This window comes from Sphingomonas sp. AOB5, assembly GCF_029433115.1.
Lineage (GTDB): Bacteria > Pseudomonadota > Alphaproteobacteria > Sphingomonadales > Sphingomonadaceae > Sphingomonas.
Genome location: NZ_JARNTV010000004.1, coordinates 1 through 53,791, shown reverse-complemented (window position 1 = coordinate 53,791; position 53,791 = coordinate 1). Strand labels below are relative to the sequence as shown.

The 53,791-nt window shown below is 65.4% G+C and carries 61 protein-coding genes and 1 pseudogene (1 of these 62 cut by a window edge); 27 read left to right on the top strand and 35 right to left on the bottom strand.

Features of this window, described 5'->3' with window-relative positions; translation table 11 throughout:
* Window positions 1-71, bottom strand: the beginning of a protein-coding gene (locus tag P1X14_RS03025) for an MBL fold metallo-hydrolase (protein ID WP_277313833.1). Its footprint begins 592 nt before the window's first position; only the first 71 of its 663 coding nucleotides appear in the window; the start codon lies at window positions 69-71; its stop codon lies off the left edge, out of view.
* A 77-nt stretch (window positions 72-148) separates the two neighbouring features.
* Here P1X14_RS03025 and pabB point away from each other — a divergent pair, with 77 nt between their 5' ends.
* From pabB to msrA, 3 genes are all read left to right on the top strand, one after another.
* Window positions 149-1,915 carry an aminodeoxychorismate synthase component I gene (pabB, locus tag P1X14_RS03020; RefSeq protein ID WP_277313832.1) on the top strand — a complete coding sequence of 589 codons (1,767 nt, stop codon included), beginning with the start codon at window positions 149-151 and terminating at the stop codon, window positions 1,913-1,915.
* Window positions 1,916-1,949: 34 nt separating this feature from the next.
* Window positions 1,950-3,149 (top strand): pyridoxal phosphate-dependent aminotransferase, encoded by a 1,200-nt coding sequence (locus P1X14_RS03015; RefSeq protein WP_277313831.1) that lies wholly within the window; start codon window positions 1,950-1,952, stop codon window positions 3,147-3,149.
* Window positions 3,150-3,216: 67 nt separating this feature from the next.
* Complete coding sequence (gene msrA, locus P1X14_RS03010) at window positions 3,217-3,876, top strand: peptide-methionine (S)-S-oxide reductase MsrA (RefSeq protein WP_277313830.1); 660 nt, start codon at window positions 3,217-3,219, stop codon at window positions 3,874-3,876.
* 88 nt (window positions 3,877-3,964) lie between these two features.
* Here msrA and P1X14_RS03005 read toward each other — a convergent pair whose 3' ends face one another.
* Entirely contained in the window at window positions 3,965-4,369 is a 405-nt protein-coding gene (locus P1X14_RS03005; RefSeq protein WP_277313829.1) for a DUF1489 domain-containing protein, read from the bottom strand.
* A gap of 31 nt (window positions 4,370-4,400) precedes the next feature.
* Window positions 4,401-5,804 (bottom strand): magnesium transporter, encoded by a 1,404-nt coding sequence (gene mgtE / locus P1X14_RS03000; protein WP_277313828.1) that lies wholly within the window; start codon window positions 5,802-5,804, stop codon window positions 4,401-4,403.
* Between the two features lie 136 nt (window positions 5,805-5,940).
* Here mgtE and P1X14_RS02995 point away from each other — a divergent pair, with 136 nt between their 5' ends.
* Window positions 5,941-6,393 (top strand): peptidylprolyl isomerase, encoded by a 453-nt coding sequence (locus tag P1X14_RS02995; protein WP_277313827.1) that lies wholly within the window; start codon window positions 5,941-5,943, stop codon window positions 6,391-6,393.
* Window positions 6,394-6,447: 54 nt separating this feature from the next.
* Here P1X14_RS02995 and P1X14_RS02990 read toward each other — a convergent pair whose 3' ends face one another.
* Together P1X14_RS02990 and P1X14_RS02985 are read right to left on the bottom strand one after the other, a co-directional pair.
* Window positions 6,448-6,915, bottom strand: a complete 468-nt coding sequence (locus P1X14_RS02990) for a MaoC family dehydratase (RefSeq protein ID WP_277313826.1) — start codon at window positions 6,913-6,915, stop codon at window positions 6,448-6,450.
* 30 nt (window positions 6,916-6,945) lie between these two features.
* The gene (locus P1X14_RS02985) at window positions 6,946-7,833 is read right to left on the bottom strand and encodes a LysR substrate-binding domain-containing protein (protein WP_277313825.1); all 888 of its coding nucleotides are present in this window, start codon (window positions 7,831-7,833) and stop codon (window positions 6,946-6,948) included.
* A gap of 418 nt (window positions 7,834-8,251) precedes the next feature.
* Between P1X14_RS02985 and P1X14_RS02980 the strand changes: the two genes are divergently transcribed.
* Entirely contained in the window at window positions 8,252-10,546 is a 2,295-nt protein-coding gene (locus tag P1X14_RS02980) for a CDC48 family AAA ATPase (RefSeq protein ID WP_277313824.1), read from the top strand.
* Between the two features lie 50 nt (window positions 10,547-10,596).
* On the opposite strand, the gene P1X14_RS02975 is transcribed toward P1X14_RS02980, so the two are convergent.
* Window positions 10,597-11,925, bottom strand: coding sequence for an MFS transporter (locus P1X14_RS02975; RefSeq protein WP_277313823.1), 1,329 nt, complete (start codon window positions 11,923-11,925; stop codon window positions 10,597-10,599).
* A complete protein-coding gene (locus P1X14_RS02970; protein ID WP_277313822.1) occupies window positions 11,922-12,242 on the bottom strand; it encodes an antibiotic biosynthesis monooxygenase in 321 nt (106 codons plus the stop codon). Before P1X14_RS02970 ends, P1X14_RS02975 begins: the two co-directional genes overlap by 4 nt.
* Before the next feature lie 98 nt (window positions 12,243-12,340).
* Between P1X14_RS02970 and P1X14_RS02965 the strand changes: the two genes are divergently transcribed.
* From P1X14_RS02965 to P1X14_RS02955, 3 genes are all read left to right on the top strand, one after another.
* A complete protein-coding gene (locus tag P1X14_RS02965) occupies window positions 12,341-12,961 on the top strand; it encodes a methyltransferase domain-containing protein (protein ID WP_277313821.1) in 621 nt (206 codons plus the stop codon).
* A gap of 52 nt (window positions 12,962-13,013) precedes the next feature.
* Window positions 13,014-13,418 carry a peptide-methionine (R)-S-oxide reductase MsrB gene (gene msrB, locus P1X14_RS02960; protein ID WP_277313820.1) on the top strand — a complete coding sequence of 135 codons (405 nt, stop codon included), beginning with the start codon at window positions 13,014-13,016 and terminating at the stop codon, window positions 13,416-13,418.
* A 196-nt stretch (window positions 13,419-13,614) separates the two neighbouring features.
* Window positions 13,615-15,645 carry a PBP1A family penicillin-binding protein gene (locus tag P1X14_RS02955; RefSeq protein WP_277313920.1) on the top strand — a complete coding sequence of 677 codons (2,031 nt, stop codon included), beginning with the start codon at window positions 13,615-13,617 and terminating at the stop codon, window positions 15,643-15,645.
* On the opposite strand, the gene P1X14_RS02950 is transcribed toward P1X14_RS02955, so the two are convergent.
* Genes P1X14_RS02950 through P1X14_RS02940 form a run of 3 tightly spaced genes read right to left on the bottom strand, consistent with a single transcriptional unit; the run spans window position 15,642 to window position 17,418 of the window.
* Entirely contained in the window at window positions 15,642-16,316 is a 675-nt protein-coding gene (locus P1X14_RS02950; RefSeq protein ID WP_277313819.1) for a SprT family zinc-dependent metalloprotease, read from the bottom strand. The genes P1X14_RS02955 and P1X14_RS02950 overlap by 4 nt on opposite strands.
* Complete coding sequence (locus P1X14_RS02945; RefSeq protein ID WP_277313818.1) at window positions 16,313-16,756, bottom strand: YcgN family cysteine cluster protein; 444 nt, start codon at window positions 16,754-16,756, stop codon at window positions 16,313-16,315. The genes P1X14_RS02950 and P1X14_RS02945 overlap by 4 nt, the downstream gene beginning before the upstream one ends.
* Window positions 16,744-17,418 carry an SCO family protein gene (locus P1X14_RS02940; RefSeq protein WP_277313817.1) on the bottom strand — a complete coding sequence of 225 codons (675 nt, stop codon included), beginning with the start codon at window positions 17,416-17,418 and terminating at the stop codon, window positions 16,744-16,746. Before P1X14_RS02940 ends, P1X14_RS02945 begins: the two co-directional genes overlap by 13 nt.
* Window positions 17,419-17,501: 83 nt before the next feature.
* Here P1X14_RS02940 and P1X14_RS02935 point away from each other — a divergent pair, with 83 nt between their 5' ends.
* On the top strand, window positions 17,502-18,119 hold the full coding sequence (locus P1X14_RS02935) for an ankyrin repeat domain-containing protein (RefSeq protein WP_277313816.1): 618 nt from the start codon (window positions 17,502-17,504) through the stop codon (window positions 18,117-18,119).
* Window positions 18,120-18,182: 63 nt separating this feature from the next.
* Here the strand turns inward: P1X14_RS02935 and P1X14_RS02930 are convergent, their stop codons facing one another.
* The 11 genes from P1X14_RS02930 to P1X14_RS02880 form a co-directional block, all read right to left on the bottom strand.
* On the bottom strand, window positions 18,183-18,677 hold the full coding sequence (locus P1X14_RS02930; protein WP_277313815.1) for an MmcB family DNA repair protein: 495 nt from the start codon (window positions 18,675-18,677) through the stop codon (window positions 18,183-18,185).
* Between the two features lie 61 nt (window positions 18,678-18,738).
* On the bottom strand, window positions 18,739-19,335 hold the full coding sequence (locus tag P1X14_RS02925) for a cell wall hydrolase (RefSeq protein WP_277313814.1): 597 nt from the start codon (window positions 19,333-19,335) through the stop codon (window positions 18,739-18,741).
* Window positions 19,336-19,549: 214 nt separating this feature from the next.
* Window positions 19,550-19,891: a DUF1491 family protein gene (locus P1X14_RS02920; RefSeq protein ID WP_277313813.1), complete on the bottom strand. Its 342-nt coding sequence runs from the start codon at window positions 19,889-19,891 to the stop codon at window positions 19,550-19,552.
* Window positions 19,888-20,358, bottom strand: coding sequence for a PaaI family thioesterase (locus P1X14_RS02915; RefSeq protein WP_277313812.1), 471 nt, complete (start codon window positions 20,356-20,358; stop codon window positions 19,888-19,890). The genes P1X14_RS02920 and P1X14_RS02915 overlap by 4 nt, the downstream gene beginning before the upstream one ends.
* Window positions 20,345-20,812 (bottom strand): PTS sugar transporter subunit IIA, encoded by a 468-nt coding sequence (locus P1X14_RS02910; protein WP_277313811.1) that lies wholly within the window; start codon window positions 20,810-20,812, stop codon window positions 20,345-20,347. Before P1X14_RS02910 ends, P1X14_RS02915 begins: the two co-directional genes overlap by 14 nt.
* Before the next feature lie 52 nt (window positions 20,813-20,864).
* Window positions 20,865-21,455, bottom strand: coding sequence for a ribosome-associated translation inhibitor RaiA (gene raiA / locus P1X14_RS02905; protein WP_277313810.1), 591 nt, complete (start codon window positions 21,453-21,455; stop codon window positions 20,865-20,867).
* 57 nt (window positions 21,456-21,512) lie between these two features.
* The gene (gene dnaQ, locus P1X14_RS02900; protein WP_277313809.1) at window positions 21,513-22,205 is read right to left on the bottom strand and encodes a DNA polymerase III subunit epsilon; all 693 of its coding nucleotides are present in this window, start codon (window positions 22,203-22,205) and stop codon (window positions 21,513-21,515) included.
* Window positions 22,206-22,214: 9 nt separating this feature from the next.
* Window positions 22,215-22,808, bottom strand: a complete 594-nt coding sequence (gene coaE, locus P1X14_RS02895) for a dephospho-CoA kinase (protein ID WP_277313808.1) — start codon at window positions 22,806-22,808, stop codon at window positions 22,215-22,217.
* Complete coding sequence (locus P1X14_RS02890; protein WP_277313807.1) at window positions 22,805-23,614, bottom strand: shikimate dehydrogenase; 810 nt, start codon at window positions 23,612-23,614, stop codon at window positions 22,805-22,807. The genes coaE and P1X14_RS02890 overlap by 4 nt, the downstream gene beginning before the upstream one ends.
* Window positions 23,611-24,207 (bottom strand): nucleoside triphosphate pyrophosphatase, encoded by a 597-nt coding sequence (locus tag P1X14_RS02885; protein WP_277313806.1) that lies wholly within the window; start codon window positions 24,205-24,207, stop codon window positions 23,611-23,613. Before P1X14_RS02885 ends, P1X14_RS02890 begins: the two co-directional genes overlap by 4 nt.
* Window positions 24,204-25,028, bottom strand: a complete 825-nt coding sequence (locus P1X14_RS02880; protein ID WP_277313919.1) for a pyruvate, water dikinase regulatory protein — start codon at window positions 25,026-25,028, stop codon at window positions 24,204-24,206. Before P1X14_RS02880 ends, P1X14_RS02885 begins: the two co-directional genes overlap by 4 nt.
* 301 nt (window positions 25,029-25,329) lie before the next feature.
* Here P1X14_RS02880 and hemE point away from each other — a divergent pair, with 301 nt between their 5' ends.
* From hemE to P1X14_RS02855, 5 genes are all read left to right on the top strand, one after another.
* A complete protein-coding gene (hemE, locus tag P1X14_RS02875) occupies window positions 25,330-26,370 on the top strand; it encodes a uroporphyrinogen decarboxylase (protein ID WP_277313918.1) in 1,041 nt (346 codons plus the stop codon).
* Window positions 26,367-26,819 carry a CopD family protein gene (locus P1X14_RS02870; RefSeq protein WP_277313805.1) on the top strand — a complete coding sequence of 151 codons (453 nt, stop codon included), beginning with the start codon at window positions 26,367-26,369 and terminating at the stop codon, window positions 26,817-26,819. The genes hemE and P1X14_RS02870 overlap by 4 nt, the downstream gene beginning before the upstream one ends.
* 141 nt (window positions 26,820-26,960) lie before the next feature.
* Window positions 26,961-28,217, top strand: a complete 1,257-nt coding sequence (gene rho, locus P1X14_RS02865) for a transcription termination factor Rho (protein ID WP_277313804.1) — start codon at window positions 26,961-26,963, stop codon at window positions 28,215-28,217.
* Between the two features lie 229 nt (window positions 28,218-28,446).
* The gene (locus P1X14_RS02860; RefSeq protein ID WP_277313803.1) at window positions 28,447-29,151 is read left to right on the top strand and encodes a YjbE family putative metal transport protein; all 705 of its coding nucleotides are present in this window, start codon (window positions 28,447-28,449) and stop codon (window positions 29,149-29,151) included.
* Window positions 29,152-29,545: 394 nt separating this feature from the next.
* Complete coding sequence (locus P1X14_RS02855; RefSeq protein ID WP_277313802.1) at window positions 29,546-30,067, top strand: MerR family transcriptional regulator; 522 nt, start codon at window positions 29,546-29,548, stop codon at window positions 30,065-30,067.
* Here P1X14_RS02855 and P1X14_RS02850 read toward each other — a convergent pair.
* Complete coding sequence (locus P1X14_RS02850) at window positions 30,064-30,756, bottom strand: dienelactone hydrolase family protein (RefSeq protein ID WP_277313801.1); 693 nt, start codon at window positions 30,754-30,756, stop codon at window positions 30,064-30,066. The genes P1X14_RS02855 and P1X14_RS02850 overlap by 4 nt on opposite strands.
* Window positions 30,753-31,229 (bottom strand): methylated-DNA--[protein]-cysteine S-methyltransferase, encoded by a 477-nt coding sequence (locus tag P1X14_RS02845; RefSeq protein ID WP_346770439.1) that lies wholly within the window; start codon window positions 31,227-31,229, stop codon window positions 30,753-30,755. The genes P1X14_RS02850 and P1X14_RS02845 overlap by 4 nt, the downstream gene beginning before the upstream one ends.
* A gap of 36 nt (window positions 31,230-31,265) precedes the next feature.
* On the opposite strand from P1X14_RS02845, the gene P1X14_RS02840 reads away from it, so the two are divergent.
* From P1X14_RS02840 to P1X14_RS02815, 6 genes are read left to right on the top strand one after another with little or no spacing between them, the layout of a single operon-like run.
* Window positions 31,266-31,499 (top strand): DUF6489 family protein, encoded by a 234-nt coding sequence (locus P1X14_RS02840; protein ID WP_277313800.1) that lies wholly within the window; start codon window positions 31,266-31,268, stop codon window positions 31,497-31,499.
* Window positions 31,500-31,512: 13 nt separating this feature from the next.
* Window positions 31,513-32,787 (top strand): tRNA uridine-5-carboxymethylaminomethyl(34) synthesis GTPase MnmE, encoded by a 1,275-nt coding sequence (mnmE, locus tag P1X14_RS02835; RefSeq protein WP_277313799.1) that lies wholly within the window; start codon window positions 31,513-31,515, stop codon window positions 32,785-32,787.
* A gap of 56 nt (window positions 32,788-32,843) precedes the next feature.
* Entirely contained in the window at window positions 32,844-34,676 is a 1,833-nt protein-coding gene (gene mnmG / locus P1X14_RS02830) for a tRNA uridine-5-carboxymethylaminomethyl(34) synthesis enzyme MnmG (protein WP_277313798.1), read from the top strand.
* On the top strand, window positions 34,673-35,293 hold the full coding sequence (rsmG, locus tag P1X14_RS02825) for a 16S rRNA (guanine(527)-N(7))-methyltransferase RsmG (RefSeq protein ID WP_277313797.1): 621 nt from the start codon (window positions 34,673-34,675) through the stop codon (window positions 35,291-35,293). The genes mnmG and rsmG overlap by 4 nt, the downstream gene beginning before the upstream one ends.
* Window positions 35,290-36,075 (top strand): ParA family protein, encoded by a 786-nt coding sequence (locus P1X14_RS02820; RefSeq protein ID WP_277313796.1) that lies wholly within the window; start codon window positions 35,290-35,292, stop codon window positions 36,073-36,075. Before rsmG ends, P1X14_RS02820 begins: the two co-directional genes overlap by 4 nt.
* On the top strand, window positions 36,072-36,965 hold the full coding sequence (locus tag P1X14_RS02815; RefSeq protein ID WP_277313795.1) for a ParB/RepB/Spo0J family partition protein: 894 nt from the start codon (window positions 36,072-36,074) through the stop codon (window positions 36,963-36,965). The genes P1X14_RS02820 and P1X14_RS02815 overlap by 4 nt, the downstream gene beginning before the upstream one ends.
* Before the next feature lies 1 nt (window position 36,966).
* Here P1X14_RS02815 and holA read toward each other — a convergent pair whose 3' ends face one another.
* The 4 genes from holA to P1X14_RS02795 all read right to left on the bottom strand — a co-directional run bounded on the left by holA (window position 36,967) and on the right by P1X14_RS02795 (window position 41,565).
* Window positions 36,967-37,986 carry a DNA polymerase III subunit delta gene (holA, locus tag P1X14_RS02810; RefSeq protein ID WP_277313794.1) on the bottom strand — a complete coding sequence of 340 codons (1,020 nt, stop codon included), beginning with the start codon at window positions 37,984-37,986 and terminating at the stop codon, window positions 36,967-36,969.
* Window positions 37,983-38,477: an LPS assembly lipoprotein LptE gene (gene lptE, locus P1X14_RS02805; protein WP_277313793.1), complete on the bottom strand. Its 495-nt coding sequence runs from the start codon at window positions 38,475-38,477 to the stop codon at window positions 37,983-37,985. Before lptE ends, holA begins: the two co-directional genes overlap by 4 nt.
* Window positions 38,474-41,002 (bottom strand): leucine--tRNA ligase, encoded by a 2,529-nt coding sequence (leuS, locus tag P1X14_RS02800; RefSeq protein WP_277313791.1) that lies wholly within the window; start codon window positions 41,000-41,002, stop codon window positions 38,474-38,476. Before leuS ends, lptE begins: the two co-directional genes overlap by 4 nt.
* Before the next feature lie 128 nt (window positions 41,003-41,130).
* Window positions 41,131-41,565, bottom strand: a complete 435-nt coding sequence (locus P1X14_RS02795; protein ID WP_277313790.1) for a DUF3576 domain-containing protein — start codon at window positions 41,563-41,565, stop codon at window positions 41,131-41,133.
* 306 nt (window positions 41,566-41,871) lie between these two features.
* Between P1X14_RS02795 and P1X14_RS02790 the strand changes: the two genes are divergently transcribed.
* A complete protein-coding gene (locus tag P1X14_RS02790) occupies window positions 41,872-42,579 on the top strand; it encodes a hypothetical protein (RefSeq protein ID WP_346770438.1) in 708 nt (235 codons plus the stop codon).
* 75 nt (window positions 42,580-42,654) lie between these two features.
* Here P1X14_RS02790 and P1X14_RS02785 read toward each other — a convergent pair whose 3' ends face one another.
* The 3 genes from P1X14_RS02785 to P1X14_RS02775 all read right to left on the bottom strand — a co-directional run bounded on the left by P1X14_RS02785 (window position 42,655) and on the right by P1X14_RS02775 (window position 43,999).
* Window positions 42,655-43,086: a VOC family protein gene (locus P1X14_RS02785; RefSeq protein ID WP_277313788.1), complete on the bottom strand. Its 432-nt coding sequence runs from the start codon at window positions 43,084-43,086 to the stop codon at window positions 42,655-42,657.
* Window positions 43,087-43,096: 10 nt separating this feature from the next.
* Entirely contained in the window at window positions 43,097-43,633 is a 537-nt protein-coding gene (locus P1X14_RS02780) for a hypothetical protein (protein ID WP_277313787.1), read from the bottom strand.
* Window positions 43,634-43,705: 72 nt separating this feature from the next.
* Window positions 43,706-43,999, bottom strand: a complete 294-nt coding sequence (locus tag P1X14_RS02775) for an alkylphosphonate utilization protein (protein WP_277313786.1) — start codon at window positions 43,997-43,999, stop codon at window positions 43,706-43,708.
* A 46-nt stretch (window positions 44,000-44,045) separates the two neighbouring features.
* Between P1X14_RS02775 and P1X14_RS02770 the strand changes: the two genes are divergently transcribed.
* A complete protein-coding gene (locus P1X14_RS02770) occupies window positions 44,046-44,657 on the top strand; it encodes a DUF6445 family protein (RefSeq protein WP_277313785.1) in 612 nt (203 codons plus the stop codon).
* A 9-nt stretch (window positions 44,658-44,666) separates the two neighbouring features.
* Here P1X14_RS02770 and P1X14_RS02765 read toward each other — a convergent pair whose 3' ends face one another.
* Both P1X14_RS02765 and P1X14_RS02760 read right to left on the bottom strand, forming a co-directional pair.
* On the bottom strand, window positions 44,667-45,407 hold the full coding sequence (locus P1X14_RS02765; RefSeq protein WP_277313784.1) for a DUF695 domain-containing protein: 741 nt from the start codon (window positions 45,405-45,407) through the stop codon (window positions 44,667-44,669).
* A gap of 18 nt (window positions 45,408-45,425) precedes the next feature.
* Entirely contained in the window at window positions 45,426-46,655 is a 1,230-nt protein-coding gene (locus P1X14_RS02760) for a UbiH/UbiF/VisC/COQ6 family ubiquinone biosynthesis hydroxylase (protein ID WP_277313783.1), read from the bottom strand.
* A gap of 156 nt (window positions 46,656-46,811) precedes the next feature.
* Between P1X14_RS02760 and P1X14_RS02755 the strand changes: the two genes are divergently transcribed.
* From P1X14_RS02755 to ribA, 4 genes are all read left to right on the top strand, one after another.
* Complete coding sequence (locus P1X14_RS02755; protein ID WP_277313782.1) at window positions 46,812-49,115, top strand: DNA translocase FtsK 4TM domain-containing protein; 2,304 nt, start codon at window positions 46,812-46,814, stop codon at window positions 49,113-49,115.
* A 94-nt stretch (window positions 49,116-49,209) separates the two neighbouring features.
* Window positions 49,210-49,815, top strand: a complete 606-nt coding sequence (locus tag P1X14_RS02750; RefSeq protein WP_277313916.1) for an outer membrane lipoprotein carrier protein LolA — start codon at window positions 49,210-49,212, stop codon at window positions 49,813-49,815.
* Between the two features lie 310 nt (window positions 49,816-50,125).
* Entirely contained in the window at window positions 50,126-50,914 is a 789-nt protein-coding gene (xth, locus tag P1X14_RS02745; protein WP_277313781.1) for an exodeoxyribonuclease III, read from the top strand.
* Window positions 50,911-51,972, top strand: coding sequence for a GTP cyclohydrolase II (ribA, locus tag P1X14_RS02740; protein ID WP_277313780.1), 1,062 nt, complete (start codon window positions 50,911-50,913; stop codon window positions 51,970-51,972). The genes xth and ribA overlap by 4 nt, the downstream gene beginning before the upstream one ends.
* A gap of 30 nt (window positions 51,973-52,002) precedes the next feature.
* Here the strand turns inward: ribA and P1X14_RS02735 are convergent, their stop codons facing one another.
* From P1X14_RS02735 to P1X14_RS02725, 3 genes are read right to left on the bottom strand one after another with little or no spacing between them, the layout of a single operon-like run.
* Window positions 52,003-52,677: an HAD family phosphatase gene (locus tag P1X14_RS02735; RefSeq protein WP_277313779.1), complete on the bottom strand. Its 675-nt coding sequence runs from the start codon at window positions 52,675-52,677 to the stop codon at window positions 52,003-52,005.
* On the bottom strand, window positions 52,674-52,907 hold the full coding sequence (locus P1X14_RS02730; protein ID WP_277313778.1) for a hypothetical protein: 234 nt from the start codon (window positions 52,905-52,907) through the stop codon (window positions 52,674-52,676). Before P1X14_RS02730 ends, P1X14_RS02735 begins: the two co-directional genes overlap by 4 nt.
* Entirely contained in the window at window positions 52,904-53,572 is a 669-nt protein-coding gene (locus P1X14_RS02725) for a YggS family pyridoxal phosphate-dependent enzyme (protein ID WP_277313777.1), read from the bottom strand. Before P1X14_RS02725 ends, P1X14_RS02730 begins: the two co-directional genes overlap by 4 nt.
* 22 nt (window positions 53,573-53,594) lie before the next feature.
* On the opposite strand from P1X14_RS02725, the pseudogene P1X14_RS02720 reads away from it, so the two are divergent.
* Window positions 53,595-53,791: pseudogene (locus tag P1X14_RS02720) on the top strand (thiamine phosphate synthase); the annotation flags it as partial.

Below are 53,791 nucleotides of genomic sequence, written 5' to 3'. Positions count from 1 at the left end.
CAGAGCAGGGTGCAATTTTGCTGGAGCGGCGTGACGGGCACGACCGCGGCGCGCATCGGTGGATTCGACATGCTTCGCAGATAGGCAGATGCGAAGGTCCGGACAACGGGGTTGCGGCGGACCGCCGCGCGCTGCATTCGGGCTGGGCATGTTGCCTGCCCCACCCTTCGTACTGCTCGACGATGCACGGCCGAACGGCGCAGGCGCGCGGCTCTATGCCAACCCGGTCGAGATCGTCGAAGCGAATGGTGAGGAGGAAGTCTGCGCCGCGCTCGAACGGATCCGGGCAAGCGGGAAGCATGCGGCAGGCTATCTGACCTATGAGGCCAGTGCCGGTTTCGAGCCGAGCGCATGGCCGCAGCCCGCGGGCGGCGAGCGGCCCCGGCTGTGGTTCGGGCTGTTCGACGGCTATGAGAAGGTAGACGCGGCCGCTTTGCTGCCCGATCCGGCAGGGGCATGGGCGGGCAAGCCGCAGCCCTGGATCACCCGGCAGCAATATGGCGAGCAATTCACTCGGGTGATCGACCTGATCGAAGCAGGCGACATCTATCAGGCGAACCTCACATTCCGCGCCTGGGTGCGCTGGGCGGGCGCGCCGGCATCGCTCTATGCGCTGATCCGCGCGCGGGCGGCGGCAGGCTATGGCGCATTGGTCGCGACCGGCGAGCAATGGCTGCTGTCCTTCTCGCCCGAGCTGTTCTTCGCAGTGGAAAGCGGGCGGCTGACCGCCAAGCCGATGAAGGGCACGGCGATTCGCGGCGACAGCGAAGCCGAGGACCGGCGGCTGGCCGAGGAACTGCAGAGCGACCCCAAGCAGCGCGCCGAGAATCTGATGATCGTCGACCTGATGCGGAACGACCTTAGTCGCGTGGCCCGCGCCGGGAGCGTACAGGTCCCCCAATTGTTTCATGTGGAGCAATATCCGACGGTGCATCAGATGGTTTCGACCATCACCGCCGAGCTGGACGAGGGACTGGACGCGATAGATGCCCTTCAGGCGCTGTTTCCGTGCGGATCGATCACCGGCGCACCCAAGGTGCGGGCGATGCAGATCATCGGCGAGGTCGAGGGCGCGGCGCGCAACGCCTATACCGGCTCGATCGGCCGGATCGATCCAGCCAAGGACGGCAAGAGCCGCGATGCGATGTTCAACGTCGCGATCCGCACCTTGAGCGTGGACGCGACCAGCGATGCCGCAGTGCTGGGCCTGGGATCCGGCCTCGTCGCCGATTCGAAGGTGCAGGAGGAATGGGACGAGTGCCTCGCCAAGGGCGCGTTCGTCACCAAAGGTGAAGCACCGTTCGACCTGATCGAAACGATGGCCTTCGATCCCGAGATCGGCATCAAGCTGCTCGAACGGCATCTCGCGCGGATGAAGGTCAGCGCGCAGCTGTTCGGCTTCGAGTTCGACCGGCATGGCGTGCGCAACGAGCTGCAGGCCGCGACCTTCCGGTTGCGCGATGCGTCGCGGGTGCGGCTGTTGCTGGCGCCATCGGGCGCGATCGCGATCGGGATCGCGCCGATGCCGACCGTGCCCGAAGGACCGGTGCAGGTCGCGATCCTCGCTCAGGAAGTTGCGCCGGACGACTTCCGCCTGCGCCACAAGACCAGCCGCCGCGCTTTCTATCCCCGCGTGCCGGGCATGTTCGAGACGATCTACACCGACGCGCAGGGCTATCTGACCGAAGGCAGCTTCACCTCGATCTTCGTCGAGCGGGACGGTGTGCTGGTGACGCCGCCGCTGTCGCGCGGACTGCTGCCGGGCGTATTGCGCGCCGAGCTGATCGAGAGCGGAAAGGCCATCGAAGGCGATCTGACTCCGGCCGACCTCGAGCATGGCTTCTTCATCGGCAATGCCCTGCGCGGACTGGTATCTGCTGTTACGGTTGCGGAAGGCTCGAATCGGGGCCTATAGGCGCGGCGCTTCTCCCAGAAAGGCGCCCATCCCCATGAAGACCTCCGCCGCGCTCGACCGTATCCAGCCTTCCGCCACGCTCGCCATGACCACCCGCGTCAACGAGCTGAAAGCACAGGGCGTGGACGTGATCGGCCTGGGCGCTGGCGAGCCGGACTTCGATACGCCCGAATATGTGCAGGAAGCCGCCATCGCCGCGATCCGCGGGGGCAAAACGCGCTACACCAATGTCGACGGCACCAACGAGCTGAAGGAAGCGATTGCCGCCAAGTTCAAGCGCGACAACGGCCTCGACTATGCGATCAACCAGATCAGCGTGAACGTGGGCGGCAAGCACACCTTGTTCAACGCGCTGGTCGCGACGGTGCAGGCGGGCGACGAAGTGATCGTGCCGGCGCCCTATTGGGTCAGCTATCCCGATATCGTCCAGTTCGCGGGCGGCACCCCGGTGTTCATCGCCGCGGGCGCCGATCAGAACTACAAGATCACCCCGGCCCAGCTGGAAGCCGCGATCACCCCGCGCACCAAGTGGCTGATCCTCAACTCGCCGTCCAACCCGACCGGCGCCGCCTACTCGGCCGCAGAGCTGAAGGCGCTGGGCGAAGTGATCGAGCGGCATCCGCATGTGTGGGTGATGGCCGACGATATGTATGAGCATATCGTCTATGACGGGTTCGAGTTCGCGACCATCGCGCAGGTCTGCCCCTCGCTCTACGAGCGCACGCTGACCGTGAACGGCTGTTCCAAGGCCTATTCGATGACCGGCTGGCGCATCGGCTTTGCGGGCGGCGCGCCGTGGCTGATCAAGGCGATGTCGAAGCTCCAGTCGCAGTCGACCAGCAATCCCTGCTCTATCGCACAGGCAGCGGCCACCGCAGCGCTGAACGGCGACCAGAGCTTCCTCGAGGGCCGCAATGCCGCCTTCCAGGGGCGCCGGGACCTCGTCGTGTCGATGCTCAACGCGATCGACGGCATGACCTGCCCGGTCCCCGAAGGCGCCTTCTATGTCTATCCGGAGTTTTCGGGCCTGATCGGCAAGACCACGCCCAAGGGTCTGGTGATCAAGACCGACGAGGACATGATCGGCTATTTCCTCGACGAAGCGCGGGTGGCGGCAGTGCATGGCGCTGCGTTCGGCCTCTCGCCGGCGATGCGGATCAGCTACGCGACCTCGGAAGCGATCCTGACCGAGGCTTGCACCCGTATTCAGGAAGCCTGCGCAGCGCTTCGCTAGGGGTTCTTGCATCCTGACGCGGGCTACCGACGTATATGTCGGTAAGCCCGTGATCAGGATTGCACCCATGTTTCGATTTGCCCTTCCCCTAGTCGCCGCGGCAGGCCTCGCCGTGCTTGCTCTTGGCGGCACGCCCGCAGTTTCGGCCGAACGCGCCGTTTCGATCCCCGCCCCGCGCATGGACGTGACAGCCAGCGGCAAGCAGGCGGCGGTATTCGCGGGCGGCTGCTTCTGGGGGATGGAAGCGGTGTTCGAAGGTGTGAAGGGCGTGGAGTCGGTCACCACCGGCTATGCGGGCGGCACGCGCGAGACCGCGACCTATGACCAGGTCTCGACCGAGCGCACCAAACACGCCGAGGCGATCCGGATCGTCTATGATCCCGCGAAAGTGAGCTACGGCACGCTGCTGCAGATCTATTTCTCGGTCGCACACGACCCGACCCAGCTCAATCGCCAGACGCCCGACGAAGGCCCGAGCTATCGCTCGGCGATCTTCCCGCAAAGCCCGGCGCAGCAGCGCGTCGCGGGGGCGTATATCGCCCAGCTGAACGCGGCGAAGGTCTATCCCAAGCCGATTGCGACGCGGATCGAGACGGGCGCGTTCTTCCCGGCCGAAGCCTATCATCAGGATTTCGCGCGGCGGAACCCGAACCATCCGTACATCGTGCGCTGGGACAAGCCGAAGGTCGCGGCGTTCCGGGCGGCGTTTCCAAGCCTGGCGAAATAGGCATCTCGTGCTCCGGCGCAGGCCGGAGCGCTGGAAAGGGAATGCCCCCATCGCCACCGCTCCGGCCTTCGCCGGAGCACAGAAAGGCTCAGATCAACCCCATCGAGGCCAGTTCGCCGACCAGATGCGGCGGCAGTTCGTCGATTCCACCCGCCGCATCGCCCAGATCGGGCGGCACATCGCCGCCTTCGAGATAGCGCCAGCCCTGATGGGCGCGCTTCGGGCGGGCCTGGACCAGGATCAGCTTGGGCTGGAGGATGATCGCCGCGCGGCCGCCCTCAGCTTCACCGAAGCCGAGGATCGGCGAGCGGCCGACCAGCTTGTGCTTCACGATCCAGTAGATCGATCCGCCCGCCATCTCGGCATGGCGCTTGGGCAGATAGCGCGTGGCCAGTTCGAACCGGTCGGAGATCGCCGCACGACCCGCGAAGCGGTCGGCCAGCATGTCGATACTGTCGCACGCATAGGCGACCCGGGTGATGTTGAGCGGCATCGATACGATCTGGGTAGCGGGCGGTCCGCGATCAACCCGTCAGCCCCGCCGCGGTGGCGAGGCCGAGGAAGACGAGGAAGCCCATCGAATCGGTCGTCATCGTCACGAAGATCGACGAGGCGACCGCCGGATCGGCGTTGAACCGGTCGAGCGTGAGCGGGACGATCACCCCCGCCAGCCCTGCGATCACGATGTTCACCAGCATCGCGCTGGCGATCACGCCACCCAGAGCCGGGTTCTGGAACACAAGCGCCACCGCACTGCCCAGCACGATCGCGATGGTCGCACCGTTGAGCAGCGCCACCATCAGCTCGCGCCGGATCGTGCGCAGGCTGTTCGAATCGGTCAGCTGGTTGGTGGCAAGCGCGCGCACCGTGACCGCCATGGTCTGCGTACCCGCATTGCCGCCCACGCCCGCGACGATCGGCATCAGCGCGGCGAGGATCACCATCTTCTCGATCGTGCCTTCGAACAGGCCGATGATCGTGGCCGCGACCAGCGCGGTGCCGAGATTGGCGATCAGCCAGCGCACGCGCGCCTTGTACGATTCGATCACCGGCTCGTTGATGTCGCCATCGCCCGCGCCCGAGAGCAGCAGCGCGTCCTCGCCCGCTTCTTCGGAAATGATGTGGACCACGTCGTCGACGGTGATCATGCCGACCAGCCGGCCGTTTGCATCGACCACCGCCGCCGAGATCAGCGCGTATTTCTGGAAGCGCAACGCCACTTCTTCCTGATCCATCTCGACCGGGATCAGGGTCTGCTCGCGTTTCATGACGTCACTGATCGAGACCGCGCGCGGGGTGCGCAGGATCCAGGACAGGGCACAGGTGCCGATCGGCTTGTGCGCCGGATCGACCACGAAGATTTCCCAGAAATCGGTGGTCAGATCGTCATTCTTGCGCATGTAATCGAGCACGTCGCCGACGGTCCAATGCTCGGGCACCGCGATCAGCTCGCGCTGCATCAGGCGGCCGGCGGACTCTTCCGGATAGCTCAGCGCCTCTTCGATCGCGGCGCGATCGTCGGGATCGAGCGCACGCAGCACGGCGCGCTGATCCTCTTCCTCCATGTCCTCGATGATCGCGACGGCATCGTCGGTATCGAGTTCGGCGGCGATATCCGCGACTTCGTGCGGCTCGAGCGCGTCGATCAGGTCCTCGCGGACATAATCGTTCATCTCGGCAAACACGTCGCCATCGAGCAGATCGGCGACCGCACGGGCGAGGTCGCGCCGCTCCTCGTGCGAAGCCAGCTCGAACAGATCGGCGATGTCGGCGGGATGGAGCGGCTCGACCAGCGCGCGGGCAGCTTCGTCGTCGCCGGCATCGACCGCGTCGAGCACGGCGCGGACGAATTCGGGCTTCAGCCGGTCGTCCTCGTCCAGCTCGCTCTCGGCGGCTGCGGCCTGGGGTTCCAGTTCGGTCTCGCTCATCGTCCGACCTCCCGTGTCCGCGGCCCTGCTCGCGCCTTAGCCAGAGGAGGAGGATTTGCAAGTCAGGGACTTCACGCCTACCTGCGACGCCAAATTCTCAGGCCAAGTTCCAAGACCGGATTTCCAGGAGTATCTCATGTCCGAGTTCAACACCCTTACGCTGACCCTCGATGGCGGCGACGTCACCATCAAGCTGCTGCCCGATCTGGCCCCCAAGCATGTCGAGCGTATCGCGACCCTCGCCAATTCGGGCTTTTACGACGGCGTGGTGTTCCACCGCGTGATCGCAGGCTTCATGGCACAGGGCGGCGATCCCTCGGGCACCGGCATGGGCGGTTCGCAGGAGCCGAACCTGCCGCAGGAATTCAACAGCCATCCGCATGTCGAGGGTGTCTGCTCGATGGCGCGCACCAACGATCCGAACAGCGCCAACTCGCAGTTCTTCATCTGCCTCGACGACGCGACCTTCCTCGACCGCCAGTACACCGTGTGGGGCGAAGTGACCGAAGGCATGGAGCATGTCCACGCGCTGCCCAAGGGTGAGCCGCCGCGCGAGCCGGGCAAGATCCTGAAGGCGCGCGCCGAATAATCCGCCTTGCGAGCCCCTTCCCGGCCGGGAAGGGGCTCGGTTCGCCCGTCCGGCTCAGCTTTCCCCGGACCCCGCACGGGCCGGAATCTGGATCAGGTTCAGAAAGCACATCACGACGACATCGTCCTGATTGGTGATCGTCATCCGCATGGTGATCATGCCGCGATCCGGCCGGCTGGCGGACCGCACGATATCGACAATCTCGCGCAGGATGCGGAGCGTATCGCCCGGGCGCACCGGATGGCGCCATTGCAGATCGTCGACCTTTACCCCGAGCAGCGGCGTATCGCCGAAGGGCGCCCTGTCGATGAAATCGCGCATGACCAGCGAGGCGACATGCCAGCCGCTGGCGATGATCCCGCCGAAACGGCCCTGCGCGGCCGCCGCCGGATCGATATGCATCGGCTGGGGATCATATTCCCGCGCAAAGCGGATGATGTCCGCCTCGGTTATGAGGATCGGCCCGCCCTGCCATCGCTGGCCAATGGCGAGATCGTCGAGAAACAGCGATTCGGCAGGCACTGAAACGTCTTCCTGAACTTGTCCGGCTGCCTAATCCAGCGCGCCCAGTGCGCCGATCAGCCAGTCGTGGAACAGCCGCACCGGACGCTGGGTCAGCGCACGGGGGCGGCAGACGAACCAGTAGCTATAGTTGCTCTCCACCGTCAGATCGAACAGCTGGACCAGCCGCTCGTCGCGCGCTTCCTCGAAATGCGATTCGAGCATGAAGGCGACGCCCAGGCCCTGCGCAGCGGCTTCGAGCATCAGCGTGCCCGAATCGAAATGGTCGATCGCCAGCGGCTCGAGATCGGGCAGACCGGCGGCCGCGCGCCAGGTGGTGAAGGTCTCGGCCATGTCGCGATGGACCAGCGCGGTGAGTTGCGCGATCTGCTCCGGCCGCGTGATCGGGTTCGGCCCATCGACCAGCGAACGCGCGCCGATCACATGGACGCGGTTGCGGTCCAGCCTCTTGGCATAAAGACTCGGATCGATATCGCGCGCCAGCACGATGGCGGCATCCAGCCCGTCGCCGAGCCGTGCGACGCCATGCCCTCCGGTATCGACATCGAGGTGCAGCTCGGGATGGCGGCGCTTGAGGTCGGGCAGATGCCGCATCAGCCGCTGGGTCGCGAACAGCGGCAGCACGCCGAGACGCAGGCGCAGCAATTCGGTGCCACTGGTCATCGTTTCGACGGCATCGGTCATCGCATCGAGCGCGGGCGCGATCAGGCCGAGCAGCCGCTCGCCATCGTCGTTGAGCCGCAATGCCTGATGCCGCCGCTCGAACAAAGGCTTGCCGATGAAGCGTTCCAGCGCCTGAACCCGGCGGCTGAGCGCGGGGGAGGACAGCGCCAGTTCCTCGGCAGCCGCCTTGATCGAGCCGAGTCGCGCGACTTGCACGAACGCCTCGATGGCGGTGAGAGGAGGAAGCCGTCGCATCGTCTGTCCTTTGTGCGCTGCGTCACAGATAATCGCGAACGATTATTGCGCCTTCAGCAGGAAATCAGGCCGGTGCCCCTCTATCGCTCTCCGCAGCGACGATTGCAAGCAGCGCAATCGTGATGCGTTCTTTTCGCACTTGCACAATAATCTGCTGCACCGCATATAGAGCAGGCCTTTCAGGCATCCTCTCCTAAAACTTTCCAAAGGCCGCCCTCCGGGGCGGCCATTTTTTTGCGCGGCGTCCAGAAATAGCGAAGCTATTTCGCGGCCGGAGCCGCGCACGGCCGACAGCGCGGAAAGTGCTGATCGACGACGTGGCTTTGCCACGGCGCATCCCGGACCCCGCACAAACCCCTCGTCATTTCGGAACCGAATCCTATCTATGTCGCTTCCAGTTGCCGGGAGAGCGATCAGAATGGCCGACGAAGAGAATAATCCGCGAAAGCTGCAGGTCGCCAATTCGCGCCCCGAGGATAGCGGCCGCGGCCTCGCGCATCTGCCGCGCTCGATGATGGCGGCGCTGGGGCTGGCCGAAGGCGATGTGATCGAGATCGTCGGCAAGCGATCGACCCCCGCGCGCGCCGTGCTGCCCTATGCCGAGGACGAGGGTCTGGAGCTGTTGCGCATCGACGGGCTTCAGCGCGCCAATGCCGGAGTCGGATCGGGCGATTTCGTCGAGATCCGCCGCGCCGAATCGAAGCCCGCGACTCGCATCGTCTTTGCGCCTGCCCAGGCCAATTTACGGCTTCAGGGTTCGGGCAACGCGCTGAAGCGCACCTTTTTCGGCCGTCCGCTCTGCCAGGGCGACACGGTGGCGACCGCGGGGCAGCAGCGCGTGGCGGACATGCCGCCCAATGTCGCGCAATATCTGCGCGCGCCGGCCTATGCGCTGCAGGAAATCCGCCTGACCGTCATTTCGGCCAGCCCCAAGGGCATCGTCCATATCGACGAGAATACCGAAGTCGAACTGCGCGCCGAATATGAGGAAGCGCAGGCCAGCCGCCGCGCCGACGTGACCTATGACGATATCGGCGGCATGGGCCCGACGATCGACCAGCTGCGCGAGATGGTCGAGCTGCCGCTTCGCTATCCCGAACTGTTCCAGCGGCTGGGCGTCGATCCGCCCAAGGGGGTGCTGCTCCATGGGCCGCCCGGCACCGGCAAGACGCGGCTCGCCCGCGCCGTCGCCAACGAATCGGACGCCAATTTCCACCTGATCAACGGGCCGGAGATCATTGGTTCGGCCTATGGCGAATCGGAAAAACGGCTCCGGGAAGTGTTCGAGGCTGCCAACAAGAGCGCGCCTTCGATCGTGTTCATCGACGAAGTGGACTCCATCGCGCCGAAGCGCGGTTCGGTCGCAGGCGAGACCGAGAAGCGGCTGGTCGCCCAGTTGCTGACCCTGATGGACGGGCTGGAAGCGCGCGCCAATGTCGTCGTGATCGCGGCGACCAATCGCCCCGAGGCGATCGACGAAGCGCTGCGCCGTCCGGGCCGGTTCGACCGCGAAATCGTGGTCGGCGTGCCGGACGATCGCGGCCGTCGCGAGATATTGGGCATCCACACCCGCGGCATGCCTCTGAGCGAGGATGTCGATCTGGGCGAGCTGGCGGGCACCACCTATGGATTCGTCGGCGCCGATCTCGCGGCGCTTACCCGCGAAGCGGCGATCGAGTCCGTCCGGCGGATCATGCCCAGGCTGAATCTCTCCGAGGGTACGATCCCGCCCGAAGTGCTCGACACGCTGTCGGTCACCCGTGAGGATTTCCTCGAGGCGATGAAGCGCGTCCAGCCTTCCGCCATGCGCGAAGTGATGGTGCAGGCGCCGACGACCCGCTGGGACGATATCGGCGGGCTGGACGACGCACAGATGCGGCTGAAGGAAAGCGTCGAACTGCCGATGAAGGACCCCGACGCGTTCCGGCGCATGGGCATCCGCCCGGCCAAGGGCTTCCTGCTCTATGGCCCGCCCGGCACCGGCAAGACGCTGCTGGCCAAGGCAGTCGCGCGCGAAGCGGAGGCGAACTTCATCGCCACCAAATCGAGCGATCTGCTGAGCAAATGGTATGGCGAGAGCGAACAGCAGATCGCCAAGCTGTTCGCACGTGCGCGTCAGGTGGCGCCGTGCGTGATCTTCATCGACGAGCTCGACTCGCTGGTCCCCGCGCGCGGGGGCGGGCTTGGCGAACCGCAGGCGACCGAGCGGGTGGTCAACACCATCCTCGCCGAGATGGACGGGCTGGAGGAGCTTCAGTCGGTGGTGGTGATCGGCGCGACAAATCGCCCGAACCTGATCGATCCCGCGCTGCTGCGGCCCGGCCGGTTCGACGAGTGGATCTATGTCGGCGTGCCCGATACCGAGGGGCGCCGCCGCATCCTGGCGATCCAGACCGCCAAGATGCCGCTCGCCACCGATGTCGATCTGGGCGAGATCGCCGCGCGGACCGAACGCTATACCGGCGCCGACCTGGGCGATGTGGTCCGCCGCGCGGGCCTCGCCGCGCTACGCGAATCGCTTCAGAACAAGACGGTGACCATGGCGCATTTCGAAGCCGCGCTGCGCGATTCGCGGGCGACGGTGACGCCGGAAATGGAAGCCGATTATGCCTCGATCTCGGACAGGATGAAGGCCAATGCGGTCTCGCTCGAGCCGATCGGCTTCATCCCGCCGGGGATTCTCCGCGGACGGGGTCCGAAGGGCACCGATTAGCGTGCGGCACCGGCCCGCTGCCTCACCCGGCCACTCAGCACGATAGTAACCTATGGGTGGCCGGGTGGGGGAGCGGGCCGGTGCGGGCTTTCCCTGCCGAGCGTGACGAAAGCATAGATTACCAGCGCCGCCATGCCGAAGGCGGCGATCAGATAGGGCAGGGGCCGCCACAATTCGTACAGCCCGACTCCGATCGAGGGGCCGAGCACGAAGGCGGCCCCGTTGATCGACGTCACCTTGCCCGCGACCGAGCCTTGCGCTTCCGGCCCCACCGCCAGCGAGGAGCCTGCGGTGAAGCCCGGCCGCGCAAAGCCGAAGCCGAGCGAAGCCAGCGCATAGCCGAGCGCGATTCCGTAAAGCGACGTCGCACTGCCGGTCATCACGCATCCCGCCGCTGCAACGCCGAGGCCCCATAGCGCCAGCGCGCGCGGCTTCAGGTCGAGCAGGGGAATCAGCCCCCATTGCGCCAGCAGCGCGGAGCCGGCGCCCATCATCAGTACAAGGCCCGTCGGCTCGAGCGCCGCGACCGGATCGACATTCAGCCGGTCGATCACCAGAAAGCCGATCGCCTGACCGGTCATCGCCTGGGCATGGCCCATCACCAGCCCGATGATGATCCAGGTGCGGATGCGCGGATCGAAATAGCCGACCGCTTCGCTGTGTTCGCCCCCCCGCTCGGAAACCGCCGCGGTGACGCTGGCGCCCGAGCTCTGCCCGCCGATCGACGGATAGGCGGTCGCCGCGCCATGCGCAGGACCCTCGGCGCGCGGCAGATAGCGATAGACCGCGATCCAGATCGCCAGCCCAAACGCGCTGAACACGAAAGCGGGGCCGGCAAGCCCGACCTCCGGCCCGCCAGCCCAGAGATGGCCGAGCACCAGATAGGGCGCGATGGCCGGGCCCAGGATCGTGCCCAGCCCGAAGGCCGAGGCGAGCAGGGTCAGCGCCTTGGTCCGCTCCTCGCGCGTGGTGCGCCCGGCGACCAGTGCCTGAACTGCCGGCGGCGCCGCCGATCCGAACATCCCATAGACCACCCGCCCGCCGATGAACGCGACGAAGGTGGCGAAGGGCGCCAGCCAGCCATTGATCCCCGCCATCAGGAACAGCCCGCACAGGAAGACCGAGACGGTGAACCCGCCGATCCCGACCAGCACCATCGCGCGGCGCCCCTGCCGGTCCGACCGGCGCGCCCAGTAAGGCGCTGCGACGACCCACAGCAAAGCCGATACCGAAAATACCGCCGCCACCACCGCGTCCGGCGCGCCGAGTCGCCGCCCGAGCGCAGGCAGCACGGTCTGCAGCGCGGTATTGCCCATCGCGATGGCCAGCATCACCATGAACAGTAGCGCGAAGGTGGTATCGATGCGGACCGGCTTCATTCGCGCGTCCAGCCATAGCCGCGCACCACTTCGGTCACGAACAGCTCGTAGCGATCGTACCAGATGCCGCGGCCCCGATCGCGAATCCGGGCATGGTCGGGATGCTCGCGCCATGCCACCGCGCTGGCTTCGTCGGCCCAGTAGCTGACGGTGATGCCCAACCCGGCTTCGTCCCGCGCGCTGTCGATTCCGCGATAGCCGGGCTGCGCAGCCGCCAGCGCATCCATCGCCGCGGCGGCATCGGCATAGCCTTGTGCGTCGGCCCCGCTGCGTTGCGAGACGAAGACGACGGCGATCTGTCCCTTGCGCCTGTCCATGCAAAAGCCGGTTACTCGCTTTACGGTTCGGCGCAACCGCGAGCGCATTTGCCCGTTACCCCTCGACGTGCGCCGCAACATATTGCAATGGAATCGTCATGAATTCGTCGACCCGTTCGATCGGCCGCTCAAAGCGCCGCGCCGCCAAAGCGTCCAGCCCCACGTCGCGCGGGCTGTTCCTGCGCAATTTCATCAAGCATCCCGCGATGGTCGCGTCGATCGTGCCGTCATCGGCGCGCACGATTCGCCGCGTGCTGGAGCCGATCGACTGGGCGAACACCGATGTGTTCGTCGAATATGGCCCGGGCGTCGGCACCTTCTGCCAGGCGGTGCTCGACCGGCTGAAGCCCGATGCGACCTATATCGCGATCGATCCGAATCCCGATTTCATCCAGCATCTGCGCCAGATGATCCATGATTCGCGCTTCGTGCTGGTCCAGGGATCGGCCGAGGATGTGAACGAGATCCTGAAGGAACGCGGCTTCGACCATGCCGACTATGTCCTGTCGGGCCTGCCCTTCTCGACCCTGCCGCCGGGCGTGGGCGATTCGATCGCGCGCGCGACGGCGAAGGCGCTCCGCGTCGGCGGCGCGTTCGTGGTCTATCAGTTCAATCCGAAGGTGCGGAATTTCTTCGAGCCGCACATTCCCAAGATCGATTCGGCGATCGAATGGTGGAACGTGCCCCCCGCGATGATCTGGTGGGCCTGGAAGGAATAGGTCCCCACCTGGGTTATTGACGCGCGGCCAAGCGCATCACACATCCTTGCTCATGGATCATATCAACCTGCCCGAGTCCGAGTGGCGCAAGAAGCTCACGCCGGACCAGTTCCATGTGCTGCGCGAGGCAGGGACCGAAGCCCCGTTTTCCGGGCGCTACGACAATAACAAGGCGGATGGCGTCTATCGCTGCGCCGGGTGTCAGCTCGAGCTGTTCGATTCGGTCGACAAATATGATTCGGGATCGGGCTGGCCCAGCTTCACCCAGCCGGTCGCGCCGGATCACGTTTCCGACCATACCGATGTCAGCCACGGCATGCGCAGGGTCGAAACGCGGTGCGCACGCTGTGACGGGCATCTGGGCCATGTCTTCCCTGACGGACCGCCACCCACCGGCCTGCGTTATTGCATCAATTCGGTGAGCCTCGATTTCCGTTCACGAGAGGCTAAGGGCTGAAGTGGTAGCTGCGGCGGGCACAAGGCTTTCGAACTGCTTGTGAGCCGGAAGATCAGGGCGTAATCCACACCCACCCATGGCGACCATCAAAAGCTATCTCCCGAAACGCTGGCCCACCAAGGCCGAGTGGAAACGTTATGGTCTGTGGACCGCGGGCGGAATCGGCGCGCTGGGGCTGCTTGCCTTCATCGCGCTGATGATCGCGGTCTTTTCGACCAAGGGATCGCTGCCCAGCTTCGGCGAGCTTCGGCGATCGCCCAACGGCCAGATGATTCGCGTCCATGCCGCTGACGGCACGGTGCTGGTCTCGCTCGGGCCGAGCTATGGCGAATGGGTCGAGTACGAACAGATCCCGCAGGTGATGAAGGATGCCATCATCGCGATCGAGGACAAGCGCTTCGAATCGCACTGGGGCATCGACGCACGCGGCGTTTTGCGCGCGATTCGCCTGGGCATCGCCAATTCGGGGACCGATCGCCGCCTGCAGGGCGCATCGACGATCACCCAGCAGGTGGCGCGCACCATCTTCCTTTCGAACAAATATGATTTCGGGCGGAAGATGCGCGAGGCCGTGCTCGCGCTGGCGATGGAGCAGAAATTCTCGAAGGAGCAGATCCTCGAGCTGTATCTGAACAAGGTCTATTTCGGTGGCGGTGCCTATGGCATCGACGCCGCGTCGCGCCGTTTCTTCGGCCATCCTGCGACCAAGCTGAGCCTGTCCGAAGCGGCGATCATCGCCGGGCTGGTCAAGGCGCCCTCGCATTATTCGCCCACCGCCGACGCCCAGGCCGCGATCGATCGCGCCGGCGTTGTGCTCCAGGTGATGGAGCAGGAAGGCAAGATCACCGCGGCACAGGCGGCCGAGGCCGATCCCAAGATGGTCAAGCTGGCGCCCGAGCCCAAGCAGAACAGCATCCGCTATTTCACCGACTGGGCGCTGCCCCAGCTCGAAGTGTTGATCGACGAGACCGAAGCGCCGCTGGAAGTGTGGACCACGCTGGATCTCAACATGCAGCGCGCCGCCGACGATGCGATCCGCGCCAACACGCCGGGTGCGGCACAGGGCGCGCTGATCAGCCTCGACCGCGACGGCGCGGTGCGCGCGATGGTCGGCGGCAAGGATTATGTCGCCTCTATCTACAACCGCGCGACCAAGGCCGAGCGCCAGCCGGGTTCGGCGTTCAAGCTGTTCGTCTATCTGGCGGCGCTGGAGGCCGGACATCGCCCCGACGACCTGGTGATCGACGAGCCGGTGACGATCCGCGGCTGGACCCCGCGCAACAATTCGGGACGCAACAGCGGCGAGATGACGCTGCGCGCGGCCTTCGCCTATTCGATCAACACGGTGGCGGCGAAGCTGGGACAGGAAGTCGGCTTCGGCACGGTTGCCAACATGGCGACGCGTTTCGGCATCACCACGCCGGTGAACACCCAGCCGGCGATGGTGCTGGGCACGTCGAATGTGCGGCTGATCGACATGACCCGCGCCTTCGCTTCGGTCAGCCAGCGCGGCGTCGCGGTGACGCCCTATGGCATCACCCGCGTGACCGCGAACGGCGCGGTGATCTACCAGCATGAAGTGGATACGACGCGCGTGCTGGTGGGCGATCATGTCGCCGCACAGATGATCGACCTGCTCCAGACCGCAGTCGCCACCGGCACCGGCAAGGCCGCACAGATCGGCCGCCCGGTCGCGGGCAAGACCGGCACGACCAGCTCGAACAAGGATGGCTGGTTCATCGGATTCTCGTCGGGACTCACCACCGGCGTGTGGATGGGCCGCGACGATGCGCGAGTCGTACCCGGCCTGCAGGGCGGCACTGCGCCCGCGCGGGCCTTCTCCGCCTATATGCGCCGCGCCGTCGCCGGCCGCCCGGTCGAGAATTTCGACACCCAGGTCACCCTGCCCGAATGGCAGGGCGACAATGGCACCGAGGAATATTTCTCCGGCCCCGACAACAGTGTGTTCGTCGATCAGGACGGCAATCCGGTCGAGCCGGGCGGTCCCGCGCCCGATCCGGGCAGCGACGAGAAGCTCGATCAGGAGTGGATCGACCGGGTGACCGGCAATGATCCGCCCGAACAGCAGCAACCGCAGCAGCAACAGCCTGCACCCGGCCCGCGGGATATTCCGCGCCCGCCGGCAACCCAGCCCCAGCCGCAACGCCCCGATAGTGGTGGTCGAGACGACCGGCTGGCCGACCCCGCGCGGCGCCCGCAGAACTAGACGGTACGTCCGACCCAGTGCAGCCCGGCGCCGTGCCTGCGCAGCCATTCGCGTGCAGGGCCGGGGTCGGCGCCAAACAGCTCGCGGGTGACCCGGTGGAAGGCCGGGCTATGGTTCATGTGCACACGATGCGCGACTTCATGCGCCACCGTCGCGCGCCGCACAAAGCTGGGCGCCAGGATCAGCCGCCAGCTGTAGCGGATCGCGCCCGACGCGGCACAGCTGCCCCAGCGGCCGCGCGGATCGCCGATGCTCACGCCGGTGACGCGCACCCCGGCCTTGTCGGCATATTCGGCGGTCTCCTCGCTCAGGATGCGCAGTGCCTCCGTACGGAACCAGCGCTCGATCCGCCGCTCCAGTCCCTCACGCGGGCCGCCGCATAGCAACCGGCTGCCGTCGAGCCGCGGGGTGCGGCCGACGGTGGTCGGCCAGACGATCTCGATCTCGTCATCCTCCAGCGGCACCAGCGCGCCGGGCTCGAACGGGCGGCCCTCGGGTAGCTTGGCCTGTTGCCGCTCGATCCAGCCGCGCTGCTCCTCGGCCCAGGCGAGTGCGTTACGAAGCGAGGCGCGGGGCGGGATCGTCAGCCTTACCCGGCCGCTGCGCGGATCCACCGCCAGCCGCATCCCCCGCGAGCGCGCGTTGCGCACCACGTCGACATCGACGGTCACAGCTCCCGATCCACGATGTGATGCTCGAAATCGCCGGCATCATCCTCGGAAATGGTCCAGCCGCGAGTCGATTCGCCCGCGCGGTGCACCGCCTCGCGATCGCCGCACACCAGATAATGCCATTCGGGCAGCTGTTCGCCCGCCGCGCGCAGCCGATAGGCGCAGGTGCGCGGCAGCCATTCGATCTCATGCACGTTGCTGGTGGTCAGCCGCACGCATTCGGGCACATAGGCGCGCCGGTTGCGGTAATCCTTGCACTGCCCTGCGCGCCGGTCGAGCATCCGGCAGGCGATGTTGGTCGCCATCAGCTCGCCGGTTTCCTCGTCTTCCAGCTTGTGGATACAGCATTTGCCGCACCCGTCGCACAGCGCCTCCCATTGCGCGCGGTCGAGCTTTTCCAGCGGCGTATCTTCCCAGAACTTGCCGCTCACTTCACCCATTTGCGGATCTCGGCGGCCACATCGGCATCGCTCATCTCGCGCGGCAGGATCACCAGCGGTTCGCCCTTCGGCCCCATCAGATAGAACATCGCGCTGTGGTTCATGAGGTAAGAACCGCCCGGCTGGGCAGGGGGCAGCTTGGCGAAGAACGCCGCATAACCCTTTGCCAGCGCGGTGATCTGCGGCACCGTGCCGGTCAGTCCGATCAGCCGCGGATGAAAGGCCGATACGAACTGCTTGATCACCGGCGGCGTATCGCGTTCGGGATCGATGGTGATGAAGATCGGCTGGACCTTGGCCGACACTGCCGGGGCCTCACGATCGAGCCGCCGCATCGCCAACCCCAACTTCTGCACGTCGGTCGGGCAGATATCGGGGCAGAAGGTGTAGCCGAAATAGATCAGCCGGTACTTGCCGGCGAAATCGCTGTCGCGAACGGTCTTGCCGTCCTGATCGGTCAGGGTGAAGGGCGCGCCGATCGGCTTTCCGGTCACGTCGATCGCGCCGCGGGTGTCGCTCTGTCCCGTCTTGGGCGCATTCGCGACCTGCCAGCCGAACGAGACAGCCAGCACCAGCAGGATGACGGCGACCAGCCCCCACAAGATCAGGCGCAGGCGGCGGAGCGGAGCGGGGGACGGGCCGGACGGCGGTGCTGTATTCATGGCGTGGCCAGCCTTGATCTGATAGGGCGCAGCTTGCAAGGTTTCGCGCCGTTTCCGGCGCCAACTAAAGGTGTGTGCTTACCATGACGCTTCGTTCCGCTCTTGCCGCCGCAACTGCAGCCGCCACGCTGCTGATCGTCGCGACGCCCGCCAGCGCACAGCAATTCTCGGACAGCTATCAATTCCTCGAAGCGGTTCGCAAGGGCGACGGCACCAAGGTGACCTCGCTGATCACCGACACCAATGGCAGCATCGTCAACACCAAGGATCGCGCCACCGGCGAAGGCGCGCTGCACATCATCGCGCGCAAGGGCGAGACCGTCTATCTGCGCTTCCTGCTGCAGAAGGGTGCCAATCCCAATCTCCAGGATAGCGAAGGCAATACGCCGATGATGGTCGCGGTGGGCGCGAGCTATATCGAGGGCGTACAGGTGCTGATCGTCTACAAGGGCAATGTGAACCTGCCCAATTCGCGGGGCGAGACGCCGCTGATCCGCGCGGTGCAGCTGCGCAACACCGAAATGGTGCGCGAGCTGCTGAAGGCGGGCGCCGATCCGGACCGGACCGACAATATCGCCGGCATGTCCGCGCGCGATTATGCCAAGGCCGATCGCCGTTCGCCGACGATCCAGAAGCTGCTGGCCGATGCGCCGAAGCTGGGCGCCCGCACCGAAGCCGAGACTGCCGGCCCCAATCTCTAGAGTCAGGTTCAGCAGAACTGAACCGCTGCGGCAGCGGGCTGGTGCCGTTTCAGCGAAGCTGAATCAGAGGAACCCCGGCTCGGCTTCGGGATCGAGCAGGCCGATCACCCGCCGCGCGGCGCGGCGGGCAAAGGCGAGCGTGCATTTCTTTCGCGTGGCCGCGGCAAGCGGAACGGTGTTCGCTTCGCGCAGCACCGCCGCGTCGTAGCGATCGGCGACGATCAAGCCGGCGCGCTCCGGCAGGAATCCCGGCTGATCGAAGGGACGCAGATCGAATCCTTCGGGCACCGCCCAGAAGAAGCGGTCGCAATGGGCGAGATAGTCGGTCCATTTGGCGTCGCCGAGCAGATCGGCGCGCGACACCTTGATCTCGACGATGATGATGTTGCCGCGCGAATCGAGCGCCATCAGATCGGCGCGGCGACCGTCGCTGAGCGGCACTTCGGCCATCGCGACGCAATCGTGCCGCAACAGCATGCGGCAAACGCCGCGCGCCACATCGGCCGCCAGGAGGGGGAGGTCGGCCGATATGGGCGCGGCAGGGGACAGCGAAGCCATCCCCGTTCCTTAGAACATTAGAGGAACGAACGGAAGGGCCGGAAAGCCCTCCCGTCGTACCTCACCGATAAAAGACGTGATTGCCGACGATGCCGACGCGCGGGCGCTTCCAGCCCGGCGACACATAGCGTGCGTGGAAATACAGCGCGTCGTCGACGGGGCTGTCCCACAGATCCTTCTGTGCGACCTGCGCCACTGCCATCGCCCGGCGCCACTGCGCATTCTCGGGCGGGGTGGGGATCACGCCGCCGCGAACGAACGAGAACTGGCCGCGCTGGGTCAGCACGCCGCACACCGAGCGGGCGAAGCGGCCGGATTCGGCGCGGTTCAGAATGACTTCGGCAACCGCGAGCTGGCCGGCCAGCGGCTCACCCTTGGCTTCGTAATAGACGCCCACGGCCAGGCAGTGCAGCTCGCGGTCCGCATCCTCGGGATGGTCCTGCGCGGCGACAGCGGCGGAAAGGCTGGTGAATTCTGCGGTCTCGGACTCGGCTGCCGGGATCGGCTGCACGATCTCGCCGGGCTTCTTGCCGGTCTGGGCAAGCGCCACCGCCGGAGCCGGCGGCATCGGAACAACATGGTGTTCCTGCGAGTTGACGTCCTGAGCTTCCATGATCGGAAGCACGTCGCTCATTTCGAGCGTGTTGGCGTTGGCCATCGCACCAACGCAAAGAGTCACAGCCGCGAGAACCGCGGCGCGTGGCAAGAACTTCATTATCAATAACTATTATGCGGTTGGTGCGCGGCACGGCCCCCTTTTGCACTTACGGGCCGCCGGGCTTCCCCCCGACTGCGTAACCGTTCGACTTCACACCCCGACCGGCACAACGCTGTTTATCGTGCGCGGCCAATCGCGGTCGCACGGTTAAAAGTCAATGAAAACCCATCGTTTCGGCGATGAACCGTTCTGCCTGTGCGATATCCAGTTCAACCACCCACAGGTCTGAATCGCGATTCCGGCGCCGTTGCCAATAGTCGGAAACCGCGGACTCATCGGCCAGTTCAGCAGGGCCGGAGGCGATCAGCGATGCCTCGCCCGTGGGTCCCAGACCGCGTTCGAAAAAGCGAGGATTGCTGCCTTTTTCGTAGGTTAGCAGCAATATGCCGCCCGCAGTCGCATCCCCTTTTGCGAGAACCATCGCCGATCCGCCTTCCTGATTCACACGGCGAACCAGCGCGCTGACCATCACCGCGCTGGTAACGCGCGCGGTCATTCTCCGGGCCGATAGCCGGGCAGGCCCGCCAGCGGGATGCGCGACCGCATGAAGGTGCCGGTGCCGCGCGCAGCTTCCTCGCCGGTCGCGTCGATCAACCGCGCTTCGGCGACGAACACGCGGCGCTGGCCGCTGACCCAGCGCCCCTCGGCGATCACCGGACCCTGCTTGAGCGGCTTGGTCAGCAACAGGTTGAATGCGGTGGTCAGCAGGAAACGATCGGTGACCAGGCTGTTCGCCGCATAGAAGGCGGCATCGTCGAGCATCTTGAAATAGCTCGTCCCATGCGCCGCGCCGGCCGCGTGATAGTAACGATCGTCGATGGTGAAATGGATCCGCGCCACGCCCGGCGCCGGAATCTCGAGTGTGGATTCGAACAGCCGGTTGATCGGCGCGGCCGCATAGAGCGATTCCAGCGCGCGGAAATGGGCTGCCTCTCCCGAGGCCTCGACTTCAGGCAGCGTCACGCGCTTCCACGCCGGTCAGCAGCGCATAGAGCGCATCGGGCGAACCTGCGCCGCGCAGCTTCGCCGCAAAATTGCGGTCGCGCAGCCGCCGCGAGACTCGCGCCAGCGCCTTGAGATGCTCGGCCCCGGCATCGACCGGCGACAGCAGGGCGAACACCAGATCGACCGGCAGCTCGTCCACCGCGGCGAAATCGATCGGCTGGGGCAGGCGCGCGACGATCGCGATCACCTGCTTCAGCCCCTCGATCTTGGCATGGGGAATGGCGATGCCGCCGCCGAATCCGGTCGATCCCAGCTTTTCGCGCGCGGCCAGCCGCTCGCTCACCAGCTTGGCGTCGAGTTCATAGGCACGCGCGGCCACCGCGCCCAGTTGCAGGAACAGATTCTTCTTGTTCGCAACAGGAAGCGCGGAGGCCACGGCCTCCGGCGTGAGCAGGTCGCTGAGATCAGTCATGAAACATCCGGATCGGCGTCCCCCCGGCCGCCATGGTTGAACCGCCTGAAATTCAGGCGGCCCGATTTGGTTCCACCCAGCCGATCGTTCCGTCGCCGCGGCGATAGACCATGTTGAACGCGCCGGTGCCGCTGTTGCGGAACAGGAGCGCCGCGGTGTTGCGCAGATCGAGCATCATCACCGCGTCCGAAACCGTGGCATCGGGTACGTCGACCCGCGTTTCGGCGATGATCAGCGGCGCGTCGGCGACTTCCTCTTCCACCGGCTCGGCGAACAGCGTGTAACCGGCATTGTCATAGCTGTCATAGGCGCCGTTCTCCTGGGCGGCGATCGCGGCGCCATTGTTGCGATCCTTCAGCCGGCGCACATAGCGGCGCAGCTGCTTCTCGACCTTGTCGGCCGCGCCATCGAAGGCGCCATTGGCTTCCATGCCCGAATTCGAGGATTTGAGGACAAGGCCCTGCATCACATGAGCCACGATGTCGCAGGTGAAGCCGTTGTCGTGCGGTCCCTTGCCGAAGGTGACGTGAGCGGAGATTGCGCGCGCGAAATATTTGTTCGCGATGCCCTGAAGCCGATCGGTGACCAGCTGCTTGAGGGCTTCTCCGGTGTCGACCTGATGGCCCGAAACTCGGATTTCCATGGACTTGTACCTCCGCACTAAACGAGGGCGTGGACCTAGGGACGGGCCTGCCTAGCGTCAACCGGACGCGGCCTGGCCCCAGATCGGCTCCTCCAACTTCTTTAGAAAGGCTGCGTGCCTCTCAAGTTCCTCCGCCGACGGCGCAAAATGCCGCGCCGGGCGCACATGATCCCTTGTGGCGACCTCCACCACGCTCTCGCGCGCTGACGGGGCGTCCACCGCAAGCCCCATGGCGATCTGGCGGCCGCCGGTCAGCTCGACATAGACCTGCGCCAGCAACTGCGCGTCGAGCAATGCGCCATGCAGCGTACGCGCCGACAAATCGATTCCATATCGGCTGCAAAGTGCATCGAGCGTATGTTTCGCGCCGGGATGCCGCTGCCGCGCGATCACCAGCGTATCGACCATCCGGTCGAGCGACACGATCGGCCGGCCGCACCGGGTCAGCTCGCCATTGATGAAGCCGAAGTCGAAATTGGCATTGTGCGCGATCATCGGGCTGTCGCCGATGAACTCGATCAGATCCTCGACCCGCTCATGGAACAACGGCTTGTCCGACAGGAAAACTTCGCTCAGCCCATGGACGCGAAACGCCTCGACCGGCATCGCCCGTTCGGGATTGAGGTAAGCGTGGAAATGGCGGCCGGTCATCACCTTGTTGACCAACTCGACACAGCCGATTTCGACTAGACGATCCCCGCCGGAGAAACTGAGCCCCGTCGTTTCGGTGTCGAAAACAATCTCGCGCATGTGAGTCGCTTATCCTCCTGTGCGACCCGCTAGGCAAGCGATGACCGCGCGAACGCTGTCCCTCGTCTCCTGTAGCGAGCCGCCGGTGGGGATCACGAAATCGGCCCGCGCGCGCTTTTCGGCGTCGGGAAGTTGCTTGGCGAGAATCGACTCGAAGCGTTCGACGGTCATGCCCGGCCGGGCAAGCACCCGTTCGCGCTGCACTTCGGCTGGCGCGGAGACCACTGCAATCTTGTCCACCTGGCGCCAGCCGCCCGCTTCGAACAGCAACGGTACGTCGAGCACCACCAGCGGCAGGTGCCGGTTGCGCTCGAGGAACAGGTTGCGCTCATGCGCCACGGCCGGATGGACGATCGATTCGAGTCGCTTGAATGCTTGGGTATTACCGAACACCGCTTCGCCCAGCAGGGTGCGGTTCACACCCAGTTCGCTGGTGGTATCGGGAAATTCGGCCTCGATTTCGGCAACGATCCGTCCGCCGGGGCCCTGCAGCTTGTGGACCTCGGCATCGGCGTCGAACACCGGAACATCTTCGTCGGCGAACATCGCCGCGACCGTCGACTTGCCCATGCCGATGGACCCGGTGAGGCCCAAAACGATCATGCGGTGAGGATCTCGCGCAGTTCGTCGTCGCGGTCGCGCGGCGGCTCGGCGTCGAAGAACAGCTCGAAGGCGAGCGCGGCCTGACCGATCAGCATGTCGAGACCGTCCACCGTATCCAGCTCGCGCGCATGCGCCTGGGCGAGCAGAGCGGTTTCGAGCGGGGCATAGACGATGTCATAGACCACCGCATCTTGAGGCAGCGGCGACAGATCGAGGTCGAGCACCGGCTGGCCGGCCATGCCGAGCGCGCTGCTGTTCACCAGCAGGCTGGCCACGGGCAGCTTGGTACCGAGCGGCACCGCATCACCCTTGATGCCGAAGCTCGACAGCAGGGCCGCGGCCTTCAGCACGTTGCGGTTCTGGATCGTCACCCGGCCGATGCCGATCTTCGAAAGCGCGAACAGGATCGCCCGCGCCGCGCCGCCGGCGCCGATCACCACGGCGTGCTTCCCCTCGAGATCGAGTCCCGCGATCGGGGCATAGAAGCCGCCGGCATCGGTGTTGGTACCGATCAGCGCACCATCGTCGGCGCGGATCACCGTGTTCACTGCGCCGATCGTCTCGCGCACGCCGCCGCGATCCTCGACCAGATCGAGCGCCGCCTGCTTGTGCGGAATCGTGATGTTGCAGCCGCGCCAGGCGGGATCGGCACGGCGCGAGTCGAGATAGGCGGCGAGGCCATCCGGGGTCACATGCGTTGCGCGATATTCGGCATCGATATCCAGCGCATCGAGCCAGAATCCGTGAATCGCCGGGCTTTTCGAATGACTTATCGGATCGCCGATGACTTCGGCATAAGGCTTCATGACGTCATGACCCCGCGAACGCGCAGATAATCGAGGATCGGCAGCAATGGCATGCCGAGGATGGTGAAATGGCTGCCGGTGGTCTGGGCGAACAGCTGGACGCCCGGTCCCTCGATCCGGAAACAGCCGACGCAATAGGAGATCGCCGGCCATTCCTTGTCGAGATATTCCTCGATGAACGCGTCCGACAACGGCCGCACCACCAGCCGCGCGCGCTCGACATGGCGCCACACCGGCCGGCCGCCTTCGGCGATCACCGCGGCGCTGAACAGATCGACATTGGTGCCCGACATGCGGCGCAAATGCTCGGCGGCATTCTCCCGGCTCACCGGCTTGTCGAGCAGGCTGCCATCGGCCAGCGCCACCAGCGAGTCGCCGCCCAGCACCAGGGCAGTCGGATCGAGCTGAGAGAGTTTCAGCGCCTTCAGCTCGGCCAGCGCGTCGGCAAGGTCGCGCGGCGCAATGCCCTCCGCCTTCAGCGCCGCCTTGGCCGAATCCTCGTCGACCTGCGGCGACACCGCTTCATAGGGCACGCCGGCAGCATCGAGCATGGCCCGGCGCGAGGCACTTTGCGAGGCGAGGACCAGCTTCATTCGTCGGCCTGCGCCAGCGTCCGTTCATTGCACAGCTGGATGATCGCCGCGGCGGTCTCCTCGATCGAGCGGCGGGTGACGTCGATCACCGGCCAGCCATTGTCGGCGAACATGCGCCGGGCATAGGCGATCTCGCGGCTGACCGAATCCTGATCGACATAGGCGGTCTCGGGCTGCTGGTTCAGCGCCAGCAACCGGTTGCGGCGGATCGCAACCAGCCGGTCGGCGCTGGTGGTCAGCCCCACGACCAGCGGGTGCTTCAGGTTATACAGCTCGGGCGGCGGCGGCGATTCGACCACGATCGGGATGTTGGCGGTCTTGTAGCCGCGATTGGCCAGATAGATGCTGGTCGGCGTCTTCGACGATCGCGAGACGCCCGCCAGCACGATATCGGCCTCCTCCCATTCCTCGGCGGCGATGCCGTCGTCATGGGCGATGGTCCACTGGATCGCATCGACGCGCGCGAAATAGGCGGCATCGAGCGTGTGCTGCCGCCCCGGTCGCGCCTTGGCTTCCTGCCCCAGCAGCTGCGACAGCGCATGGTTGACCGGATCGAGCGGCGCGATCGCGGGCAGGCCCATTGCGCGGCAGCGGCTTTCCAGCGTGCGGCGTGTCTCCTGATTCACCAAAGTGAACAGCACCAGCCCCGGATTCTGGGCGATCTCGCGCAGGATCCGCTCGAGATGCGCTTCGCTGCGGACCATCGGCCAGAAGTGACGCAGCGTCTCGACATCGTCATATTGGGCAAGCGCCGCCTTGGCGATATTCTCCAGCGTCTCGCCGGTGGAGTCGGAGAGGAGATGGAGATGCAGCCGCATCAGCGGGATGACTCTGTGGAAAACATATAGGACAGGCGCTAGCGCAACACCGGGCACGGGCCAAGCGCCGCAAAACCGGGGGAGTCAGGTGCGGAACATCCACAACCCCGTCCCCAGCCCCCCGTTCCGGTCCACAGTCTGTGGAAATCGGGGATGACAGACTCGAATCCGAGAGTCTCCGTGGGGCCGGATGAGTCAAGCTGTTGGCAGAATCCGGATCAACGCATAAGCCCCGGCATCCACGCGCCAACAGACTCCAACAATCTCTAGATTCTCTTTCTTATAGTATTAGGGAACCCGTCCGCTGACTCGCTCCGACACCGTCAAGCCGCTGCTCGCAACGCTGAAAGGCAACCGGCAGCCTGTCCCTCCGGTCTGGCTCATGCGTCAGGCGGGGCGATATCTGCCGGAATATCGTGCGCTAAGGGCGGAGAAGGGCGGATTCCTCGCACTGGCGATGGATCCCGATGCTGCAGCGGAGATCACCCTTCAGCCGATCCGGCGCTTTGGCATGGACGGGGCGATCCTGTTCTCTGACATCCTGATCGTGCCGATGGCGCTGGGCCAGGATCTGTGGTTCGAAACCGGCGAAGGGCCGCGACTGGCGCCGAAGATCGAGAACCGCGCTGTCCTCGACGCACTCGTGCCGTCGCCCGAACCGCTCAAGCCGATCTACGAGACGGTGAAGCGTGTCGCGGCGGCACTCCCGGCATCGACGACCTTTCTCGGCTTTGCAGGCAGCCCATGGACGGTCGCGACCTATATGATCGCAGGGCAGGGCAGCCGCGAGCAGGCCGAGGCGCGGCGGCTGGCCTATAGCGATCCGGGCATGATGAGCGAGCTGGTCACCCGCATCGCCGATGTGACGGTCGAGTATCTTCTCGGGCAGATCGAAGCGGGCGTCGAAGCGGTGCAGCTGTTCGACAGCTGGTCGGGCAGCCTCAGCCCGGCCCAGTTCGAACAATGGGTGATCGCGCCGACTGCACGGATCGTCTCGGGCCTGCGCGCGCGGGCGCCCGGCGTGCCGATCATCGGATTCCCCAAGGGTGCAGGGGGCAAGATCGCGGCCTATGCGCGTGAAACCAGGGTCGACGCGGTCGGTCTGGACGAAAGCGTCGATCCCGTCTGGGCCGACAGCGTGCTGCCCAAGGACCTGCCGGTGCAGGGCAATCTCGATCCGCTGGCGCTGATCGCCGGCGGTGAGACGCTTTCGACTGCGGTTACGCGCATCCTTGCCGCGTTCGCCGACCGTCCCCATATCTTCAATCTCGGCCATGGCATCCAGCAGGATACGCCGATCGCTCATGTCGAGGCGTTGCTGGCGCAGCTGAGGGGCGCGAAATGACGGGGTTTCTCGGCCTCGCCTATCTGTGGGTGAAGGCCGCCCATATCATCTTCGTGATCTTCTGGATGGCAGGCCTGTTCCTGTTTCCCCGCTACCTCGTCCATCATCAGGAATCGCTCGGTACGCCCGAGGCCGATAAATGGGTCCATCGCGAGGCGCTGCTTCGCCGGATGATCCTGACACCGTCGATCGGAATCGTCTGGTTGCTCGGCATCGTGCTGGCGCTCAATGCCGGGCTGTTCGATGGGCAGCCGGGGCTTGGCTGGCTCCATGCCAAGCTGTTCATCGTATTCCTGCTCTCGGGCTATCAGGGCTGGGCGGTCGGCTATTCGAAGAAGCTGGCGGCGGGGCAAGGCAGCGTCGCGTCGCGCCGGTTGCGGGCGATCGGCGAAGTGCCGGCGCTGGCAGTCGTCCTGATCGTCATTCTGGCTGTCGTGAAACCCTTCTAAGCCGGTTGACTTGACGCGGGTCGCCACCTAATTCGCGGACATACCCCGGCTCCCCGGGCGTATCTCTCCTTTTTCAGCACCGTCCGAGCAGATCTTTCGCCGGCCAACGCTCTCCCCAAATCCGCCAAACGGACTCCCAAAATGCATCTCAAAGACCTCAAGAAAACCCCCCCCGCAGAGCTGGTCGAAATGGCCGAAGGGCTCGGCGTCGAAGGTGCCTCGACCCTGCGCAAGCAGGACCTGCTGTTCGCCATCCTCAAGGCCCAGGCCGAAAATGGCGAACAGATCATGGGCGAAGGCACGATCGAAGTGCTGCAGGACGGCTTCGGCTTCCTGCGCTCGGCTCAGGCCAATTATCTCGCCGGCCCGGACGATATCTACATCTCGCCTAATCAGGTCCGTAAGTTCGGCCTGCGTACCGGCGACACGGTGGAAGGCGAAATCCGCGCGCCCAAGGATGGCGAGCGCTATTTCGCCCTGACCCGCCTCGTCTCGGTCAATTTCGACGATCCGGACGCCGTGCGTCACCGCGTCAATTTCGACAATCTCACCCCGCTCTACCCCGAGCAGAAGCTGACGCTCGATCCGCAGGATCCGACGATCAAGGACAAGTCTTCGCGGGTGATCGACATCGTGTCGCCGCAGGGCAAGGGCCAGCGCACGCTGATCGTCGCGCCGCCGCGCGTCGGCAAGACGGTGATGCTGCAGAACATCGCCAAGGCGATCACCGACAATCACCCTGAAGTGTTCCTGCTGGTGCTGCTGATCGACGAGCGCCCGGAAGAAGTCACCGACATGCAGCGTTCGGTGAAGGGCGAGGTGGTTTCCTCGACCTTCGACGAACCGGCCACCCGCCACGTGCAGGTTGCGGAAATGGTGATCGAGAAGGCCAAGCGCCTGGTCGAGCACAAGAAGGACGTGGTGATCCTGCTCGATTCGATCACGCGCCTCGGCCGCGCCTACAACACCGTTGTGCCGTCGTCGGGCAAGGTGCTGACCGGCGGTGTCGATGCGAACGCGCTCCAGCGCCCGAAGCGCTTCTTCGGTGCCGCGCGCAATATCGAGGAAGGCGGCTCGCTGTCGATCATCGCCACCGCGCTGATCGATACCGGCAGCCGCATGGACGAAGTTATCTTCGAAGAATTCAAGGGCACCGGTAACTCGGAAATCGTCCTCGACCGCAAGGTTGCCGACAAGCGCATCTTCCCGGCGCTCGACGTCGGCAAGTCGGGCACCCGCAAGGAAGAGCTGCTGGTCGACAAGGCCAAGCTTTCCAAGATGTGGGTCCTGCGCCGCATCCTGATGCAGATGGGCACCATCGACGCGATGGAGTTCCTGCTCGACAAGATGAAGGATTCGAAGACCAACGAGGATTTCTTCGACAGCATGAATCAGTAGCGGCAAGCGGCCTGAATTAGAGAAGCTAATTCAGGACTCGCTCCCGCTCGGCCGGCGGGTCGAAGAGCCGACCGACGCGGCATGGGCTCTGCCCATGCCCGACCTGACAGAGAAAATGGGCCGCATCCCCCGGGATCGCGGCCCTTTTCGCATCCGTCATCCGGCGCAATCCCCATTGTCCACAATTCCCCGGCTTTGCCGCGGCGCAAAGTCGGGTTAGGGCTGCGACATGATCCTTAAGCATTTCGCATCCGAAGCCATGTCCCTCAGCTGGCTGTGGAACCACATCGTCGCGGATTTCAGCAATATCGGCAGTACGTCGGCGCTGACCGCGTTCGCGACCGTCGTGCTGCTGGATATCGCGCTTGCGGGCGACAATGCGATCATCGTCGGCGCGCTGGCCGCGGGCCTGCCCGCCGATCAGCGCAAGAAGGTCATCGCGATCGGCATCCTCGCTGCGCTGCTGCTCCGCATCGTGTTCGCAGTCGCGGTGCTCTACGGGCTCGAGCGGTTCAAGGAATATGGCCTGGTGTTCGGCGGCGGCCTGTTGTTGCTGTGGGTCGCGTGGAAAATGTATCGCGAGCTTCAGCCTGCGGCACCTGCTGGCGGATCGCCCGAAGTCGAGGGCGACGAGCATAGCGGCATCAAGCCCGCCAAGAGCTTCGCTTCGGCTGCATGGGCCGTTGCGGTCGCCGACGTCTCGATGAGCCTCGACAATGTGCTCGCGGTGGCCGGCGCGGCGCGCGAGCATCCCGGGATCATGGTGATCGGCCTGGTCCTGTCCGTCGCGCTGATGGGTGTCGCTGCTAACATCATCGCGAAGTATATCGAGCGCTACCGCTGGATCGCATGGGTCGGTCTGGCGATCATCCTCTATGTCGCCGCCAAGATGATCTGGGACGGCTGGCACGACATGGCGCCGTTGTTCGCCTGAGATTGTTGTTTGATGGTGGATTTGGGCCCTGCGCCACAGGTGCGGGGTTTAAGCCGTTTTTCTAAGATTGCGACGTTTCGCAGGGCAGATCACGGATCCGTAGGGCAAAGGCGATCCGCGAAGGCCAGATGGGTCAGCGGCAGCCGATATCGCATCTCAGCGATGACACTACCACGGCTAGTGGCTTTGAAGAGAACCCCATCAGGTTCACCAGTTAAGGGATCGACAAGCCTCCCAAACCACAGGCCGGATACATTCGACCAAATCTCTGCAGTGTTCATATACGCTGACCATTTGTTGTGGTTGGCGTAGAGTTCACCCACTACAGATTGTGGTAAATAGCTAAATCACGGATCTAGATGATTTTTAGAGAGTATTGCGCAATACTATAAAAATGGAGCGGCTAACTTTCACGGCATCTGAGGTCGCCCGTCTGGCCGGCTTCAAGACGAATCTAATGCTAAACTATCTTGAGCGGTCGGGAACGTTCGTTCGAGAGAATGGTGGCCCCGCTCATCATGGAAAGTGGCGAGCTTATACGTTTCGCGATCTGGTCGTACTTCGCGCCATAAATCGCCTTCTGGAACTCGGCTCACGTCCGAAACGCGTCTCCGAGGCAATAGCGACGTTTGTAAGAGTTACTGAGCTCCCTTATGACATCGACAGTTTGGCAGAGTTTGCCCGAAAGGCGTCATTGTTCGTGGTTTCGAAGGATAGGGTAACCTATTGCGAGCCAGAACAGCTTGTCGAATTGACGCAAAAGGGACAACTGGCGTTCTCTTTCATGGTGGATAATCGGTCAGTGCTCGAGCCAGTTGTCGGAGCTGTGAGTCACTATTTTAATGCGCTTGATAACAACCAACCGCGCAATGTTGCCACGCTGGAAAGATCGCTGAGAATAGCAAATTTCGTCTAACCCAGATTGTTCGCGAAGAACGCCGCGGTCCGCGCATCCGCCAGATCGGCGGATTCCGGCGAGCGGCGCTTGCCCATCTCGGTCGCGAAGCCATGGTCCTCGCCGGGATAGTCGAACAGCGTGACCTTGGGGTGATCGTCGAGGCCGGCATGGATCGCGGCTTGTGCCGCCTTGTCGACGAAATGATCTTCCTCGGGGATGTGGAGCAGCAACGGGTTGGCGATGCCGTGCTTCTCGCCCAGCAACCCATCCAGCCCTACGCCATAATAGCCGACGCTGGCATCCACATCGGTGCGGGCCGCAGTCATATAGGCGAGGCGCCCGCCCAGACAGTAACCGACCACGCCGACCTTGCCGCCGCTCTTCTCGCGCGCGACGCGGATCGTCGCTTCGATATCGCGGATGCCGGCGTCCTGATTGAACTTGCCCATCCATTCCAGCGCTTCCTGGAACTGGGCGGGCGTATCGGGGTCGAGCTGGATGCCGGGCTTCAGCCGCCAGAAGAGATCTGGTGCGAGCGCGAGCCAGCCATCGGCGGCCAGCCGGTCGCATTTCTGCCTAATCCCTTGATTTACGCCGAAAATCTCCTGAATCACGACGATCGCGCCGCGCGGCGTACCGGCCGGCTCGGCGCAATAGGCGGCGAAGGCGGTATCGCCTTCCAGCGTGGTCACCGGAATCATCGTCATGGCTTGCCTCCGTGGCGCTGCTCATGGTCGAGCAGCCATTGCTTCGTTGAAATGCCGTCGCCGGCTGAATAATGGCCCAGCGTTCCGGTGCCGAGCACGCGGTGGCAGGGAACGACGATCGGGAAGGGATTGCGCGAGCAGAGCTGGCCGATCGCGCGGGGACCGGATGCGAGCCGCGTGGCCAGTCCGCCATAGCTGATCGTCTCACCATAGCCGACCGCGATGAGCCCATCGCGTAGCACCTGGCCGCGCGGGCTGGCCGCGGGCTTCAGCGCCAGATCGAATGCTCTCAGCTCGCCCTCGAACCAGGCCTCGAGCTGCTCGGCGGCGGCGAGGACCGCGGGACGATCGGGCCGTCGCGCCGCTTCGCGTTCGCGCAGCACATTGATCCGCTGGATCGTCCGCTCGTCGCCTTCGATGCGGATCGATCCGATGGGCGTTGTCACAATGCCCCAGTCGCGCGCATAGATCATGGTCCGAGCTTAGCACGCGCTTCGGGGAGAAGAACCATGAAGATCAATGTCGAAGTCGATTGCACTCCCGAGGAAGCGCGCCGCGCAGTCGGTCTGCCGGACCTGACGCCGATCCATGACCGCTATATCGCGATGATGACCGACGCGATGGAGAAGGGCGCGACGCCCGAACTGTTCGAGACGATGACGCGCGCCTGGGCGCCGATGGGCGAGGCGGGCATGAATCTGTGGCGCGGCATGTTCGACGCTGCGACCAAGACCAAGAGCTGAACCCGGCACGGCGATGGATACGATCTTCGCGGTCTCGAGCGGCCAGCCTCCCGCCGCGATCGCGGTGCTGCGCCTTAGCGGACCGGGCGCGTTCGATGCGGTTCGTGCACTCGCCGGCGATGTCCCGGCACCGCGGCAGGCAGCGCTGCGCGCATTGCGCCATGATGGCGAGTTGCTCGACCGCGCACTGGTGCTGATCTTTCCGGGGCCGCGCAGCGCGACCGGCGAGGATCTGGCCGAGCTGCATCTTCATGGCGGTCGCGCCGTGGTTCGCGCCGTGGAAGTTTCGCTTGCCGCGATGCCCGGGCTGCGCTCGGCCGAGCCGGGCGAGTTCACCCGCCGTGCGCTGGCCAATGGCCGGATCGATCTGAGCGAAGCCGAAGGGCTGGGCGATCTGCTGATGGCCGAGACCGAAGCGCAGCGGCGCGCGGCGATCCGCTCGGCCGAAGGCGCGGTGCGCCGCGAAGTCGAAGGCTGGGCGAGCCGCACGCTGATGATCGCGGCACAGATCGAAGCGATGCTCGATCACTCCGACGAAGAAGATGTCGATGCGGAAGCCGAGGCGCTGCCCGCTATTCGGATGTCGGCGCTCGCGCTGGCGGACGAGATCGTGGCGATCGTTGCCCAGCCGACGGTCGAGCGGCTTCGCGACGGCATCCGCGTGGTGTTGGCGGGGCCGCCCAATGCGGGCAAGTCGACGTTGCTCAATGCGATGACGGATCGCAGCGCAGCGATCGTCTCGCCGATCGCGGGGACGACGCGCGACCGGATCGAAGCGCCGGTGGTGCGCGATGGGATCGCCTGGCTGCTGATCGATACGGCGGGGCTGACCGAGACGGCCGATCCGGTCGAGCGGATCGGCGTCGGCCTTGCGCGCGATGCGATGGGCGAAGCCGATATCCTGTTGTGGCTCGGCGATGAGGCGCCACCAGAGCATCCCGCGGTGATCCACCTGCTGCCGCGAAGCGATGAGGCTGGGCGTGAGCGGGCTCTCGGTCGTACCGCCGTGTCGGCGGCAACGGGTGAGGGAATGGCTGAGCTCTGGAGCACGATGGCGGAACTGGGCGCATCGCTGTTGCCCGGCGACCGGCTTGCGTTGAACCGACGCCAACGGGATCTTGCGGCGCTTGCCGGCACTGCATTGCGCGCCGCCGCGAGCGAGGCGGACATGCTGCTGGTGGCCGAACAACTACGGTCCGCGCTGCGTGCTTTCGATGCGATCACCGGTCGTGCGGATGTGGAAGCGATGCTCGACGCACTCTTCTCGCGCTTCTGCATCGGCAAATAGCACGTTCCACGTGGAACAGTTTTGACGCGGGCCGTCCGCTCCAGTAGCGCGCGGGCATGGAATTCGACGTTATCGTCATCGGTGGAGGTCATGCGGGAACTGAGGCTGCGGCAGCTTCGGCACGCCGTGGCGCACGCACCGCATTACTGAGCTTCGACCTGACCAAGCTCGGCGCCATGTCGTGCAACCCGGCAATCGGGGGGCTCGGCAAGGGACATCTGGTACGTGAGACCGATGCGTTCGACGGGCTGATCGCGCGGGCGGCCGATGCGGCGGCCATCCATTACCGCATGCTCAACCGCAGCAAGGGCACCGCGGTGCAGGGGCCGCGCGTTCAGGCGGACCGTACGCGCTATGCGGCGGCGATCCAGACGATGCTCAAGGCGCAGTCTAACCTGACCCTGATCGAAGGCGAGGCCGCAGCACTGATCCTCGAGGGCGGGGCGATTGCGGGGGTCGAACTGGCAGACGGCGTTCGGCTGGCATGTCGATCGGTCGTGTTGGCGACCGGTACTTTCCTTGGCGGACGTATCTTCCGGGGTGAGGAGCGGCTGGACGGCGGGCGTATCGGCGAGTCCGCATCGCACCGCATGGCGACGCAGCTGCGAGCGCTCGGCCTGCCGATGGCGCGGCTCAAGACCGGCACCCCACCGCGGCTCGACGGGCGGACCATCGATTGGGCACGGGTGGAGGAGCAGCCTTCGGACGAGGATGTGTGGCTCATGTCGCCCATGTCCACCGGACGGGTGTTACCACAGCTTCATTGCGGGGTGACGCGGACCAATGCCGCGACCCATGACGCGATCCGCGCCGGGCTGGATCGGTCGCCGCTGTTCACAGGCGCGATCGACGCGCAGGGGCCGCGCTACTGCCCCTCGATCGAAGACAAGATCCATCGCTTCGGCGACCGCGACGGGCACCAGATCTTCCTCGAACCCGAGGGTCTGGACACGCATCTGGTTTATCCCAACGGCATGTCGACCTCGCTGCCGGTAGATATCCAGGTGGTGATGGTGGCCTCGATCCCCGGACTGGAGCGGACCGAGATCGTCACGCCGGGCTATGCGGTCGAGTATGACCATATCGACCCGCGCGCGCTCGACGCGACGCTGGGCCTGCCCGACATGCCCGGCCTGTTCTGCGCAGGCCAGATCAACGGCACGACCGGTTATGAGGAAGCGGCGGGGCAGGGGCTGATCGCCGGCCTCAATGCCGCGGCCCATGCCTGCGCGCTGCCCCCGCTGATCCTCGACCGTGCCACCAGCTATCTTGGCGTCATGATCGACGATCTGGTGCTGCAGGGCGTGACCGAACCCTATCGGATGCTGACCGCCCGCGCCGAGTATCGCCTGCGCCTGCGCGCCGACAATGCCGAGACGCGGCTGGGTCCGATTGCCGAAGCGACCGGATGCCTGAGTGCCGAGCGGCTCGCCCATCAGCAGGCCCGGCGGGAAGCTCGAGAGGTGCTCGATGCCGGGTTCGGCGAACAGATCACCGCCAGCGTTCTGCATGGCCGGGGTGCCCCGGTGGCGCTCGATGGTGCGCGCCGTCCCGCCCGGGACTGGCTTCGCTTCCCGGGCGTGCAGCTCGACCATGTCTCTGCCGGGGTAGACTGTGACCCCGCCATTCTTGCGGAGTATGTCGAGGACCAGCGCTACGCCCCTTATCTGGAGCGTCAGGAAGGCGAGGTGGCCCAGCTTCGTGCCAATGACGCGGTGCGTCTCTCGCCCCAGCTCATGTTCAGCGCGATCCCCGGCCTCTCCAACGAGATGGTCGAGCGACTCAGCGCAGCACGTCCGGAGACACTGGGTACGGCTTCACGCGTCCGTGGAATTACGCCCGCAGCACTCTCCGCGATCCTGCTCCATGCACGAAAGTCGGCTGCGTGACCGAGGAAGAAGCCAGAAACTGGGTGCGCGAGCAGTTCGGTGTTTCACGTGAAACGCAGCTATCGCACTTCGCAGATATCCTCGTCGCAGGTGCCAGTGAGCAGAATCTGATCGCGGCCTCGACGCTGGGAGAGCTATGGGCACGGCATCTGGTCGATTCCGCGCAGCTGATTCCGCTGGCGGTCGAAGCCAAGGGGCTGTGGCTCGATATCGGTTCGGGGGCCGGCCTTCCCGGTCTGGTGGTCGCCGTCCTGACCGATCGGCCCGTTATGCTGGTCGAACCGCGAGCCCGGCGGGTGGAGTTCCTCCGTGCGGCGGCGGATCAGCTCGGGCTTGCCGATCGCGTCGAAGTGATCGGCAGCAAGGTCGAGTCCTGCCGGCCAAAGCAGCCCGCCGCCGTCATTTCCGCCCGTGCGGTGGCCGAGCTCGGCAAATTGTTCGCCGGTGCACAGCATTGCACAGACTCATCCACAGTCTGGGTGCTTCCGAAAGGGCGAAACGCGCAATCGGAGGTGGAAGCCGCGCGCCGCACATGGCAGGGTGCGTTTCACGTGGAACCGAGCATCACGTCGCCGGATTCCGGTATCGTGGTCGCGAAGAGGGTACGCCCGAGATGATCTGCATCGCTATCGCCAATCAGAAGGGCGGGGTTGGAAAGACCACCACCGCGATCAATGTCGGCACCGCGCTGGCGGCGATCGGCAAGCGCGTGCTGCTGATCGATCTGGATCCGCAGGGCAATGCTTCGACCGGGCTCGGCATTGCCCGCGCCGATCGCGAGCAATCGAGCTACGATCTGTTGGTTACCGACGAGATTACCCTGGAGGAAGTCGCGATCCCGACGCGAGTGCCGGGGCTCGATATCATCGTGGCGACGCAGGACCTGTCGGGTGCCGAGATCGAGCTGATCGAGTTCGAAGCGCGCACGCACCGGCTCGATGCGGCGCTTTCGCGTGGCAATCCTGCGCGCTGGGATGTGATCCTGATCGATTGCCCGCCATCGCTGGGCCTGCTGACGATCAACGCGATGGTCGCGTCGCACGCGCTGCTCGTGCCGCTGCAGTGCGAGTTCTTCGCGCTGGAGGGGTTGAGCCAGCTGCTCAACACGGTCGAGCGGATCCGCAGCCGCTTCAATCCCGGCCTGTCGATCCTGGGCGTGGTGCTGACCATGTACGATCGCCGCAACCGGCTGACCGATCAGGTGTCGGACGATGTCCGCGCCGTGCTCGGCCGCGTGGTGTTCGACACGGTGATCCCACGCAACGTCCGCTTGTCCGAAGCGCCCAGCCATGGGCTGCCCGCGCTGATCTACGATTATAAATGCCCCGGATCGGAAGCCTATATCGCGCTTGCCCGCGAGGTGATCGACCGGTTGCCCAAGCACAAGAAAGCCGCATGAGCGAAGAGACTCCCGCCACGCCCGCCGCCCGCAAGCCTCGTCCCGGCCTCGGCCGCGGCCTCAGCTCGCTGCTTGGCGACAATATTCCCGAAGCGCCCGTCACCGGCACGCCCGATGCGAGTTCGGGAATCCGCATGCTGCCGGTCAGCTCGCTGACGCCGCACCCGGATCAGCCGCGCCGCCAGTTCGACGAGGATGCGCTGGAGGAGCTGGCCAAGTCGATCGCGTCGAAGGGGCTGATCCAGCCGATCTTCGTGCGGCCGCATGGGCATAATTATCAGATCGTCGCTGGCGAACGCCGCTGGCGCGCGGCGCAGCGGGCGCGGCTCCATGAAGTGCCGGTCATCATCCGCGAGCTGAACGACGCCGAGACGTTCGAGATCGCGCTGATCGAGAATATCCAGCGCCAGGACCTGAACGCGATCGAAGAGGCCGAGGGCTATGCGCGGCTGATCAAGGAGTTCGGCCATACGCAGGAAGCGCTGGGCAAGATCGTCCACAAGTCGCGCAGCCATGTCGCGAACCTGTTGCGGCTGCTCGACCTGCCCGGCGGCGTGCGCGAACTGTTGCTCGCGGGCGCGATCGAGATGGGCCATGCGCGCGCGCTGATCGGTGCGCCCGATGCGGAGAAGCTGGCGCGGCTGGTCGCCGACAAGGGGCTGACCGTGCGCGAGGCCGAGAAGCTGGCGCGCGATGCCAAGCCGCGGCGAAAGGGCGAGGCGCCGGGCCGCGACACCGATATCCAGGCGCTCGAGCATCAGCTTGGCGATGTGCTGGGCTTGAATGTCCGCATCAATCACGGGCCGAAGGGCGGCACGCTGATGCTGAGCTATTCCACGCTCGATCAGCTCGACATGGTGTGTCAGCGCCTTAGCGGCGAGCGGATCTGATCTAGCGCATTCGCGCCGAAGCGCGGGCGATCGCGACGCATTCGGCTTCGGCCAGCACTTCGCCGGCGCTTGCCGAACTCATCATCGCGCGCTCGGCCATTCGCGTGCGTTCCACGGCGCGGGCAAGCTGGGCGGCGTTCCAGCGGCGCAGCGCACGGCTGGTCGAGCCCTTTTCCTTGAAGAAAATCCGATGTTTTTCAATAACATCGTCGATTCTAGCACCCGCTTCGACTTCGGCACGCAGCTCGGCAAGGGTGACGAGGCGGCGGGCCAGGCTGCGGAGCAGGGGGATTGCCGAACTGCTGCCTTCGCCAAGGCCTGCCAGTTCGGCGCCGATATCGGCCACGCGGCCATCGATCACCGCTTCGATCGCGCCGAACATGTCGTCCTCGCCGATATCCGCACCGATCTCGTCAAGCGCATGGGCATCGGCATCGCGCGGCCGATCCGGCGCGGCGTCGAGATAGAGGGCGAGCTTCTCGATCTCGCGAGTCAGGATCGCGCGGTCGCCATTGCAGGCGGTGGCGAGGCGCTGGGGCACGTCGCCGGTCAGGCGCAGGCCATGCTCGCGGGCGACCATCTGCACGAGCTGCACCGCATTGGCGCCTTCGGGGACATAACAGGCATGGGCCATCGCCGCGGAGGAAGCGATGGCGAGTTTGACCAGCTTGCCGCTGGCCTTGAGGCCGGGGCCGATCGCCACCACCGGATTGCCGGCGCGCTCGGCATTGAGCAGCAGGGTCATCGCTTCGACGGTGAATTCGTCCGCGTTCGAAACGCGGATCAGCCGCGCGCCGCCGAACAGCGACATGGATGCGGCCTCGTCGGCCAGCAGGCCCGGATTGCTCCGCAATTCCTTGCCATCGACATCGATCCGCTCGGCATCTGGGCCCAACGCGCGAACAAGGCGGCCGGAAAGCTCGGCCGCGCCCGATTCATCGGGGCCGTGGAGCAGATAGAGGCGGATATCCGGCTTGGGCGCATCCATTGCCGCGCGGATCTGCGGCGCGGTTGCCTTCACTTCTGGGTCTGGGCGAAGCGCGCGACCCGGGCGACGATCTGGTCGGCGACGATATCCGACAGCCGCTCGAGCGCGGTACGCTCGGCGGCGATGGTGGCATATTCGGAGCCGACCACGTCGATACCCGCGTCGGAACCCGCCGTCGCGTCGAGTACTACCGCGCCGGTCGAGAGATCGACCAGCTGATAGCGCGCGCGCAGGGTGCGGCGCTCACGCGCGACCGAATCGTCGCGACGCACGCCGAGGCCCGCGATGCGATCGTCGAGCCGCACGTCGAGCCGGTAGCGCGGCGTGACGTTCTGGCCGCGATCGAGGCGATCCCGGAGCGCATTCGACATGAACCAGCCCGATTCGCCCTCGATCGGCGCGACCTGCACCGCGGCGAGAGTCGACTGGACCGGCCCGGCGACCCCGCCGCCATAGAGCGGACGCAGCCCGCAGCCCGAAAGCGCGAGGGCCGAGACGGCGAGCAGGGTGGCGGCCCGGATCATGCGACGATGTTTACCAGCCGGTCGGGAACGACGATCACTTTCTTCGGCGCCTTTCCTTCGAGCGCACGCTGGACATTGGGAGACGCCAGCGCGGCGGCTTCGGCGACATCCTTCGCCGTACCCTTTGCCAATAGCAGCGTGTCGCGCAGCTTGCCATTCACTTGCACGGCCATCGTCACCTCGTCGTCCACCAGCAATGCCGGGTCGACCTCGGGCCAGGGCGCGTCGGCGATCAGGCCGCTGTTCCCCATGGCTGCCCAGGCTTCCTCGGCGAGATGGGGAACCATCGGCGCGACGATTCGTGCCAAAGTGCGGATCGCATTCGTGCGCGAAGCCGAAGGCGCGGCCTTTTCGATCGCGCCGGTCAGCTCATAGAGCTTGGCGACCGACTTGTTGAAGGTCAGCGCTTCGATATCCACGGAAACGCCGGCGATGGTGCGGTGGAGCTTCTTCTCCAGCGCGGTGTCGCCGCCCGCATGGTCTGCGGTTTCGCCCGATGCGACCGAATCGAACAGACGCCACAGCCGCTGGACGAAGCGCCACGCACCTTCGATGCCGCTTTCGGACCATTCGAGATCGCGCTCGGGTGGCGAATCGGACAGCATGAACCAGCGCACCGCGTCGGCGCCATATTGGTCGACGATGCCGGTCGGATCGACGGTGTTCTTCTTCGACTTCGACATCTTCTCGATACGGCCGATCTGCACCGGCTTGCCATCGGCCTTCAGCGTCGCGCCATTGCCGGTGATGTCGAGATCGTCGGGATTGTACCAGACCAGCCCGGTGCCTTCGCCGCGATAATAGGTCTCGTGCGTCACCATGCCCTGGGTGAACAGGCCCGCGAACGGCTCCGCCACGTCCAGCATGCCCATATGGTTCAACGCGCGCGTCCAGAAGCGCGCGTAGAGCAAATGGAGGATCGCATGCTCCACGCCGCCGATATATTGCGCGACCGGCAGCCATTGCTCGGCCACCGCCTTGTCGAACGGCTTGTCCCTGGGCTGGCTGGCGAAGCGGATGAAATACCAGGACGAATCGACGAACGTGTCGAGCGTGTCGGTCTCGCGCCGGCCGGGGCCGCCGCAGCTCGGGCAATCGACATTGCGCCAGGTCGGATGACGGTCGAGCGGGTTGCCGGGAATATCGAACGACACGTCCTCGGGCAGCACGATCGGCAGCGTTTCACGTGGAGCAGGGACCACGCCGCAGCTCTCACAATGGATGATCGGAATCGGCGTGCCCCAGTAACGCTGGCGGCTGACGCCCCAGTCGCGCAGGCGCCACACGGTCGTGCCGTTGCCCCAGCCGCCTTCCTCGGCACGGACGATCACCGCGCGCTTGGCGTCGGCAACATCCATCCCGTCGAGGAAGTGCGAATTCACCAGCGTGCCGGGGCCGGTATAGGCCTCGCTGTCGGTGAATTCGGGCGCTTCCTTGTCGCCTTCGGAGACGACGCGGCGGATCGGCAGCTTGTATTTGGACGCGAACTCGAAATCGCGCTGGTCGTGGGCCGGCACGCCGAACACGGCGCCGGTGCCATAGTCCATCAGCACGAAATTCGCGATGTAGACCGGCAATTCCCATGCCGGATCAAAGGGATGCGCGGCACGGATGCCGGTATCGAAGCCCAGCTTCTCCTGCGTTTCCAGCTCGGCAGCGGTGGTGCCGCCCTGCTTGCACAGCTCGATGAACGCCGCGGCCTCGGGGTTTGAAGCTGCCAGGGCCTGCGCGATCGGGTGATCCGCCGCGATCGCGACGAAGCTCGATCCGAAGATCGTGTCCGGCCGGGTGGTGAACACCTCGACCTGGCCGCAGTCAGACAGTTTGAACCGGAACTGCAGACCTTCCGATTTGCCGATCCAGTTCTCCTGCATCAGCTTCACCTTGTCGGGCCAATGCTCCAGGCCCTGCACGCCCTCCAGCAGCTCGTCGGCGAACTGGGTGATCTTGAGGAACCACTGGCTCAGCTTGCGCCGCTCGATCGGCGCGTTCGATCGCCAGCCCTTGCCGTCGATCACCTGCTCATTGGCCAGCACGGTCATGTCGACCGGGTCCCAGTTGACCGCCGATTCCTTGCGATAGACCAGGCCCGCATCGAGCAGATCGAGGAACAGTGCCTGTTCGTGGCCGTAATATTCGGGCTCGCAGGTCGCGAGTTCGCGCGTCCAGTCCAGCGCAAAGCCCAGCCGCTTCAGCTGCGCTTTCATGGTTGCGATGTTGTCGCGGGTCCAGCCGCCGGGATGGACCTTCTTTTCCATCGCCGCATTCTCGGCCGGCATGCCGAACGCGTCCCAGCCCATCGGATGGAGCACTTCCATGCCCTGCATCCGCCGGAAGCGCGCCAGCACGTCGCCCATCGTATAGTTGCGGACGTGACCCATATGGATGCGCCCCGAAGGATAGGGGAACATCTCGAGGACATAGCTCTTGGGCTTGGGCGAATCGTCGCGCGCGGCAAAGGTGCGGGCATCGTCCCACACCTTCTGCCAGTGGCTATCGGCTTTCAGCGCGTTGAAACGCGACACATGCGGCTCCTTGGAAGCGGGTTCAGGTCAGTAGGGGAGGGATTCGGGCCGGATCAAGCCTGAGCAACGAAAAGGGGCGGACTCCGCTGCCGGAGTCCGCCCCTCGAAATTCAGGTTGCGGCGCCGGATCAGTCGGCGATGGCAGCGCGACGAAGGTCGCGGGCGCGGGTAAGGATGATGTCCTCGAGCTTCTGCACGGTCGCGGCCTGCACCGGGGCGGAAACCCAGGCGCCGCCACGGTTCACTTCGCGCAGGGCGGCAACGCGGATCGCATCAGCGCGCAGATCCTGGTCGAGGATCGTCACGGTCACCTTCATGCGCTCGGTCGGCACGTTCGGGTTCACATACCAGTCGGTCACGATCACGCCGCCATTCGAATCGGTCTGCAGCAGCGGCATGAAGCTGAGCGTGTCGAGGCTGGCGCGCCACAGATAGGAGTTCACGCCGATCGTGGTCACCTTGGACGCAGCGATATCGGTCTGCGGACGCTCGCGGCCACCACCACATGCGGCGAGGGGAAGAATGAGCGACCCCAGGATCGCAGTGCGCAACAGGCGGTTCATCGACGGCTTCCTAAACGGCAGAAAAATGCTTGGGCGAGCATCTATAGAGGCAGATATGGCCGGAGCAAGGCGAGTTGGTGGAGTCTGTTTTGGCGGTACCGGTCCGCTTCCGCACCGGGCCTGCCATCAAGATATGCTATGGGAGGCCGGGTGGGGGAGCGGGCCGGTACCGCCAGGTTCAGCCCTGCTGAACCCAAATCGCCGCCCATTATGTGGGCAGCGTGCAACACTTGCCCGGAAAAACACCACTGTGGTGGAACCGTACTTCCGAATCATGGTAGAAAGCCCCATCTGGGAGGGATGAGAATGCGACTCGGACGCGCGATTGCGGGAATTGGAGTGGGGGCGCTTGGCGCTGCCGCCCTTTTCGTCGCGCCCGCGATCCAGGCGCAGGAGAATCGGGCTGTCGTTTCGGCGAAGCGTGCGCCGGTGCGCAGCGGGATCGGAATCTTCACCCCTGCGGCCGCCGATCCGAAGCTTGCCGCGGTGCTGTCGCGCAGCGGCCTGCCCGAATCGAGCTTCCGCTTCACGCCTTCGGCCAATCGCACCGGCAACAATCGCACTGTGATGGTCGCGGTTCGCGCCCGCTCGACTCGCAACGCCGTTGTCGCGGATCGCACCGCGCCGACGGTCAGCCTGGCGCCGATCGCCTATAATCTGGGCGTGTCGGTCGGCTGGAAGCGCTTCGCGGTTTCGGGCGACGTGACCCGCATCGATCTGGTTGCCCAGCCGGGCGGTCGTGAGCGCACCGATCTGGGTATCAGCTATTCGGGCAAGAAGGCCACGGGTAGCGTGACCGCGATCGCCGATCGCCCGCTGACCAACACCCCGGCGCTGATCGGCGACAAGCCGAGCTATTCGATCGATGTCGGCGGCAGCTATTCGCTGACCCGCAACCTCGATGTCACCGCGGGCGTGCGCTACAAGAGCGAGCGCGAGCGGATCGACCCGAGCCTGACCGACAACCGCCGCGACAGCCAGGCGGTCTATGTGGGCACCGCATTCCGCTTCTGACGGTTCGCCTTCGGGCTTTCTTCAAATAATCGTGACGGGCTGACGCCGTTTCGGCATGCGCGATATTGTGTGCGCTCAGATCCAGCCCGGCGCGTGGACCAGTTCCAGCTTCATCCCGTCCGGATCCTCGAAGAACACCGCATAATAGTCCCCCGAATATTGCGGGTAATGCGCCGGCGGATCGAGCACCGCCACGCCGTTCGCCACCAGCAGGGCGTGGAGCCGGTCGACATCCTCCCGGCTCTCGGCGCGCCAGGCGAGATGGTGGAGCCCGGGGGCATAGCGGCGATGGACGTGCGCGGCTTCGGCCGGGTCGCACGCGCGCAGTCCGATCGACGCACCGCGGCCGTCGCCGGGTTCCTTGAGGTCCCACTCATATCCGCCGCTGTCCTTGACCAGCTCATATCCCAGAAATTCGAGCACCAGCGCATAGACACGCCGTGAGGCTTCCAGGTCGCTGACGTTCAGGTCGATATGATGGATCGCACCACGGATGGATCGGGGCATTGCACCTACCTCAGTGTTCCCAGCGCTCGGTAAGGACTTCGGCCTTGCCGTCCTTCACCCGCACTTCCATCGCCGGTTCCTTCGGCTCGCCGGGCTTGAACAGTTCGTAGATCACGCTGCCATCGGTCTGGGTGCTTTCGATCACCCGCGCGGGTGCGAAGGCATCGGGCTTGGCCTTGGCCGCGGCCTGCGCGATCAGTGGCGCGTCCTTCCACGCCAGATCGCGCTGGATCTCGACGACGCGAAAGGTGCCCTTCTCCTCGATGATATCGAGTTCGATCTCGCTGCCGTCGGGTTTGGTCCCTTCGACATCGTAATAGACCCGGCCCTCGCGCTCCTTCCGCTCGGCTTCGCTGACCTTCATGCCGGGCACGGCGGCTTCGATCACCGGCGCCAGTCCGGCGGGCAGCTCGGCGGCGGCCAGCGAAGCGCTGTTGGTGACGGGGCCGGCGGCCAGCACGCCGTTGCCGGCAACAGTATCGTTCGTGGCTTCGGGACCGCTGCAAGCCGCAACCGCCAGTCCCGCCGCGATGATGATGCGCTTCATAGGGTTCTCCTGTCCGCTGGTTGCCCGGGCTTATGTCGCAGGCAATGCCGGTGCGTCGAGAGATTAGGGAGGTTAACGCTTGCGAACGAACTCCGCGCGCAGCACCAGCCCCTTGATGCCTTCATAACGGCAATCGATCTCCTGCGGATCGCCGGTCAGGCGGATCGACTTGATCAGCGTCCCGCGCTTCAGCGTCTGGCCCGCGCCCTTGACCTTCAGATCCTTGATCAAGGTCACCTGATCGCCATCGGCCAGCAGATTGCCGACCGAATCGCGCACCTCGACCGAGGGCGCGCGCGCCGCCGCTTCCTCGGCGCTGATCCATTCGCCGGTCGCTTCGTCATAGACATAGTCGTCGCCGCTCATCCGGATCCCTTCCAGTCGGCCGCTAAAGCTGCCATCCCGTCTGTCCATGCCGCCTTCGCTGATCATCGTCGACGATTTCCTGAGCGACCCGCACGCCTTTCGCGCGCATGCGCTGGCGCTGGATTACGATCCGAAGTTCAAGAAGGGCAATTATCCCGGACTGCTTTCGACGCGGCCGCTGCCGATCAACGGTCTCGATGCCGAAGCGGGCAAGCGGGCGGGCGCGAAGCTTCAGCCGGCGGCCGGGACCACCCATCAGCATTGCCGCCTGACCTTGAAGGGCGACAAGGGGATCAGCGGCGTCCATGTCGATCCCTGCTTCTATTCGGGCATCCTCTATCTGACCCTGCCCGAGCATTGCCGCGGCGGGACCGAGTTCTTCCGCCACAAGCCGACCGGGCTGGACCGCGTGCCCGCGACGCCGCTCGAACTGGCGTCGAGCGGCTATTCGGACGTGAACATACTGATCGACGAAGTGGTCAATGGCGACACGCTGAAGCCCGCGCGCTGGGAACGGACGATGACCGTGCCGATGCGCTTCAACCGGCTGATCCTGTTCAGCCCCTGGATGTTCCACAACAGCGCGCCCGGCTTCGGCGACCGGCCCGAGAATGGCCGGCTGGTCCATCTGATGTTCTTCGCGGCGGCGGCGCAATAGGGCTTCGCGTCAGTGAGCCATCATGACTTGGCATTCCCAGCCATCATATTCACCGCCCAATGCCTGCGCCTGCTCGAATAAAGGCACCGTGATCTCATCGATCGATTCGGGTGAATCGTCTCGAGCGAAGCGGACGACGAAGTTTTCGCTGGTTCCGGATTGCCCGCATGCCGAAACTTCGAACCCCTCCAGCGTGATCGTCTCGGCAAAGCGGCGGGCGGCGCTGAGTTCGGGAAAATAGGCCCAGTGTTCGATCTGGCGGGACGCGGTCAGCGCGTCGTTTTGCTCCCTCAGCGCTTCAATGACCTTACGATTCTGCATGCGCTGCACGTCGCGTCCGCCCGGATAGATCGAGCGATAGACCTCTCCGTCGCTGTCTTCCCGATGGCCAGTCTCATACTCATAGGTCGGGTGCGCCCGCATGCCCTGCGCCGCGCGTTCGGTGAGGCCGGAGGGATCGCGTAGATAGAAATAATAATCGCGCGTCCCACCGCAGGTTGCGCGACCGAAATAATGCGCCGCACCTCCGCTGGTAACAGCTTCCGTCAGCGAATCATCGATCGCGCAGAGCGTTTCGAACTCCTCATTGCTCGAAAGTCCGTCCGGGCGTGGATGCTGCATATAGACGCGGACATAGCCGAACGCGCCATAGCCGGAGATCGGGATTTGCCCGGCGATACCCATGTCGAGGGAGATCGAAGCGGGCTCGTTGTCTAGCGTGCAGAAGTAGAAGTCCCACCTGTCACTCACCTGCCACCTCCCGTTTCTTCAGACCGTCAGTCCCTGCAGCAGCTTGGGCACGTCGCCGCTTTCGCCGCGGGCTTCGGCCATGAAGGCGCGCTTTAGCGGAGGCAGCTTCTGTACGGCGGAGAGGCCAAAGCGGCGCACTGCCGATGCGGTCCTGCCGGGCACGCCGAACAGGCGGGTGAGGCCATCGGTGGCCGCGGCGACCATGAAGGTGTCGAGGCCGCGCCAGCGCTGGTAGCGCGCGAGCAGCTGCGGATCGCCGAGATCGAGACCGAGGCGTTTCCCCTCCACCAGCACTTCGACCAACGTCGCCACGTCGCGGAAGCCGACATTGACGCCCTGTCCGGCGATCGGATGGATGCCATGTGCCGCGTCGCCGACCAAAGCGAGCCGGTCGGCGGTGATCCATGCCGCATGATGGAAGCCGAGCGGATGGCTGAAACGCGGGGTCAGCCGGTCGAGCTTGCCGAGGAAGCCACCCATCCGCTTTTCCGCTTCGTGGAGATAGGCGCGGTCGGACAGCGCCATCATGCCCGCGGCGTGGGCTGCCTTCACCGTCCACACGATTGCCGAGCGATGGCCATGCTCGTCATCGACCAAAGGCAGGATCGCGAACGGCCCTTCGGGATAGAAGATCTCGAAGGCGATATTCTCGTGGCTCTTCTCGTGATGGAGCGAGACCACCATCGCGGCGTGATCGTAGCTCCAGCGCGCGACTTTGAGACCCGCTGCTTCGCGCGTCGGCGAATTGCGGCCTTCGGCGGCGATCAGCAGCTGCGCGCGGACGGTCTTGCCCGAATCGAGCAGCGCAGTGACGCCATGCGGCCCGCGCTCGACCGAGACCGCGCGGGTCTTCATCCGCACATCGGCCAGCGGCGCTGCCTGGGCGGCCTCGAGCAGCGCGCGACGCAGATTGCGGTTCTCGAACATATAACCGAGCGCGCCGGTATCGGCGTCGGGCTCGAAATCGAGCGCGCCGGGATCCAGCCCGTCCGACACGCGGATGCCCTGGATCGGGCAGCCCATGCCTGCCAGCCGGTCCGCCACGCCGATCGCCTCGAACATGCGATAGGGCGCGCTCGCAATGGCCGAGGCGCGGCCGTCGAAAGAGGCGGCGAGGATTTTTTCGGGATCGGCAGTGTCGATCACGATCGAGGAAAGGCCATGCGCATCGAGCGCCGCCGCCAGCGCGCTGCCGACCAGCCCGCCGCCCAGGATGAGAATGTCCGCAGAGTCCGTGCCGCTTGCCATGCGGATTCCCTAGAACCTGTTGCTCCCAAAACAAAGCGTCATCCCGGCTTTCGATGCGCTGCCCGCCGGGTACAAAACAGGTCCAGCCCGCTTGACGCGGGACTCGCCGTACGCGATGATTCCCGCGCACCCCCTGCAAATTCCGGAGGCTGGACCATGGCGTCCCGCGCAAAGGCGCCGCAATGGCGCGACACGATGAAGGCTGGCGCGCGCCGCAGCGGTGCGCTGATCGGGGGCGTTGCGCTCTTCCTTGGGGTGCTGCTGCTCAGCCTCGCGCTGATCAGCTATCATGCGCAGGATCCCTCGCTGAACACGGCTGCGGCGGGTCCCGCGCGCAACATGATCGGCGCGCCTGGTGCCTGGGTGTCCGACATTCTCTTCTCGCTGCTCGGCGCGCCGGTGTGGCTGCTGATGCCGGTCGGGCTGATCGCGGCGAACCGGCTGTGGCAGGATCGCCCGCTCACCGGCTTCGGCACGATGCTGCGCTGGGGCACGCTTGGCGCGGTGCTGTTCGGCGCGTCGCTCGCATTCGTGCCGGTCGATTCGACTTTGCCCGCGGGCCGCGCGGGTCTGGCTGGGCTGCTGCTCGCCAAGGGGCTGCGCTGGGCGCTGGAATATATCGGCGAGCCGACCGCGTCGCTGTGGATCGGGCGCGGGATCGCGTTGGTGCTTGGGTTCGCGGGCCTGTGGATCTGGGCGCGCGCGCTCGATTTCAGCCTGCCCGAGCGCAATTGGAGCATCCCGCAGATCCCGTTCAAGCCCAAAGCCGAGCGTGAGCGCGAGTTCGACGAACCGTTCCGCCCGGCGCCGGCCGCGGACGGGCCCAAGCCCCAGCCGCGCAAGGTGGCGATGCCGGATGCACGCCCCGGCCCGGTGATCGCCGATCGCCAGATCTCGCCCAGCCCGGCGCGCAGCAAGCCGCCCAGCCAGACCAGCCTCGATTTCAAGGACAGCTACAAGCTGCCCCCGCTCGATCTGCTCAAGGCCGCGCCGCCGAACAGCAATGCCGCGATCGACAAGGCCGCGCTCGAGCGCAACGCGCGCCTGCTCGAAAGCGTGCTCGACGATTTCCATGTGAAGGGCCAGATCGTCGAGGTGCGCCCGGGTCCGGTCGTGACGATGTACGAGCTGGAACCGGCGAGCGGCATCAAGGCCAGCCGCGTGATCCAGCTGGCCGACGATATCGCGCGCAACATGAGCGCGATCTCTGCGCGCGTCGCGACCATTCCGGGCCGCAGCGTGATCGGCATCGAGCTGCCCAATGCAAAGCGCGAGGGCGTCAATCTCCACGAACTGATCGGCAGCGAGACGTTCGAGGATCAGGGCGCGACGCTGCCGCTGGTGCTGGGCAAGAATATCGCGGGCGAGCCGATCATCGCCGATCTGGCGCCGATGCCGCATCTGCTGGTCGCGGGCACCACCGGTTCGGGCAAGTCGGTCGGCCTGAACTGCATGATCCTGTCGCTGCTGTACCGGCTGACCCCGGACCAGTGCCGGATGATCATGATCGACCCGAAGATGCTGGAACTCAGCATGTACAAGGGCATCCCGCACCTGCTCGCCGAAGTGGTGACCGAGCCGCCCAAGGCGGTCCGCGCACTCAAATGGGCGGTCGAGCAGATGGAGGACCGCTACCGGATGATGGCTTCGGTCAATGTCCGCAGCCTCGCCAGCTTCAACGACAAGGTGCGCCAGGCCAAGGCCAAGGGCCAGAAGCTCGGCCGCAAGGTCCAGTCGGGCTATGACGAGCAGGGAAGGCCGATCTACGAGGAAGAGACGCTCGACCTGCACGTGCTGCCTCAGATCGTGATCGTCGTCGACGAGCTTGCCGACCTGATGATGACCGCGGGCAAGGAAGTCGAATTCCTGATCCAGCGCCTCGCGCAAAAGGCGCGCGCGGCCGGCATCCACCTGATCATGGCGACCCAGCGCCCCTCGGTCGACGTCATCACCGGCGTGATCAAGGCCAATTTGCCGACCCGGATCAGCTTCCATGTGACGTCGAAGATCGATTCGCGCACGATCCTGGGCGAACAGGGCGCAGAGCAGCTGCTGGGCAAGGGCGACATGCTCTATATGCCGGGCGGCAAGCAGCTCACCCGCGTCCATGGCCCGTTCGTCAGCGACGACGAGGTTCAGGCGGTCGCCGATCACTGGCGGTCGCAGGGCGAGCCCGATTACATCACTGCGGTTACCGAGGAGCCTGAGGATGGCGGCTTCGCGCTCGAGGGCAGCCCCGAGGGCGACGATTCGCCGGAGGAACAGACCTATCGCCGCGCGGTCCAACTCGTCGCCGAGAGCCAGAAGGCCTCGACCTCGTGGCTGCAGCGCCAGCTTCGCGTCGGCTACAACACCGCAGCCCGTCTGATCGAGCGGATGGAGAAGGATGGCCTCGTCTCGCGCCCTGACCATGTCGGCCGCCGGGAAGTGCTGATGGATACCGACGGCCGACCGCTCTAGACGGGATCGAACGACCCGCTCGCGGGTTCACGGGGCATTCAAGCCGCCCCATCTACGGCGCCCCCAAACAGATTCGGAGAACGACGTGTTTCGACTGCCGGCCATCCTGACCCTCGCCATCGCCGCGCCCGCGCTGGTGGCGACCGCGCCCGAAGGCGATCTCGTCAAGGTGCAGGGCCATCTCCAGTCGGTCAGCAGCATGACCGCGGGCTTCACCCAGACCGATCGCAACAATCGCGTGCTGACCGGCACGATGACGCTCAAGCGGCCCGGCAAGATCCGCTTCCAGTATCAGAAGGGCGTGCCCCAGCTGATCATTGCCGACGGCACCTCGCTCTATTTCATCGATTATCAGGTGCGCCAGGTCGAACGCTGGCCGATCGGCAATTCGCCGCTGGCGGTGCTGCTCAACCCCAAGCGCGACATCACCAAGTTCGCCAAGCTGATGCCGACGCGCAGCCCGAACGTCGTCTCGGTCGAGGTCTATGATCCGCGCCACCCCGAATATGGCCGGATCACGATGATCTTCCAGCGCAACGACGCGGCGCCGGGCGGGCTGATGCTTCAGGGCTGGGTCGCGCTGGATTCGCAGAACAACCGCACCACGATCCAGCTGTCGAACCAGAAATTCAACGCCGCGATCTCCGACGGAACGTTCCGCTGGAACGATCCACGGAGGACGGGCGCCAACCGTCCCTGAATTCTGTTCATGTAGCGTGCAGGATTGCATCACTAATACAGTGATTGCGGAAGTGAGGCGTACCCGGGATTTTCCCCCTGTTGCCTGGGATCTCACCTCCCGCCTGCGTGACGAACGCCAGGTCGGCCCTCGCTCCAATGCCCCCGGAGCGGGGGCCTTTCCTTTTCTGTGATCGGCTCACGCCGATGGGCGGTGCCGGCCCGCTCCCCCACCCGGCCACCCAGATTATATGGAATGCCCGGCTGGGGGAGCGGGCCGGCACCGCGAGCTCGGGCTGGCACCGCGCCGCAAACGCGCTACATGCGCAGCGATGACTACGAAGATCGCGTCCTGGAACATCAATTCCGTCCGCTTCCGGATGGAGATCGTCGAGCAATTCCTTCGCGAGGAGGCGCCCGACATCCTCTGCCTTCAGGAAACCAAGGTGATCGACGGGGATTTCCCGGCCAAGCCGTTCCACAAGCTCGGCTATGACCATGTCATCATCCATGGCCAGAAGATGCATCACGGCGTGGCGATCATCAGCCGTATCCCCATCGTCGAGGATGATAGGCTCGACTGGCAGGCCAATGGCGAGGCGCGGCATGTCGGTGTGCGGCTGCCGAACGGGGTGCGGCTGGAGAATGTCTATGTCCCTGCGGGCGGCGACATTCCGAATCGCGAGCTGAACCCGAAATTCGGCCAGAAGCTCGATTTCGTCGAGCGGATGACCCAATGGTCCGCCGGACTCGACGTGCCGACCATTCTGACCGGCGATTTCAACATCGCGCCGCTGGAATGCGATGTGTGGAGCCACAAGCAGCTTCTGGACGTGGTCAGCCACACGCCGATCGAGGTCGAGGCGCTCGGCCGGCTTCAGGCCGCCCATGGCTGGGTCGATCTCGGCCGCCGCTTCATCCCCGCGCCCGAACGCAACTTCACCTGGTGGAGCTATCGCGCAAAGGATTGGGAAGCGTCGGATCGTGGCCGCCGCCTCGATCATATGTGGGCGAGCCCCGCGCTTGCCGACAAGGCGCTGTCGCATCGGGTGTGCGAGCCGTGCCGCGGCTGGCTGAAGCCTTCCGATCATGTCCCCATCGTCACCGAGTTCGACTTTTGAGCGATCCGCGTGCCGCCGGCGCCAGAAGAGCTGCTGGGGCAATCGATGCGCTGCGCCGCGGCTGGCCGATTGCGATCGAGGGGCTGGCACTGCTCGCGGTGGAAACCGCCGATGCCGAGCGGCTGAAGGCGTTCGATCCGGCGGGCGAAGCACCTTTGCTGCTCTCGGCCGGACGCGCCACGACGCTGAAGCTCGCCAATCAGCGCGATGCGGCCACGCCGGACGGCCCGGTGCTGGTCGAGCGCGTGGCATGGCTCGATTTCGATACCGCGACCGCACTGGCCGATCCGCAGCTCGATCTGGCGACTCCGCTCAAGGGGCCGTTCCGCGCGCTGCCGGTGATGCAGCCTGAGGCCGCACAGGCCGCGCTGCGCTTCGCCCGGATCGCGGGCATTCTCCCGGCCTTTTTCGTCCGCCCCGCGCAGGACGAACCCGCTATCACCATTGCCGATATCGACGCGCATGAGGATGCCGATCGCCTGCGCATCGTCGCCCGCGCGCGTTTGCCGGTGGCGGGCGCCGAAGATACCGAAATCGTCGCCTTCCGCACCGACGAGATGCCCGGCGAGCATGTCGCGCTGCTGATCGGCGATCCCGATGGCAATCCGCCGCTGGTGCGGCTGCACAGCGAATGCCTGACCGGCGATGTGCTGGGCAGCCTCAAATGCGATTGCGGGCCGCAGCTTCAGGCCGCCATCGCCGCGATCGAAGCGAGCGGTTGGGGAATCCTGCTCTATCTGCGTCAGGAAGGACGCGGGATCGGGCTGATCAACAAGCTGCGTGCCTATGCGCTGCAGGATCAGGGGTTCGACACGGTCGACGCCAATACGCGGCTCGGCTTCGCAGTCGATGCGCGCAACTTCGCGGTGGCGGGGCGGATGCTGTCGCTGCTGGGCCAGCAGACGGTGCGGCTGTTGACCAACAATCCGGAGAAGGTTGCGGCGCTGGAGGCGGCTGGCGTCAAGGTGGCCGAGCGCGTGGCGCACAAGCTGCCGCCCAATCCGCACAACGAACGCTATCTCGCCACCAAGCGCGACCGGACCGGCCACCAGCTTTGAGCCTTTGAAGGCGCACCGCTTTCGCGGTGCTTAGCGAATCAGTCGCGCCACTTCGTCGAAATCATGCGCGATTTCGGTGACGCCCAGCGCGCGCAGCCGGTCGGCATGGTCGAGTGCGCAATGGCTGCCCGCGCACAGGCCGATCACATGCGCGCCCGATGCGACCGCGCCGGTGACGCCCACCGGCGAGTCCTCCAGGATCACGCAGCGATGGATATCGACGCCGATGGCGCTCGCGGCGTGGAGATACAGGTCCGGCGCAGGCTTGCCGTTGGTCACATGCTCGCGGCCAGAAAAGATCCGCCCCTCGAACGCGTCGCGAATGCCGAGATGATCGAGATGCGCGGTGATCCAGCGGGTCGAGCTCGACGACGCGATGGCGCGGGGCAGCGCTGGCGGCAAGGACCGGACGAAACCGATCGCGCCGAGCACCGGATCGAGGCCTTCCTCCACCGCGCGCTTGTCTTCCACTGCGCGGGCTTCATGGAAATCGTCGGGAATGGCGCGGCCGATCCAGCGTTCGATGGCGGCCAGGAAATCGCCGCCGGCCAGCCCCATGAAATTGGCCATCGATTGCTCGGGCGAGGTCGGATGGCCGATGCTGGTGAGATAGTCGGCGATCTGGCGGTTGCCGGCATATTCGCTTTCCAGCAGCACGCCGTCGAAATCGAACAGGATCGCATCGAAGCGGGTGGTGAGCATCATGCGTCGCTCCGCACGCGATGGACGCGGCCGACGCCGGTGGTGCCGCAACCGGTGCAGCGGATCAGGATGCGCGGCTCGCCGCTGGCGCGGTAGAGCACGCCGCCGGTGTCCCACACCGATCGCTCGCCGCCGCACCGCACGCAGCTGACCTTCCATTCGCGCGATTCGCGCTCGATCGCATCGGCCCAGCGGTGGGGCAGCATGCGGACGAGGCGCTGCGCCAGGCTCAATCGCGTGCGCCGAACAGCGCTGTGCCGACCCGCACATGGGTCGCGCCCAGCCAGATTCCGGCCTCGTAATCGCTCGACATGCCCATGCTGAGGCCGGTGACGTCATGGTCGCGCGCCAGCTTCGCCAGCAGCGCGAACCACGGCGCCGGTTCCAGATCGAGCGGCGGCACGCACATCAGGCCCGCGACCGGCAGCCCCGCCGCGCGCGCCTCGGCAAGCAGGCCGGGCAGGTCGGCAATCGCGCAGCCGCCCTTCTGGTCTTCCTCGCCGATATTCACCTGGATGAAACAGGCGGGGCGCCTGCCCGTCTTGTCCATCGCCGCGGCCAGCGCCTTCACCAGCGAAGGCCGGTCGACCGAATGGATCGCGTCGAACAGCGTGACGGCTTCCTCGGCCTTGTTCGACTGGAGCTGGCCGACCAGATGGAGTTCGATGTCCGAAGTCGTCTCGCGCAACTCGGGCCATTTCGCCGCGGCTTCCTGGACGCGATTCTCGCCGAACACGCGCTGGCCCGCGTCGATCAGCGGGCGGATCGCATCGGCATCGTGCGTCTTGGAGATCGCGATCAGGGTGATATCGGCGGGATCGCGGCTGGCGGTCTTCGCGGCGCGGGCGATCCCGTCGCGAATGTTGGCAAGGCGCGTGGCAGCATCGTCGGACGGCATGGGCGCCGCTATAGGAGGGGCCATGCCGCGCCGCCACCCCCCGATTCCCGCCCGCTGGCTGATGACCGACCCGCGGATGGGCGATGGCCTGTGGGCCGCGCTGGAACGGCTGCCGCGGGGCAGCGGGGTGGTGTTCCGTCACTATGATGCGCCGGACCGGGCGGCTCTGCTCCGGCGGGTAGCGCTGGTCGCGCGACGGCGGGGGCTGGTGCTGGTCGT

What these genes read in the sequence shown, in the direction of transcription:
- P1X14_RS03015 (WP_277313831.1), top strand. Translation starts at nt 1,950, where the DNA reads ATGAAGACCTCCGCCGCGCTCGACCGTATCCAGCCTTCCGCCACGCTC.
- raiA (WP_277313810.1), bottom strand. Translation starts at nt 21,455, where the DNA reads ATGGAAATCCGAGTTTCGGGCCATCAGGTCGACACCGGAGAAGCCCTC.
- P1X14_RS02970 (WP_277313822.1), bottom strand. Translation starts at nt 12,242, where the DNA reads ATGGACAGGCGCAAGGGACAGATCGCCGTCGTCTTCGTCTCGCAACGC.
- P1X14_RS02845 (WP_346770439.1), bottom strand. Translation starts at nt 31,229, where the DNA reads ATGATCTATGCGCGCGACTGGGGCATTGTGACAACGCCCATCGGATCG.
- P1X14_RS03005 (WP_277313829.1), bottom strand. Translation starts at nt 4,369, where the DNA reads ATGCCGCTCAACATCACCCGGGTCGCCTATGCGTGCGACAGTATCGAC.
- P1X14_RS02820 (WP_277313796.1), top strand. Translation starts at nt 35,290, where the DNA reads ATGATCTGCATCGCTATCGCCAATCAGAAGGGCGGGGTTGGAAAGACC.
- msrB (WP_277313820.1), top strand. Translation starts at nt 13,014, where the DNA reads ATGGATCATATCAACCTGCCCGAGTCCGAGTGGCGCAAGAAGCTCACG.
- P1X14_RS02780 (WP_277313787.1), bottom strand. Translation starts at nt 43,633, where the DNA reads ATGAAGCGCATCATCATCGCGGCGGGACTGGCGGTTGCGGCTTGCAGC.
- P1X14_RS02935 (WP_277313816.1), top strand. Translation starts at nt 17,502, where the DNA reads ATGACGCTTCGTTCCGCTCTTGCCGCCGCAACTGCAGCCGCCACGCTG.
- pabB (WP_277313832.1), top strand. Translation starts at nt 149, where the DNA reads ATGTTGCCTGCCCCACCCTTCGTACTGCTCGACGATGCACGGCCGAAC.
- P1X14_RS02725 (WP_277313777.1), bottom strand. Translation starts at nt 53,572, where the DNA reads ATGCCGTCCGACGATGCTGCCACGCGCCTTGCCAACATTCGCGACGGG.
- P1X14_RS02795 (WP_277313790.1), bottom strand. Translation starts at nt 41,565, where the DNA reads ATGAACCGCCTGTTGCGCACTGCGATCCTGGGGTCGCTCATTCTTCCC.
- P1X14_RS02860 (WP_277313803.1), top strand. Translation starts at nt 28,447, where the DNA reads ATGATCCTTAAGCATTTCGCATCCGAAGCCATGTCCCTCAGCTGGCTG.
- P1X14_RS02885 (WP_277313806.1), bottom strand. Translation starts at nt 24,207, where the DNA reads ATGAAGCTGGTCCTCGCCTCGCAAAGTGCCTCGCGCCGGGCCATGCTC.
- rho (WP_277313804.1), top strand. Translation starts at nt 26,961, where the DNA reads ATGCATCTCAAAGACCTCAAGAAAACCCCCCCCGCAGAGCTGGTCGAA.
- P1X14_RS02925 (WP_277313814.1), bottom strand. Translation starts at nt 19,335, where the DNA reads ATGGCCAACGCCAACACGCTCGAAATGAGCGACGTGCTTCCGATCATG.
- msrA (WP_277313830.1), top strand. Translation starts at nt 3,217, where the DNA reads ATGTTTCGATTTGCCCTTCCCCTAGTCGCCGCGGCAGGCCTCGCCGTG.
- P1X14_RS02770 (WP_277313785.1), top strand. Translation starts at nt 44,046, where the DNA reads ATGCCGCCTTCGCTGATCATCGTCGACGATTTCCTGAGCGACCCGCAC.
- P1X14_RS02945 (WP_277313818.1), bottom strand. Translation starts at nt 16,756, where the DNA reads ATGGGTGAAGTGAGCGGCAAGTTCTGGGAAGATACGCCGCTGGAAAAG.
- P1X14_RS02965 (WP_277313821.1), top strand. Translation starts at nt 12,341, where the DNA reads ATGAATTCGTCGACCCGTTCGATCGGCCGCTCAAAGCGCCGCGCCGCC.
- P1X14_RS02890 (WP_277313807.1), bottom strand. Translation starts at nt 23,614, where the DNA reads ATGAAGCCTTATGCCGAAGTCATCGGCGATCCGATAAGTCATTCGAAA.
- mnmG (WP_277313798.1), top strand. Translation starts at nt 32,844, where the DNA reads ATGGAATTCGACGTTATCGTCATCGGTGGAGGTCATGCGGGAACTGAG.
- P1X14_RS02930 (WP_277313815.1), bottom strand. Translation starts at nt 18,677, where the DNA reads ATGGCTTCGCTGTCCCCTGCCGCGCCCATATCGGCCGACCTCCCCCTC.
- P1X14_RS02980 (WP_277313824.1), top strand. Translation starts at nt 8,252, where the DNA reads ATGGCCGACGAAGAGAATAATCCGCGAAAGCTGCAGGTCGCCAATTCG.
- P1X14_RS02735 (WP_277313779.1), bottom strand. Translation starts at nt 52,677, where the DNA reads ATGATGCTCACCACCCGCTTCGATGCGATCCTGTTCGATTTCGACGGC.
- lptE (WP_277313793.1), bottom strand. Translation starts at nt 38,477, where the DNA reads ATGATCCGGGCCGCCACCCTGCTCGCCGTCTCGGCCCTCGCGCTTTCG.
- mgtE (WP_277313828.1), bottom strand. Translation starts at nt 5,804, where the DNA reads ATGAGCGAGACCGAACTGGAACCCCAGGCCGCAGCCGCCGAGAGCGAG.
- P1X14_RS02790 (WP_346770438.1), top strand. Translation starts at nt 41,872, where the DNA reads ATGCGACTCGGACGCGCGATTGCGGGAATTGGAGTGGGGGCGCTTGGC.
- P1X14_RS02760 (WP_277313783.1), bottom strand. Translation starts at nt 46,655, where the DNA reads ATGGCAAGCGGCACGGACTCTGCGGACATTCTCATCCTGGGCGGCGGG.
- P1X14_RS02955 (WP_277313920.1), top strand. Translation starts at nt 13,615, where the DNA reads ATGATCGCGGTCTTTTCGACCAAGGGATCGCTGCCCAGCTTCGGCGAG.
- P1X14_RS02755 (WP_277313782.1), top strand. Translation starts at nt 46,812, where the DNA reads ATGGCGTCCCGCGCAAAGGCGCCGCAATGGCGCGACACGATGAAGGCT.
- P1X14_RS02850 (WP_277313801.1), bottom strand. Translation starts at nt 30,756, where the DNA reads ATGACGATGATTCCGGTGACCACGCTGGAAGGCGATACCGCCTTCGCC.
- P1X14_RS02775 (WP_277313786.1), bottom strand. Translation starts at nt 43,999, where the DNA reads ATGAGCGGCGACGACTATGTCTATGACGAAGCGACCGGCGAATGGATC.
- xth (WP_277313781.1), top strand. Translation starts at nt 50,126, where the DNA reads ATGACTACGAAGATCGCGTCCTGGAACATCAATTCCGTCCGCTTCCGG.
- dnaQ (WP_277313809.1), bottom strand. Translation starts at nt 22,205, where the DNA reads ATGCGCGAGATTGTTTTCGACACCGAAACGACGGGGCTCAGTTTCTCC.
- P1X14_RS02870 (WP_277313805.1), top strand. Translation starts at nt 26,367, where the DNA reads ATGACGGGGTTTCTCGGCCTCGCCTATCTGTGGGTGAAGGCCGCCCAT.
- P1X14_RS02985 (WP_277313825.1), bottom strand. Translation starts at nt 7,833, where the DNA reads ATGCGACGGCTTCCTCCTCTCACCGCCATCGAGGCGTTCGTGCAAGTC.
- mnmE (WP_277313799.1), top strand. Translation starts at nt 31,513, where the DNA reads ATGGATACGATCTTCGCGGTCTCGAGCGGCCAGCCTCCCGCCGCGATC.
- P1X14_RS02910 (WP_277313811.1), bottom strand. Translation starts at nt 20,812, where the DNA reads ATGACTGATCTCAGCGACCTGCTCACGCCGGAGGCCGTGGCCTCCGCG.
- P1X14_RS02995 (WP_277313827.1), top strand. Translation starts at nt 5,941, where the DNA reads ATGTCCGAGTTCAACACCCTTACGCTGACCCTCGATGGCGGCGACGTC.
- P1X14_RS02975 (WP_277313823.1), bottom strand. Translation starts at nt 11,925, where the DNA reads ATGAAGCCGGTCCGCATCGATACCACCTTCGCGCTACTGTTCATGGTG.
- P1X14_RS02940 (WP_277313817.1), bottom strand. Translation starts at nt 17,418, where the DNA reads ATGAATACAGCACCGCCGTCCGGCCCGTCCCCCGCTCCGCTCCGCCGC.
- P1X14_RS02785 (WP_277313788.1), bottom strand. Translation starts at nt 43,086, where the DNA reads ATGCCCCGATCCATCCGTGGTGCGATCCATCATATCGACCTGAACGTC.
- P1X14_RS02840 (WP_277313800.1), top strand. Translation starts at nt 31,266, where the DNA reads ATGAAGATCAATGTCGAAGTCGATTGCACTCCCGAGGAAGCGCGCCGC.
- coaE (WP_277313808.1), bottom strand. Translation starts at nt 22,808, where the DNA reads ATGATCGTTTTGGGCCTCACCGGGTCCATCGGCATGGGCAAGTCGACG.
- P1X14_RS02920 (WP_277313813.1), bottom strand. Translation starts at nt 19,891, where the DNA reads ATGACCGCGCGCGTTACCAGCGCGGTGATGGTCAGCGCGCTGGTTCGC.
- P1X14_RS02855 (WP_277313802.1), top strand. Translation starts at nt 29,546, where the DNA reads ATGGAGCGGCTAACTTTCACGGCATCTGAGGTCGCCCGTCTGGCCGGC.
- P1X14_RS02815 (WP_277313795.1), top strand. Translation starts at nt 36,072, where the DNA reads ATGAGCGAAGAGACTCCCGCCACGCCCGCCGCCCGCAAGCCTCGTCCC.